Here is a 40,781-nt window from a genome sequence, read left to right as displayed (position 1 = left end):
TCGGTGACTCCGACGCCGTCGGTAACGCCGACGCCTTCGGTGACCCCGACTCCGTCGGCGACGCCCACGCCCTCGGTTACACCCACGTCCAGTCCTTCGGTGACTCCGACGCCGTCGGTAACGCCGACGCCTTCGGTGACCCCGACTCCGTCGGCGACGCCCACGCCCTCGGTTACACCCACGCCCAGCCCCTCGGCGACGCCCACGCCCTCGGCCACACCCACTGCCAGCCCCTCGGTCACTCCGACGCCGTCGGTAACGCCGACGCCTTCGGTGACCCCGACTCCGTCGGCGACGCCCACGCCCTCGGTTACACCCACGCCCAGCCCCTCGATCACTCCGACGCCGTCGGTAACGCCGACGCCTTCGGTGACTCCCACTCCGTCGGCGACGCCCACGACCAGCCCCACCGTGACCGCTACGCCGTCGGTAACGCCGACGCCTTCGATGACCCCGACTCCGTCGGCGACGCCCACGCCCTCGGTTACACCCACACCTTCGCCCAGCCCGACTTCCACGCCCAGCGTCACGCCCACGCCCTCGGCCACGCCTTCGGTGACTCCCACGCCGTCGATAACGCCGACGCCCTCGGCCACGCCCACTCCCAGCCCCTCGGTCACGCCCACGCCGGCAAATATGGTCTGCAAGCTTTCGCTCGACTATTCCACCTATCTCGGCGGAAGCGATACCGACACCGCCTGGGCTATCGCCGTCGATTCCGACCTCCGAGCGTATGTCGCCGGGCAGTCTTGGTCGGTCGATTTCCCTACCCTCAACGCCTATCAGCCGAACTTGCCGGGCTTCGGGAATATTGTCGTCAGCAAACTGTCCTCCAACGGGTCTTCCCTGATCTACTCCACCTACCTGGGTGGCAGCATCGTGGATGAAGTTCGGGGAATCGCCGTCGATTCCGAGGGGAGCGCCTATCTGGGCGGTTACACGATTTCGCACGACTTCCCCACGGTTAATCCTTATCAGGGCGCGCTGGCCGGCGGCTTCGGAGACTTCGACTATTTCGTAACCAAGCTGTCTTCGACCGGATCGGCTCTGCTCTACTCCACCTACCTGGGCGGAAGCGACCCCGAACAGGGCGGGGCTATAGCCGTGGACGGGGATTTGTGCGCCTACATCACGGGAATGACGTACTCGGCCGACTTTCCGACCCTGAACCCGTACCAGGGGGTTTTGCCCGGCTCCTCCTCCGTCACCGTCTCCAAGTTGTCGTCCTCCGGGTCCGCTCTTGTGTATTCGAGCTTCCTGGGAGGTTCGGCCGGCCAGGCATCCTACGGCGTGGCCGTGGACGGCACCGGGCATGCCTGCATCGTCGGCGAAACCGACTCCGGAGATTTCCCCACCGTCAATCCTTACCAGGCGTCGTTTAACGCCGATACCGAGCTCGACGCCTTTGTCTCCCAGTTTTCCTCGGACGGTTCCGGACTCGTTTTTTCGACCTACTTGGGCGGTTCCGGTTTCGACAGCGGCAGGGCGATCGCCTTGGACGCGGGCGGAGCGGTTTGCGTGGCGGGCTCCACCGATTCCGATGATTTCCCCACGGCCAACGCTTTCCAGCCCGCCCGGGCCGGAGATTATGACGCCTGGGTGGCGAAGCTTTCCTCGTCCGGTTCGGCGCTTCTCCTGGGCACCTATCTCGGTTCTTCCGCCGCCGACGAAGGCTACGGGGTCACCGTCGACGGCGAGGGGAGAATTTACGCGGTTGGGGAAACCAGCGCTTCCGATTTCCCGCTGGAGAGGCCTTACCGCTCGGTACTGGAAGGGATCGAGGCGTTTGTGACCTGCTTCGACTCCTCCGGTGCCGGGCTCTTCTATTCCACCTTCCTGGGAGGCAGCGGCGACGATTACGGCAGAACGGTTGCCGTCGATGACGAACAATCCGCGTACGTCGCCGGGTTTACCGATTCGACCGATTTTCCCGCCGTCGACGCCTTCCAGCCGGATTACGCCGGCGCCGGCGATATATTCGTCGGGAAGTTATCCCTATCCTGCTACCTGACCACCCCGACTCCGTCGGCGACCCCTACGCCTTCCGTCACCCCCACTCCCAGTACGACTCCATCCCTCACCCCCACCCCCACGCCCAGCCCCACTCCACCCCCGACGGCGACCCCGCCGGAGACCCCGACTCCCGCGCCCACGGCTTCTGCCACTCCTCCCCCCCCGGCGACGCCGCCCTTCCTGGTCCTGGCGTCCGGGGACTATACCGGCGACGGATGCGCCGATGTCGCCGTTTTCCGCCCTGACCAGGGCAAGTGGCTGGTCCGCGGTCTGGGAGGCGCCTGGTTCGGCCGGGAGGGGGATATACCCGTCCCCGGGGACTACGACGGCAACGGCGTCACCGACATCGGCGTTTACCGTCCCGCCAGCGGGCTCTGGGCGGTCAAAAACCTGACTCGCTTTTTCCTCTCCTCCGGGCTGGTCCCGGCTCCCGCCGACTACGACGGGGACGGTCGGGTGGATGGGGGCGCGTTCCGTCCCTCCGACGGTCGCTGGCTGGTCCGCAACCTCACCCAGGCCTGGTACGGCCAAACCGGCGACCTCCCGGTACCGGCGGATTACGACGGCGACGGGTCCGACGACATCGCGGTCTGGCGGCCGGGCAGCGGGGGCTGGCTGGTCAGGGGGCTGACCCGGGCCTGGTACGGGCTCTCCGGCGACATCCCCGTACCCGGTTATTACGTCTGGGACGGGAAGCCGGTCCGGGCGCGGTTCGCGGTCTACCGTCCCGCCCGGGGGAAATGGCTGGTTCGGGACGAGGCGGCCTTCTGCTACGGATCCCTCAACGACATCCCCGTGCCCGGGGCGTTCGGAGGGGGTGTGCTCGATTTGCCCGCGGTCTTCCGCCATGGGAAGGGGCTCTGGTTCATCCGGGGCCTCACCCGCGCCTACTTCGGGCTGGAAGGGGACTACCCCGTAACCCGTTGACGGGTTTTTCCCCGGGAAGAACCGGACCCTCCCCGCCCCGGCGCGGGGAAAACCGTAGTCCCTATCGGCTTGACTCCAAGGCCCGGATACGGGCTTCCAACTCCCGGTTCTGGGCGTCGAGCTCCTTGATCGCCTCGATGACGTAGGCGTTGAAGTCGTGGGGAAAGGTGACGGCCTTGACCGCGTCTCCCGCGGGCAGCAGGTCCCGGTCTCTTCCCCGCGGTTCGATTTCTTCGACCCACTCCGGGAATACGGCTTCCAGTTCCTGGGCGATGACCCCGGCGCGCCCGCCCTCGGCGTGCTCTTCCGGGTTGATCCACTCGAAGGTTACGCCCCGTAGCCGGCAGATCTGCGCCAGCGCCTCTCTCCCGTCGAGCGCCGTGATGTTTTTTTTCAGCCTTTCGTCGCAGGAGTCTGACCAGGTGCCCCCGCCGGGCTTACCCGCGGTGCCGTTGACCTCGAGCGTGTAGTTGGTGAGGCCGCCGGTGAGGATCCCGACCTTCCCTCCCCCGTTCCGGGTAAGCGTGACCATTTCCGTGAGGGCTCCGGCCCCGTCCCCGACGGCCAGGCCCAGGTCTTCGTCTTCCTTGAGGTAGACCAGGGCTCGGGACTGGGTGTCCCCGGGCCGGTACATGGACAGGCCGGATTTACTGCCGGCGGGGCTCTCCAGCCGCAGGATGGCCGAGACGCTGTCCTTGATGTGGAGCATGTTGGTGGGGGAGGCGGTCCCGATTCCGACCCGGCCGCTGGTGTCGATGACCATGTTCGCGGTCAGGTTGTTCCCGATGACGACCGGGATGTTCTCGGCGGTGACCAGGTCGAACTCGTTGTCTCCCGAGGGGCCGATCCAGGTGCTGGAGCTTCCTCGGCGGAGCCGGAGCTGGGCGGCTCCCCCGGCCTGGGCCTCCACCCGGATGAGGAAGTTGCCGTCCCCGTTTCCGATGTGAAGGGCGTCGGCCGGGTTGCCCTGCATGATACCCGCCCAGCCCTCGAACCAGATGTTGCCTGAGGATCTGTAGTTCCAGGGGCTGCCCGCCGCGCCCAGGGGCAGGTCTCCGGACGAGCCGTAGTAGGCCCGGGTGATGCCCCGGACCGACCACTTGCCGGTGACGGAGTCCCAGACGGCGACATCGTCTTTCCCGTCGCCGTTGTAGTCCCCCGCCATGGGGGTTTTGCCGGCCCCGTAATAGACCCGGGTATACCCCCTGACGCTCCATTTCCCTGATGTTGGGGAAAATACCGCGATATCGTCGGTTCCGTCGCCGTTGAAGTCGGCTCCGTCGGCGCCCCGGCCGAGGGCGAGAGCGGCTACAATCATCAACCAAACCGGATATTTCATTTTCGACCTCCCGCCGGTGCCCTTCACAGCGTTCCCGCCCGGCCTTCGAGCGCGTCCAACCGCGCCCGGAGAGCGCGGTTGCGCGCCCTGAGTTCCTTGAGCGCTTCGATCAGGTAAGCGTCGAAGTCCTGGGGAAAGGAAACGGATTCGGCGCCCCCGGGGGTCAGAACCTCGTCTTTCCCCCCCGCCTCGACGGTAACGACCCAGGCGGGGAAGACCCGATCGAGGTTTTGCGCCAGCACCCCGGCCCTGACTCCCGGTTGGTGCTCGAGGGGGTTTATCCACTCGTAGGTTACCCCGTTGAGGCGGCCGAATTTTTCCAGGGCGGCGGTTCCGGAGAGGGAGCGGACCTTCCGCTTCAGCCTGGCGTCGCAGGCCGCCGTCCACGTTCCCCCGCCCGGTTTCCCGGCGCTCCCGTCGACTTCGAGCGTGTAGCTGATGGAAATCGGGTCGCCGATCCCGACCCGCTGGTCGGGGCCGATCCGCAGCGGTTCGGTGTTCTGGCCCGCGCCGTCGCCGACGCTGAACTCCAGCTCGCCCAGGGAGTAGGTGAGCCATATCCCTCCCCGGGTGCCGGCTTCTCCCGTTCTGGTCAGGCTCAGCCCCTGGGTGCCCCCCCCGGCGTCCTGCCCTTCCAGGCGCACGAGCGTGTCCGAGCTTCCCTTGATATGGAGCCTGCCGGCGGGGGAGGCGGTCCCGATTCCGACCCGGCCGCTGGTGTCGATGACCATGTTCGCGGTCAGGTTGTTCCCGATGACGACCGGGATGTTCTCGGCGGTGACCAGGTCGAACTCGTTGTCTCCCGAGGGGCCGATCCAGGTGCTGGAGCTTCCTCGGCGGAGCCGGAGCTGGGCGGCTCCCCCGGCCTGGGCCTCCACCCGGATGAGGAAGTTGCCGTCCCCGTTTCCGATGTGAAGGGCGTCGGCCGGGTTGCCCTGCATGATACCCGCCCAGCCCTCGAACCAGATGTTGCCTGAGGATCTGTAGTTCCAGGGGCTGCCCGCCGCGCCCAGGGGCAGGTCTCCGGACGAGCCGTAGTAGGCCCGGGTGATGCCCCGGACCGACCACTTGCCGGTGACGGAGTCCCAGACGGCGACATCGTCTTTCCCGTCGCCGTTGTAGTCCCCCGCCATGGGGGTTTTGCCGGCCCCGTAATAGACCCGGGTATACCCCCTGACGCTCCATTTCCCTGATGTTGGGGAAAATACCGCGATATCGTCGGTTCCGTCGCCGTTGAAGTCGGTCTGGTGCCCGCTCCCTCCGAAGGGAGTAGGGGCGGGCCCGATGGGGGTGGGAGGCGCCGGGGTGGGCGCGGCCGGAGCGTACCGGCAGAAGAAAAGCAGTGCGGCAGCCGGAGCCAGGACCCGAAAAATCTGCATCGCCGATGCCCTCCGGTTCCGGTTGGGGTTCATACAGAGCGTATAAAATAATTTTAAAACTTTGAAAGAATTTATCAAGGGATATTGTTACTGTCCCGGTCCCTCCCTCTTGCAAATGCCGGTATTGAGGGGCCAGCCACGGCGTCGCGGTCCGGGAACCGCTCTGGCCGATTTCGCGGCCGGGGCGAGTCCGTCAACCGTTTTGGGGCGCTCAAGACCGGGGACGTTCAGGGGTTGTTCAGCGGGCGCCCATCCTCATCCCGGTTGGCCGACCAGTCGTACTCGAGGATGGTTTCCCAGCCCTGGTGGACCTTGGCGAACATCCACCAGCCGCTGAACATGTTCAGCAGCGCCCCCACCGAAAAGTCGCCGACCCCCGCCGGCTCGTCGTTGGTCTCGTCGAAACGGATTTCCCCCTGCCGGAAATAGGGGTGGGTGAAATTGGTGATCAGCTCGTTGATCCCGTCGAACGTTTCCGGATCGTCGAACTCCCGGGCCGCGGCCAGGGCCAGGAAGATGTTGACGGCGGTTTCGCCGAGCATCCCCGGCGCGGCCGCGCCCGGGTTGACCAGGGCTCCGGCGGCGTCCTTCTCCGGGACTTCCAGCATGAAGGAGCCGATGCCGAGGGGGAGGCCCTTGATGTAGCGTTCCCGGATCTGACGGTAGATGTTTCCGGAGAAACCGGGTTCCCAGGACCGCATATTCATGGCCACGAAAATATTGGCGAACCCCGAAAGGTCTTTGTCCGCCTGCTGGGGCCCGTAGGGGTGGTAGCGGCGGTAGACCATTCCGGTTTCTGGGTCGGTCATCTCCTCCCGCAGGAAGCGCATGTAGTTGTTCCGGTATTCTTCCCCGATGAGGACGCCGTGTTTCTGATCCTTGCCGTAGACCTTGTCGTACAGGGCCAGGCCGACGCACCCCATGGAGTTGCACTGGGGGAACCAGTGGTTGGGCTCGCAGCAGACCCCGCCCACGTAACCCTGGCCGACGGGCAGCGCCAGGTTTTTCTTCTGGGTTTCGTACAGGTCTCTGGCCACGGCCGTCATCTCCGGGCCGAAGGTGTCTTTATCCCCGGAAACCAGGGCGTAAAGGCCCTCGGCGATGAGCAGCGGCCCTTTCCACATCACGTTGTCCCGCATCGGATCGCCCCAGGCCTGGTTGACGGCGTAATCCTTCCAGCAGGCCGGGCTTCTCAGCATCTGAATGCCTTCCCGGAGCACGAAGGCCGCTTCCGCCGTACGCCCCGGTTCGACCATGGCGATCGACGCCGCCGCCCAGAGCCGGGGGATCAACCCGTACATCCAGACGACTCCCTGCAGCGCTTCCGGCCAGCCGTAGTCCGGGTCGGAGGCGAATGCGCCATAGACCCGCTGGAGTTCGACGGGGTTGTTCCGGTTTTTCGCCACCCACTGTTTCATCATAGTCAGGTCGTAGGGCGAGGGGACGGGGAGGGGAAAGACGGGGTTCTGCGAATAGGAGATCACGTCGATGGTGCCCAGGGTTTGGTTCCAGTGCCCGGCCACGTCGAGCGTGAGCCGGTGCCGGGCGAACTGCTGCGAATAATCCTCGGCCGCGGCGAAGGGTTTCTGTTTGAGCACGAACTGGAACACGACGAAAGCGGCGGCGAAAAGCACCATGAGGACGACCAGGGACCAGGTCAAAAAGCGCTTCATGACGGCACCCCCAGCGGTTGGCAGGCACGGTTCGCTCGGGAGTATTCCCGGAGTTCGTTTCCGGAATCCCGGCGGCTTTCCCATCCCCGGGCATCGCGGCCGGGGTTGTTCACCGGGAAGGCGGCGGCGGCGAAGAAGTTGCGAGGAGGGCGGCAGCCGTATTACCTCCCCGTGCTCTTGGATGCCCGGATGATACGTCCCCCGCCGTCTCCGGACCAGGGAAAACGCCGAAAAACCCCGGGCCCGGTTTTGCCGCCGGCTTCGGACGAGTTTCGGAGGCTTACCGGGCGGGAAGACAGAATTCGGGGATCCGGCGCTTCTGACCGAAGCCGAAGGCGGACTTCAGGTCGCGCAGGGATTTCCCGGCGGCGCCGGCCAGGATCTTCCGCGCCCGGTAGACGTCGGAGCCCAGTTCTTTCGGCGCCGCCGCCTGCAGGTCTTTGAGGGTGGAGTCGATGCGTCCGGCGGCGTCCCGGGAGAGGGGCACTTCCTTGTCTCCGTAACCCCCGGCAAAATAGATTTCCGCGATTTTTCTCAGGATCCCCTCGGTTTCGACCATTCCCTTCCAGAGGCGGGGGTTTTCCGCTGCCAGCCGGGCGAGCGTCGCGGCTTGCCGGTAAAGCGCCTCCGTCAGGAAGATCCCGTCTTTCGAATACGCGAGGATTTCGTCTCGGAACCGGTACCGGGACTTCTCGTCGGCGAAGAACCCTTTCTTCCCCGCCCCCCCGAAGAGAATCGTGGCCAGTTCCGTCCAGGGCTCGATGGTGACGCGGAGGGACGGGTCTCCGTAGACGGTCATGCAGTAGCAGTTCTTGGTCCCGGCGTTGCCGGGATCTCCGTCGAGGGCCTCGGCGTAGTATTCGGCGATGGCGGCGGCAAAGGCGTCGCCGACCGGGAGCCGGGCGCTGAGCAGTTGTTCGGCCATGTAGACCGACCAGCCCTGCATCCCCCCGTCTTCCGGTTCGTCCCAGCCCAGGACCTTCTGCGCGGAAACGTCGGACCCGACGAAGTTGACCGCGAAGGAATCCATGAAGGCGGCGGCCAACGCCTCCGGGTCGGTCGAACCGTTGTGACAGGAAGCGGCGACGATGACGGGGGCGTCGGGGTTGTTTTCCACCGGCGACCCGGCGGCCAGGTCGCCGGGGTCGGCGGTGTCGACGAAGGGGGTGTGGCAGTCGGTTTGGATTTCCCCCAGGTATTCCTGGTTGAGGCGCCGGTAGGCGGCGTCGGTTCCTCCGTGGGCTTGCCAGATGACCGTGCCGTAGCCGAAGCTTTCCAGTTCGGCGTACATGGCGCCCGCATCCAGGTCCCCGTCCGCCTCGGCGATGTTGGGAGAAGGGTCGGTCCAGGCGTTGCCGGGGTCGTAGAGCCGGAGCGAGGAAAAGGAGGTGCCGTCGATATAATGGTCGTAGATGTATTCCTGGGGGGCCGAACCGCAGTCCAGCACGGTGCCGTCGGGTTCGATTTCGAGGAAGGCCCCGGCTTGGAGAACCCGGTAGCGCCAGCCCTGGTCGAGGGCGCCGTCGTACATGTTTTCCTGGTGGGCGATGATTCTTTCCAGGATGGCCGGGAGGGTTTCCTCCTTGTAGATGATCCTGCCCACGCTTGCCTCGGCCTCGAAATCGACGCCGCCGGGACCGACATCGCTGTCGTATTCGGCGTAGACGCCGTCGCCGTCCAGATCCCAATCGCCGTCCAGGTCGGCGTAGTACCAGTCCGTGGGGACTTCCAGGCCGGGATAGATCTCCGCCACCTTCATGGGTACGTCCTCGGCGTCGGCGATGATCAGGAGATAGTCGATGCCGGTGGCCCCCCAGGATTCTTCACCGGTGATCAGGTAGTTCCGCACCTGGTCGGCTGTCTCCGCCCCCGGCGATCCCGCCCAGTCCGACTCGGTCTTGACGAGCACCTCGTAGCCCTGCGTCTCCTTGTGGACGACGAAATCGTCGATGGCGGCGTGGCATTCGTTGTAGGCGGCGTTGGTGGTGAGGATGACGTAGTGTTCGCCCCCTCGGGCGGCGCCGGAGAAGAATGCCAGTCCGGCGGCGGCGATCATTAAACTGATGCTTCTCATCGTTTCGCGGTCCTTATCCCGATCCCGCCGCCCCCCCGCCGGTCACGGAAGACCGTTCCCGGCGGGCGGGCGCGCGATTTTGTTTCCCGTTCCCCGGGGACGTTATTTCCTCAACGTGTAGGTGACGACCGCTTCCCGGCGGGGATAGACGGTCCTGAACATTTTACCCGGAACCTGGGCCTGTGTGACGAAGTGAAAGGTGTTGCAGCCGGCGGTCGTCAAGATCAGGTAGCGTCCGAAGAGGCCGTCGTTGGCCTTGCCGTCGCCGTGTTTGCCGTCGTCGTAGAGAGCGACTTTGACCGGAGCGGGATCCTGCCCTTCCCGGTCCAGGGGACCTGTCCAGGTGACCGCCGCCGACTTTACTGTTCGCACCGGCGTACCCTCGTTCAGCATCCGGCAGAGGAGCCGGACCCGCGTGGGATTCTTCCTTGTCGCCGCCGGCACCACTTCCGCCCGATAATCGATGTCGCCGTCGCCCAGCACCACCAGCTCGACCTCGGCGGTTTTGCCCGGGAATTCCAGGCCGGGCGCCATCGTTATCCGCCAGGTCCCTTCCGCCTGCAGATAGGGGCAGACATCGAGGTCCACGTGCCAGATCGTGTACCCGTCGCCGTCGACCTGGCGCACTCCTTTCAGCCCTTTCTTCAGTTGGACCTTGTTCGGAGAGACGACGGTCATCTGGGCGAGGTAGGGTTTCCGGGTTCCCCACATGAGGATGAACTTGAGCTTCCGGCAGGTGCGGTCCACCGAGATCGTGGTGGAGGGCATCTGTTCCCGGCTGACGATGTAGGAGGGGTCGAGGAGGGTCTCCAGGTCCATGGCCGCCCGGGCGACTTCCACGAACCGCTTGGAGAGCGAGGTGGTGTCCAGCGCGACCTGGGCGAAGGTCCCACCGCTGGCTTCGGCCATCTCCTCGAGGACGTCGGGGGTGATGTCGGCCCCGAAGCCGGTCGAGTGGATTTCGATCCCGTCGGTAACCATGCCCGGGTAGACTTCATCGGCCCACGGGGCCAGATTCTCGTTTCCGTCGGTGAAGAAGTGGACGATCTGCCGGGGGTTGGGGTTTGGTTCCGAAGTGAGCTGGTCCTCGCACTCCTCCAGGGCCAGTCCGTAGCAGGTCGCGGTGCCGCAATCGCCACCGGTGACGATGTCGTCGACGGCGTCGTGGTAATCGGAAAGGTTGAGCGTGGTCAGCTCGTCCAGGACCACGTCGGGGACGAACGGTTCCACGAACTTGCCGAACCGCACGACGCTCATCCGGTGCCCTTCGTCCGGTTCGATGAGGTCGATGAAGAGGTCCGCGGCCATCGTCGCCGCGTCGATTTTGGTGGTGACCCCGTCGTTGCAGAGGAGGTTCATCGAGTTGCTGCGGTCGACCGCGACCACGATGTCCGTGTGCCGGTCGGGCTCGATCCCTTTTTCGGCCAGCCGGGCCATGGCCTGCTGGAGGTACTGGTTGGCGATGTAGGGGTTGTCGATGACCAGGGTCTGTTCGTCGTTGCAGAGCATCCCGCTCTGGGACCAGTTCATCGAACCGCAGAGGACGGAGCCGTTCAGGGTATAGCGGCTGTCGTCGAGCGCGTCCACGATGGCCACCTTGTTGTGCATGGTCGGATCGGGGTCGGAAAAATCGGAATGGGCCAGGTGGACGTTGGCATAGGCGGAGTAGACGCTGAAGATGGCGTCGCTGAGGTCTCCGCCGAGGACGCCGTAGAGTTCGAATCCGGAAAGGCTCAGCAGGGGCGGAATGACGTTGTCCATGATATCTTCCGGACCGTCATAGCCGAAGAGGCCGCCGGAATCCGTGAACTGTTCGAGGTTGAGGATGAGGTTGTGCTGGGCCGGAGCGAGGAAGTCTTCCACCGTCTGGTACATGTCGTGGGCCCCGACGGAGGGGGAGAACCGGACCAGCCAATCGTAGCCGTCCACGCTGCAGTCGACGGCGGAGAGAGCGGGATCCTTGAACCGGTTGAAGGCGGAGGCGGAGGGATCCGGCTCCAGGCCCGAGCTTCCCCACATCTGGTTGAAGTGGTCGTAGAAGGCGTCGCAGACGTCCGCGTCGTCGGTCAGGATCTGGTCTTCGGCCATGGTGGTCATGCCGCTGGTCAGGTTTCCCGAGCCCACCCAGATCTTGGCCGAGGCGGTGCCCCCATCGACGAGGATGAACTTGGAGTGATGGGTGGTCTGCTTCTGGACCTCGTCGGTGTCCGTGAACCAATCTCCCTGCGCGTCGGAGGGGTCGGCCCGGTAGATCTCGACGTAGGCGAGGGAGGAGTAACTGGATTCTCCCGACTTGCCCACCGAGAGGGTGAGCTGCCCGTCGGTGACGTGGATGCGCTGGGCCTCGTAGTGGCCGTTGTCGGAATCGTACCCCCCGCAGACCGGCGATCCGTCGAACTCTCCGGCGCCGCAGCCCAGCCATTCCGTCCAGGAATGGCTGTAGAGAAAGATTTCCTGCCCTTCGCAGGTGACGAAGTTCTTGGAGTTGTAGTCGGATTCGCCGACCACGGCCAGCACGTAATAGAATCCGCTGGGAACGGCGATCGACCAGGTCTGGGTCCCGGAGGAATTGGAGCGGGCGTAACATTCGTCGAGGAGGAGGCTGTCGTATACGCCGCCGCTGTGCATGTAGGCGGCCTGGCTGCTCGCCCACCCGTAGCTGACGCCGTCGTCGTGGGGGCCGTACGTTTGCCCCCGGTCGATCAACCACCCGGCCGGTCCGGCCCCGGCGTCGTCTTGAAAATTCACCCTATAGACGAGGGCGGGGAGGTTGTTGTCGGCCACCGCGCATCCTCCGGCCTGGGCCAGGAGATAGCCTACTTGGTTGCGGCGGGCGCCGTCTCCGATGATCCGGACATCGATCCCGGAAGCGGCGGCGGCGGCCAGGGCGTTGGCGACGTCTTCCGAGGAGAACGTCATCGAAGCCACGTCGATCGAGGTGGTGGCGGAAGCTATATGGTTGGTTACCAGGGTGAGAAAATCGGCCTCGCCCTGGGCGTCGTTGTCCAGCCAGGCGTAACGGAGGTCTACCGACTGGTTGAAGTATACGTCGGTCGCCGCTCCGCCTAGGGGGGGAGCCCCCAGCAATGCCACCAGGGTGACAAACCCCGATATTCGGAACATATTCATGCCTCTCCTCCCGATCGGTAACGGGGATGCTTTCCCCTGATTCAAAAATAAAAACTTACACCAGTATTTTTTTTTGTCAAGAAACCCGATAAAATATTTATATAAAAACTCATTACTTATTGATATATAGTATCTTGTAACCTGTATCTTCAAATTATAGCCTGACATAAGCATGCAAAACGAAACCAGAAGAATTCATGGAGCTCCGCCGCCCGCTGCTTTTCGGAAACCGGGTTTGAGCCTACGGTTAGGGGCTTTTCCCGTCGGGCGGTGCCGAGGGATCGGGAAGACGGGGAAGAAAGGCGGGCCAGTCAGCCGTCCAGCGCTTGACGCAGTTTTCCGGCCATGTATGAGCCCAGCAGTTTCTGGACTTTGATGTAGATCTCCGGCGCCGCCAGGCGCAACCGTTCCAGGGCGTCCTTGTCCCAGCAGCGATAGCGCGCTCGGCCGACGGCGCGGGCGTCGACGCCGGGGGAAGAGGAACCGAAGACGGCGCTCGCATCCGCGATGAAATCTCCCGGGCCGATCCCGGCGACTTCCCGGCCGTCGCGGAAGATCGCGACCGCCCCCTCGGTTATGAAAAACAGCGTTCCCTCCGGCCGGGCATGCTCCAGCAGGGCCCGGTTCGTCGCTTCTCCGTCGCGGCCCATGAACCACAGGTAGAGAAACTCCCTCCTCCTCATCACAGCGAACGCCGAAAGATAGATCGCTTCCAGGACCGGGGAGAGCGCGATCGGTCGGCGCTTCCGGAAGATCCGACAGGTTTGGACCAGGTTGACCGCTACGAAACCGGCGTTCCACACCGTCATGGAGAAGTTGTCGGCGAAAAGCGCGTAGCCGATGAAGGAAAGTTGGGAAAGCACCAGGAGCAGCCTCATCCACAGGGCGTCGCGGGCGACGAAGGCCGCCAGCATCAGGAGATAGGCCGCGTTCAGGAGAACGTCGTTCATGGCGGTTGGGTCGGTGACGGATCTCCGCGCCTCCGCCAGCCGCGGCGGGTTCCACATCGGAGAGAAACCTCGCCGACCCGGGATCGGCGGATTATTCGATCTCGACCGCCGCCGCGCTTTGCCAGAGCCCGTGGATGTTGCAGTAGGAAGCGGCCAGAATCGTCCCGGGCTTGTTGGTCTTGAAGCTGAGGCCGACCGCGTGGTCGGTGTAGATCGTGCTGGTATTAGGCCCCTCGGGGGAAGCGCCGTGAGCGCAGAATTCGGCCTTCCCGATCTGAACGGGGAACTTCCCTCCCTCCGGGAGGAAATAGACGTCGATCCAGCGGATGTGGTGTTCGGTGGTGTTGGGATGGGCGATTTCCTTGCCCACGCTGACCTTGACCTCGAAGGGTTCGCCGGGGGTTGCCCGGCGGGGAGCTTCGATGACGGGGACGTGTTTCTCCGATTTCCAATCTGCGCTCTGGTAGAGGTTCTTCAACTCGTTCATGGTTCCGCTCCTTCCGGGAGTTCTTTTCCCGGTTCCGATTTCGGTTCGGCCGCTCGACCGCGCTTTTTCAAGGTCAGGGCTATCCTGCGGTTGAGGAGTTCCGTCGAGAACGGCTTGATCATGCAGGAGTCGATCCCGCACAGCTTCATGAGCCGGCCGTGTTCGACCCTGGTGTAGTAACCGGTCATGGCGATTACGGGAACCTCCCCGGTCGCCGGCCTGTTCCGCATTTCCTCCACCACCTGGAATCCGTTCAGCCCCCGCATTTTCAGATCCACCACCACCAGGTCCGGCCGCAGTCTCAGCATCGCCCCGAGAGCTTTGTTGCCGTCTGAAAAAGCTTCCACCCGGTGGCCTTCCAAGCGGAGGGATTCCCGGAGTTCGTCCAGAAAATCCTCGTCGTCGTCGATGATGAATATCGTTGCCGGGTTCATAGCGATCGCGCGAGTCGGGCGCCACTCCCTCCTAGATGACGATATTTTCGAGAAGAATCGGAGGCGTAGGAATTGTCTCGTTCTCCTTTTTCCTGACTTTTTTCCGCATGGAGGGAAAAAGACCCCGGGGGGAGCCGGGTTGTCGGTAGTCAGGCGCCTCGTTTTTGGGGCAGGACGACGGTAACGGCGGTTCCCTTCCCCTTCTCGCTGGAGATTTCGATCGAACCCCCGTGGAGTTCCGTCAGTTCTTTGCTCAACGCCAGACCCAGTCCGGTTCCGGTTTTTTTTCCGCTGTAGAACGGTTCGAACACCCGCGGCAGTTCGTGCTCGTCCATGCCTACGCCGTTATCCGTGACCGTCACCACCGCTTGCCTGCTCTCATCGATCCGCCCCTCCACGCCGATCCGTCCCGTCCGGTCGGCCACGGCCTGGCAGGCGTTGATGATGATATTGGAGAACACCTCCAGGATCTGGACGTAATCGGCTTCGATCGGCCGTTTCTCCAGATTCTCCAGTTTCAACGCCCAGTGCGTCTTTTTCAGCGGGTAGCGTTCCCGGGCCGTCTTGGCGGCCTCTTGCAGGATCCGATCGAGCCTGACGGTCCGATACCGCGGGTACTTGATCCGGGTGAAGGTGAGGAGATTGGAGATGATCTGGTTGCTCTCCCGAACTTTTCGTTCGATTTTTTCTATATGCCCGGCAAGCTCCGGAGCGCGGTTTTTTTTCTCCAGGTTGGCCGCTGCCAGTCCGATCGTACCCAGGGGCGTTCGCAACTCGTGGGCGACGGTGGCGGCGAGGGTCCCGATCGAGGAGAGGCGCTTGGATTCCGCCATTTCGGTCTGAAGACGCTCCAGTTCCAGTTCGGTCTTCCTGCGCTCGGTGACGTCGACCAGGGCCAGGACGAAACCTTCCGTTTTTCCCCGTTGATTCTTAACCGGATGCAGGGACCAGTCCCAGTAGGTGGGTCTCTCTCCGGTCCCCCCCGGCAGGAAAAACTCCCGGTCGTAGGCGATATGGGGTTTTCCGGTCTTTTTTACCCGGCGGAATACGGTTTCGGTTTCTTTATGGGGATGAAGATGGAAGTAGTTTTCCCCGGCGAAAAACTTGCGGGAACGTCCTTCGGCCCGCGCGTAAGCGTCGTTGACCCGGATGAAATTGAAGCCGGGATCGAGATAGGCCAGGAGGAAATGGGTGTTGGCGAAGATCCGCTCCAGCAGGTCGGTTGCTCCCCTGAGCTCCTCGGTGCGGCGGCCGACCAGTTCTTCCAGGCGTGCGTTGATTTCCCGGTATTGTTCCTCCAAATGCTTGAGTTTGCTGATCTCCATTCCGTAGAGATTGGCGTATCCTTTCGCCTTCACCGGCGCGATCGAATAGAGAAACGTTCGATTCCGGTCCTCGCTTCGTTCCAGGTTCCTGATTTTTCCCGTGCGCAACGCCGTGCGGACACTCCGGCTCAGGTCCGGCGGGAGCCGGCCCCCGATGACGCAGTTTTGCAGTTGGCGCCGCCCGGCGGCGTTGACATAGATGATTTTTCCGGTTTCGTCGGCCCGGATTACCGGATTGGGGTTTTCCGACGGGAACCGGGAGAGGGTCTCGACTTCCTGCCGCATGCGTTTTTCCGAGGTGATGTCCCGCATGATTTTCAGCTTGGAGACGTTCCCGTCGGCATGTCTGATCGGGGTCTCCAGGACGTCGTAGGCGCGGCCTTTCTCGGCGGTTTCCCACTTGCGTCGCAGGTGTTTCCCTTTCAGTACCCGGGAAAAGCGGCACCAGGGGCAGGGACGTTTCCGGCCGTAGAGGTAGGCGTAGCATTTTCGGTTTCTGGCCGCCCCGAAGGCCCGTTTCATCGCCGGATTGACGTACTCGATTTCGTATTGAGCGTTGGTGATATAGACGAGATCGGCCATGGAATCGAGGATCCCCTTCAGCCGCTTCTCTTCTTCCCCGGCCGCCGCCTCCGCCCGTTTACGGAGGCCGATATCCCGAACGAAGACCAGATCGGCGTCTTCCCCCTCGATCTTGATCCGGCCGGCGTTGATTTCGGCGTGAAGAAGACTGCCGTCCTTGCGCCGGAGGACGGTTTCGTAAATCGACTTCACCCGCTTCCCCGCCATGCGCCGTCGGTAACGCTTCAATATCTTTTCCCGTTCCCGGGGTTGGACGTAGCGGGAGAACGGGGTTCCGATCAGTTCGGAGACGGAGTAGCCGGACATCCGGGCCAGTTTCCGGTTGGCGAAGGCCACCGTTGCCCCTCGGACGATGAGAATGCCGTCGTTGGCCCGCTCCACCACCTTGCGGTACCGTTCTTCGCTTTCCCGCAGGGCGTTTTCCGCACGCTTGGCGGCGGTGACGTCGATGCAGATGCCGGACATGCGCACGGGTTTGCCGGAGGCGTCGAAGACGGTGTCCCCGAGAGCGTTGATCCAGCGCACTTCCCCCGAGGGAAGCACGATCCGGTACTGGCTGGAGAGAGGGGTTCGCCGGGCGATGGCCCGGCGGATGCGATCTTCCGCCCGCCGGCGGTCGTCAGGATGGAGCACGCTCCTCCAGGTAGCGAAGTCGGCGCCGGTGCCGCTCGAGGCCAGGCCGAAGAGCCGAAAAAGTTCCTCCGACCATTCCAGGGTTCCGGTGGGAATATCCCAGTTCCACACCCCGGCCCCGGCCGAGGTCTGCGCCAGTTTCAGGCGGGCGACGGTGGCCCGCAGTTTTTCCTGGGCCCGTACGTATCGGGTGGTTTCGCGCAGGGAGAAGACCAGGCCGCCGACCTCGCCGCCGGAATTCTTGACCGGCGTCAGGCTCCAATCCCAGTACGTGGTCCCCCGTTCGGGCTGATCGGGGAAGACGAAGGGCTTGTTTTTGTAGAAAACGCCTTCCCCGGTGTCGCGGACCCGGCGGAAGATCGCCTCGTTCTCCTTATCGGGGTAGAGGGCGAAATGGTTTTTCCCCACCATCTCCTCCGGCCGCAACCGGCAGGTTCGAGCGTACGCCTCGTTGACCCAGGAGAAATTGAAATCGAGGTCGAGATAGACCAGCATGACGTCGGTGGTCCGCATCACGCTTTCGAGCAGGCTGCGCTGGCGTCCCAGATGATCTTCCCTGAGCTTGCGTTCGGTGATATCGGCGGCGGTGCTGCAGAGGACCTCCTTGCCCCCGTCTTCCAGTTTTTCGGTCCTGAACACGATCCAACGGGAAGAGTTTTCTCCGGGAAGGGGGTCGAGTTGGAACTCGACCGGTTCTCCCCGTCCCGCACTTAGGACGCGTTCCAGGTGGGCGTTCCACCGGCCGCGATCCCGTTTCGGCAGAAACGAGGCCAACGCTTTCCCCCGGACTTCCTCCCGCACCCGGCCCAGCAGTTCCAGTCCGTGGGAATTGCAGCGGGAGACGCGGCCCCTTCCGGTCAGGATGAAATAGCCGACGGGGGCTTTTTCGAAAAAATCCGCGTTCTGCCCCGGGACGGTTCCGGGGGCCGCGGGCCCGCGGCGCCGGTCGCGGGCCCGGTTCCCCTCGCGGGTGCGCCGCCCGGACCTCGCGGAGATTTTTCCCCGCGGCGTCGTTTCTCCCTTTTTTCTCGGTTCGCTCATCGCTTCGGACGGTTTCCCCGAGCTTGTTTCGTCCGTCCGGCCCGGTTCCGATAATCGGAGGGAGTCATGCCCGTGTTTTTTTTGAAGATCCGGATGAACGATTCCGGATTCAGGTAGCCGAGCGAGTAAGCGATGGAGGCGACGTTGTGGCCGGAATCCCGCAGCCACTCCCGGGCCTGTTCGATCTTGAGGCGGAGCTTGTACTCGTTGAAACCTTCTCCGGTCGTCTCTCTGAATACGCGGCTGACGTATTTCGGGCTCAGGCAAACCAGCCCGGCCACGTCGTCGAGGGTTACTTTTTTATGCCGGTTCCTTTTCAGAAAGAGTTTGATCCGTTCGATCTTGCCGGCCATATCCTCGGAATCGAGGTTCCTCTTCCCGCCGGCGGCGCGGCGAAGGTTTTCGATGATGAGCTTGGTTTTTTCCGCGTCCAGCGGCTTCTCCAGGTAATCGTCGGCTTCCCCCTTGAGGGCCCCGATCACGATGTTCTTGGAGCCGTAACCGGTGAGGATGACGACGTGAGGGGAGGGGGAAGACTGCTTGATCCGCTTCAGGACCTGGATGCCGTGGAGGCCGGGGAGGTTCACGTCCAGGATGACCAGGTCGATCTCGTGCGGTTTTTTCAGGATCGCCAGAGCTTCCTCGCCGTCGGCGGCCGTGATCACCCGGTATCCGCTGAAAAACTCCCGGAACTCCCCGCAGAAATCCTTGTCGTCGTCGACCAGCAGTATGTTGTAGGGCATGTCGATCGAGCTCGCTCTCGTCCCCCGCACGGGAAAATACACTTCGCCCGGGGGATTCGGTTCGGCGGACGGATTACTCGAGCTGCGTTCGGCGAAAGGGTGTTTTTCCCCCCACCGGCTCCCCGCTGAAAGTATAGGAGAGACCCGCGCCGGATAAAAGGCAAATCGAAGCGAAAGACTCCCGCCGCCCCCCGTTGGGGGGAGCAGAGAGCACGCAGTTCGGTCCAGTTGTTGCATATCGCGACATCGTCCCGGTTCACGCTCCCGGGCGCCGTCCCCGCCGGGATTCCGCTATTTATTGATCCGGAATGGCTTGAGGAGTCCCGTCTCGTTTTCGGTCGTCAATGGCACGTCTCCTGCTACTAAGAAAGCGTCAGTGCCCGCGCGCCGTACCCGGCGGAAGAAGGCGCGTTTCACGGGCCGGAGGCTTCGTAAACCGGTTTGGTACCGAACACCGCCGGCACTTCTGTCGGCGAAAAAAGGAGGTCCGATATGAAACTATGGAACTGGGGGGCGGCGGCGGCCGGTTGGGCGGCGCTGACCGTTTCGGTCCTGGCGGCGGATTCTCATCCGACCGCTTCCTCGGGGGACTTTTCCGATCAGGAAGACGCCATGCAGGCGCCCGGATACAGTTATTATCAGTGTTCGAGCACCTGCGCCGACGGCAACGAATTCGAAGCCTGGAGCGAGTGGTATGGGTTCGAGCCCCTGCCGTTTTCTCCGGCGACGGGGAAGTTCCGCTACCTCTATGTCAAATGGAAGGAGCACCACGTCGCCAACAAGGGCGTGATCTCCATGACGATCGAGTACAGCCGCGACGGAGGGAGTACGTGGCGGACGCTGGTGGCCGATACCTACACTTCGGGCCTGAGCACCTCCGCCTGGCAGGAAACGGTTACGGCGCTTCCTATCCTGATACCCTGGGGAAGTTATCCGTACGATCTCGGCAACCTGGTGGTCCGGGCCGGTTTGACCGTGGAGGAATGTTGCCCGGGGCTCATCGGTTCCTACGGCGGCGGCCTCTATATCAAGGAAATCAAGGTAACGACGTCGCGCCCTTAGCGGGAATGCTTTCTCCGGTGCCGCCCCCGGCGGCCGTCCGGGCTCAACAGGGGCGGTGCCGGGAAGGTTCCCCGGGCCGGGGCCCGGACGCGCCGCGCTCCTCCAGCCGGGCGATCGCGCTCAGGGTGTCCCGGCAGAGAATGTCGGCCATGTCGCGGCTGAAGTGTTCGCGGCAGACCACCCGCATGACCGCCAGATCCTGGGCGTCGGGGGGAAGGGTGTAGGCCGAGACCACCCAGCCGCGCTCGCGCAGTTTCTCCGAAAGATCGAAGACCGTGTAGCCTTTCGTGCCCTCCCGCAGCCGCAGGGCGACGATCGGCAGCAGGGAGCCGCGGTTGATCATCTCGAATTTTCCCGACTTTTCCAGGCGGCCGGCCAGGTAGCGGGCGTTTTCCAGGCAGTTGCCCATGATTTCGGCGTACCCCTCCCGTCCCAGGCGCAGGAAGTTGTAGTATTGGGCGATGATCGGGAAACTTCCCCGGGAAAAATTGAGCGTGTAGGTAGGCATCCAGCCTCCGAGATAGTTGACTTTGAAGATCAGTTCTTCGGGAAAATCGGATTCGTCCCTCCAGATCACCCAGCCCAGCCCCGGATAGACCAGCCCGAACTTGTGCCCCGAGACGTTGATCGACTTGACCTGCTCCAGACGGAAATCCCAGCGCAGATCGGGGCGCGTGAAGGGTACCGTGAAGCCGCCGCTGGCCCCGTCGATGTGGATGGGTATGTCCCATCCCCGCTCCCGTTTGATCCTGACCAGGAGCCGGTCGAGCCCCTGGAAGTCGTCCGCTTCCCCGGTGCAGGTGGTCCCCAGGATCCCCCCCACGCAGGTGGTGTTTTCGTCGATCAGGGGCTCGACCTGTTCCGCGGTGATGAAGAAGCGGTCCTTGGTCAGGGGGACTACCCGCATCTCCACGTCGAAGTAGCGGGCGAATTTTTCCCAGCAGATATGGGCGTCCGCGCCGAAGACGATGTTCGGGCGGTCCGCCGGTCCGCCTTCCCGTTGCCTCTTCAGCCGCCAGGTCCACTTGTGGGAGAGGAGGGCGAGCATGATCGCTTCCGAGGATCCGACCGTCGCCGTTCCCACCGAGGCGCAATCCGGCGGCGAGTTGAAAAGCCGGGCGAGCATGTTGACCAGCCGGTGGTGGATGACCTCGGTCTGGGGGTATTCGTCGTGGTCGATGAAGTTGACGTTGAGGTTTTCCGAGATCAGACGCTCGGCCTCCGGTTCCATCCAGGTGGTGACGAAGCTGGCCAGGTTCAGGCCGGGCCGGGCGTTGAGCTTGAGCTCGTCGTGGATGATCTGGTAGGCGGCGTTGGCGGGCATGGTTTTTTCCGGCAGTTCGAACTTGGGCACTTCCTCCTTGAAGTACCGGAGGCTGTAGGTGCTGGCGTGCCCCTTGCGGGAATCCCTGACCTGGTCCAAATCGACTTTCTTGGAGAGCATGGCCGTCCTCTCGGGCTCGGGGTTGACGGCGACCGACCGCCGCCGCGGAAATCCTGCGCGTCCTCCGGTTGCCTAGTCCGTCCGCTCCTCCCCGGCCGGGTAGACGAACCCGCCCGCCAGGAAGTCGGTTTCGAGATCGACGGCGTCGGGGTCGATTTCGAGAAAACGCGCCGAGTTCGAGACCAACCGGCCGTACAGTTCGGGGCGCCGGTCCCGCAGGTAATAGTATTTCGGGGCCGGGTGGGTCATTCCGTAGCGGGAGGGAACGCAGTCCGCCACCAGCAGGGTGTCCTGCTCGCTCTCGGCCGCGACGACGACGTCTCCGTGCGGTCCGCAGACGATGGAATTGCCCCGGTAATGCCACTCGTCCTCGCCGCGGCGCTCGTACCCGCAGCGGTTGGCGTAGGCGAAGAAGAGGTTGTTGAAATAAGCTTGGGCCGGGAGCAGGAGCCGGGCGATGTCGGGGTAGGGGACCGTGCTCCGGCGGCCGTCGGGAAGGCGGTAATAGCGGTCGGCGGCGGTGGGGCCCACGATCAGCTTCGCCCCCCGCAGGGCCAGTATCCGGGCCGGTTCGGGGAACTCGCATTCGTAGCAGTTGAGGACCCCGAAGGGGAATCCGAAGACCGCGTGGACCGGGAACTCGCTGTTTCCCGGGCTCCAGTTGTCGCGTTCCTGTTGGCCGTAAAGATGGGTTTTGCGGTAGCTGTCGAGCAGCTCGCCGTTTTCGTCGATGACCGCCACGCTGTCGTAGTAACGGAACCCGCCGCCGGGGGATTGCGCTTTTTCGGCGTAGGGAAGAACGAGGGCCATGCCGTTTCTTCCGGCCGCCTCCCGCGCCCGGGCGAGGCTCGGGCCGTCCTGAAGCTCGGCCGCCGTTCTCGCTTCCTCCGGGCCGAGGGCGTAACCGGGAACGAAGAGCTCGGGAAAGGCCAGGAGCTGAACCCCGAAGTTCTTAGCGGTCGCGATCGCCTTGTCCATCCGGGCCAGGTTTTTTTCTTTGGCTCCCGGGCCGCAGTCGGCCTGGACCTGGTAGACGCCGAGACGGATCCCCGCTCCCCGGGGAGGGGGGGCCGCGTAGACCGCAGCCCGTACTTTCAACCGGCGGTACCCGTCGGTGACCGCCGGACGGTATTCGGGAGTTCCGTCGGAGTACCTTCCCCGGATTTGGGACCCCTCGCCGCTTCCCGGATGGCCTGAAGACCGCGTCACTTCCCGCTCCTTTGCTTGCCCGATTGCCGCTGTAGCCCGGTTACGATTGTACCGTCATCGCGGGGATCGGGCAAGGGTCCCACCGTCGCCGCAAGAGGCACGGTCGGAAGGTCAGCGGGTGGCGGGGACGTCGCCCGGGGCCCCGAAATAGGCCCGGGTCAGGGATCGAGCCGCCCAGAGGCCGGAGTTGTCGCGAAAAATTCCGATGTCGTCGGCGCCGTCGCCGTCGAAATCGGCGGGAACCGGCCGGTCCGAGGAGGCCCCGAAGTAGACCCGGGTAACCCCTCGCACCCCCCAGTACGCGGAGCGGGGGCGGAAGATGGCGGCTTTTGAAGTCCCGTCGCCGCCGTAGTTTCCCGGGAGCGGCACATCGTCGGAGTTCCCGAAGAAGAAACGGGTCGAGCCCCGGACCGCCCAGAGTCCGCGGGGAGGCCGGAAAACGGCGGGTTCCGTGGTTCCGTCTCCGTCGTAGTCTCCGGGGACGGCAAGGTCGAAGTCGGAGCCGAAGTAAATCCGGCTGAGGTTTTTCAACAACCAGCGGCCTCGGGACGGGCTGAAGAGGGCGGCCGTGGAGGTCGAGTCGCCGCTGTAATCTCCGGGCACGGGCAGGTCGCTGGAGGTCCCGAAGTAAAACCGGGTGATGCCCCGTGCCGCCCACAGGCCGGTCGTTCCTCGGTAGACGGCGACCTCCGCTGTTCCGTCCCCGTCGTAGTCGCCGGAGACGGGGGAGTCCAGGGGGCCCCCGAAATACAGGTTGGTGACTCCGCGCACCGCCCAGAGTCCGGTGGTCGGCCGGAAGACGGCGATATCGGCTCGACCGTCGCCGTCGTAATCTCCGCTCGCCGTCGCGGCCGAAGGCCCGGTGGCGTAAAGGTCCAGAGCCGGGTCCCCCAGCAGGTTGAAATCGTAGAGGTTCATCAGCCATTGATAGTTGAGCAGGGCTTCGGAGAGAGCCTGCTTGGCGAAGTAGAGCGCTTCCCCCGCCGTTTCCCCCGCGACGACTCGGCGCAGGTACTCGTACCCGATCCCCGATGCGGTGGGGCTCCCGTCGAAGTTGCCGTAGGAATCCCGGTAACTGTCGCCCCAGGACGATCGGGTCGCTCCCACCGCGGCCGCGGCTCCTCGCCGCAGCAGCGCGTACTGGAGGTTACCGGCGGACTCCGGGTATCCGGTCTCGCAGGAATCCTGAAAAGTGAACGCTCCCCGCCGGTTGTAGAGAGCGGGGCAGGAGGCGCTGTCGAAAAGGACTCCGTCCCAGCAGGCGTCGTAGCCGACCATGGCCGTGTCGCTGCTGCCGTGGCCGGCCCAGCAGACGATCCCTGGTGGATCGGCCGCCCAGCGGTCGCGGACTCCCGTCCCTCCCCTCAGTTCCGCTTCGCTGGCGTACGCCGAGTCCGCCCCGCAGGGCCCGGACCCCTGCTGGTACATCCGGAACGAGGTGAAGGCCGCCGGAGCCAGGTAGAAATCCCGCATCTGTTCGCCCAGCGCCGCCTGATCGTATCCGGCGCTGAGAAAGCTCATGGGCAGAAGCGCCTTTCGGCGCCAGGCTATGTCGGATTCGCTTTCGTACTCGATCAGCTTTTCCAGGACCGCGTCCAGATCGGCATAGGAGCCGTTGTATACGGGGATCCTCCCCACCAGGACCTCGGGGACTATGTCCACCCCCCCGGTTTGGGTGTCGTCGTAATATTCCCCGAAGTAACCGTTGCCGTTCAGATCCCAATTCCCGGTCAGGTCGGCGTAATAATAGTCGGTCGGGGCCGCGTCCCAGCCGTATTCGGGGTTTCTCACCCAGGGCCAGCACAGTTTCATGGCCACCTCTCCCTGAACGCTCTCGTTCCAGTCGGGGTAGGGGTCCCCAACCAGGAGAACGTAGTTGATGCCGAGGCCGAGGTAATTGTCCTGGAGCCACTTCCTGATCTTCTCCGGGTTGTGGTTAGGCGCCTGGCCGACTTTCGTTCCCCACTGATCCTCCGTGATTACCAGCACCCGATGCCCGCGCCGGCGCTTGTGGGCCGCGAATGATGCCAGCTTGGCGCTTCCGTTGCGGACCGCGTTGCTGGTGATGATGACGTAGTCGTAGGTGCCCGCCGTCGCCTTTCCCGTGACGGGGCGCCCATAGAAGGCCCGGGCCGGGGAGAAGTTATCGAAAATCTCCGGGGCGATGTCGTCCAGGACCGAGTCTTGGAGGAGCCGGGAGTCCGGGCCGAGGGGGCGGCGGCGGTAGACGATCCGGACCTGGATTTCTTCGGTGAGCACGAGAGATCGGTCGGCGCGGCGATAGCGCAGGGGAGTAAACAGAAACCGTGTTCCCAGCCATTTCCGCATCCGCATCGCCGGCAGCAGCCGGACCGGTTCCGGGGGAAAGAGGGGCGCCGCCGGTTCCGCTCCAGGCCGGCCCGTGGCGGCGCGCCCCTCCCCGGGCTGCGCCGGATCGTGGCGGCCCATGGGTACGATGGGGGGGGCGAGCGCGAGACGGTAGGGCCCGGGCAGGGATCGGGTTCGGGAGGAGACGACTTCCGCCCGGAGCCCGTCCGGGGATGCCTCCGGGGGCAGGAGGAGGGAATATATCCTAAACGGCAAAAGCGGTTCGCCCGGGTCTCCCCGGAGGCGGAACCCCCGCATCCTCACGGTCCGGGTGCCGTCCGGGTTCTGGTCGAACTCGAACTCGCCGGCTTTCAGGGTGACGACGAGGCTTCCCTCCCTCCCGGCGCCCGGGGCGTTGCCCCGCCCCGGGAGTTGCTGGTCCCAGCCTCCGAGCGGGGCGGCCAGCAGAAGCACCACGCCGACCCCGAAACCGAACCGGGTTGCGTTCACGGAACTTCCTTGGCGTTGTCAGCGCCTTACGGGGAGCCCGTGCCTACCCCTCTTATGAAAATTATTATCTTAGCGCCGGGGCTGGTCAAGGAGCTCCCGCCGGTTTTCTTTTTCGTCGCCGTTGGGCCCTACCGGGATAGCCGTTCGTAGATGCCGGATCCCCGGCTACCTGCCGCCGCGGACGGCGCGGACGTATCCGTTCTCGGTCTTGTCGTGCTGGAGCAGGTAGCCGCCGTGGAAGACCACCCCCCAGGCATTGTACGTGTAAATTTGAGGAGTGCTCCCCGTCCAGTAGCCGTCCGTCCTGGTGTGGGGGAAAAAAACGGGGTCGATGGCGGGGCTGTAGCGCCCGATGTCGATCAGCGACTCCAGTTCCCTCCGGTTGGGCAGGCGCCAGTCGGAATATCCGGCGAAGGTCAAATCTTGCGCCCAGTCGATCGCCGAGTTCCAGGGAGTTTCGTTGCCGTATCCGCAGCCTTTCCCGTATCCGTCCGCGGCCCACATCAGGCCGGTGACCAGGTCGACGGTGACGATTTCGCCGTTGCCGGCCGGGTCCAGGGTCTGGTAACTGAAGCGCGCCCCTTTCCGGTAGTAACCGTCGTCTCCGGTCCGGAAGCTCTCCGTCTGGCCGGTCCATAGCAGGGTTTCTTCTCCCCCGGAGGTTCCGGCGGTTCCGGGCGAAACCGGAGTGTCGCCGGTCTTCCCGAAGTAGAGACGGGTGACGCCCCGAGCCGCCCAGAGGCCGGAGCTTCCCCGGAAGATTCCGGGTTCGTCGGTCCCGTCGCCGTTGTAGTCCCCCGGGCGGGCGTCGTCGCCGGTTCCGAAGTAGAGCCGGGTCAGCCCCCGCGCCGCCCACAGCCCGCTGGAACTTCGGAAGATCGCCGTCCGGTCGGTTCCGCTACCGTCATAGTCGCCGGGCACGGGCCGGTCGTCGGAGTTCCCGAAGAAAACCCGGGTCACGCCCCTGATTCCCCACATCCCCGAACTCTCCCGGAAAACGGCGACGTCCTCGGTCCCGTCTCCGTCGAAATCTGCCGCCGCCGCCGTGCCTCCCGCCGCCGCCATAACCGCGGCCGCCGCTATGACACATCTCATCGTAAGCTCCTTATGCCGAGGATCGTCGCTGTCTTCGCGCCGACCCTTTCCCCCTCCGGCTGCTCCGGGCCTCCGCGCCCTATCCGGTGAGTTCTCGTTAGGTGATTTTCTTCATCAGGCGGATGTTGGCCTCGCGCAGGCGCTGCGACATCCTTCCCACTACTTCCAGGGCGACGGCGCTGGGTTCTTCGCGCAGAACGTACTGGAAAACCTTGGCGGGAACCAGGGCGATAACCGAATCCTCCGCCGCCCTGGCCCCGGCGCTGCGGGGCGCCTCGTCCAGGACCCCCATTTCTCCGAAGAATTCCCCCGGCCCCATCCGGGAGAGGGTCTCCACCCGGTCCGGCGCCGGCGTCTTGAATATCTCCACGGTCCCCTCCAGAACCAGGCAGAGGGAATCGGCGGGGTCTTCCTCCCGGAAGAGAACTTTCCCGGCGGGGAGGTCGACGACCTGGGCTTCCGAGACCAGGCGCGTCCGGCCCTTGGGACTGAACCGGGAGATGAAGGGATGTTGAGCAATGTCCATCTCGGTTCCTCCGATTGACGGCTGTATGCCTGATACTTTATCTCACGCCGCGCGTGAAACCGGAATCTTTAATGTTTTCCGGCCGCGAGCCGGCGACACTCAGAGTTTGCCTTCGGACCCGCCGCCGCCGGGGAAGGTCAGCTCGAGCCGTTCCCCGATGCGAGCCGTGAGAAGTTATTCGGTTTGCGAAATGCGTTTCCTCGTCCCATAATTGGCGGGTCAACCGGAACCGAAGGAAAGGTATGCGCGGCACGACAGTTACGTTGGTTGCGGCGGCGATCCTCCTGGCCCTGGCGCCGGCGTCGCCGGGGGCCGAACCGCGGGAGTGGAGCGTCGAGATCACCCCCTATATATGGTTGTTGGGACTGTCGGGAGACGCCACCGTCAACGGCTACAAGGTCGATTTCGACAGGTCGACCAGCGATTTCCTCGCCGCCGCCAAACTCGCCGGTTCGGTGCTCGGCATCGTCGAGTACGACGACTTTCTTTTCTGGACCCAGGTGGACTACTACTCGCTGCGCACCGACAAGATGAAGGTGGAGGACCAGCCCCGGGGCGGGACCTTCAATATCGACATGATCCTGGGCGAGGCGGCCCTGGGGTACCGGATCGAGGGGTGGGCCAAGCAGCAGACGTTCGATCTCCTCCTGGGAGTGAGAACCCTGCATCTGAAGAACGAACTGGAATTGACCGGAGGGGGCAGCGCCACCCGGAAAAGCGACGTGATCGATCCCATCTTCGTCGTCCGGCCCTGCATTACCCTCTTCCCCAAGACCCTCCCCGGCCTGGTGCTCAATCCGACCCTGGCCATCGGCGGCGGCGGAGACTCGGACCTGATTTACGAGCTGTACTTTCAGATCCAGTACGAGATCACCGATTACCTGGCCGCCCGAGCCGGTTACCGGACGGTCGGCTACCGGTTCAGCGGCGGCCGCAACGACAGCGCCCTGGACGCCCAGCTCCGGGGCATCATGTTCGGCCTGGGCGTGCTTTTCTAAATCCTCGACTCCCGGGGATTGTCCACGGATTTCACAGATAGAGGAGCTGGAGGGGATGCTGTCTCCTAGCCTCTTTGTCTTCTGAACCCCGAACCCGTTTCTGTACCTGATTGCTCTGACGGGGGAAGAATCGGGAAAGGGGGTAAGAGAGGGTTCAGGGTTCGGGGTTCAGGGGCTGAAAATGCCCTATGCTCCATGCTCTCTGCTTCCCTCCCCCGAATATTTGATCTCACAAAGGAGGTTTACTCCGCCTCGGTGCCGCCCTCCTTCTTTCCTCGGTTTGACCGCTTTGTTATTTGCCATGCTTTTTCATGGCCGCATTGACCGATCGATTGCCGATTTTCACGTTGGCCACGGCCCTTCCATAAATATCCCTGGCCTTGGTATCGATGGTCACCGTTTCTCCCTGAATCAAGTTTGATAGGGTTTGTTTGGCCGCTTGATATCCCGGTTGTCGCTTTTCCGGCGTATCGACGTTCGCCAGCCGCACCGGATTCTTACGGCCGGCCGTCATGAAGGTATCGCCGTCTATCACCCTGGTAACGCGTTCTTTTCGAGGCATGGTTGCCCTCCCGGTTACGGTTTTCTGTTTCTTCACCGATAATATATCCGAAAAATCCCCCAAAATCAAGCTTGACATAAGCTATAAATGCTATAGCATTATAACATCAGAAATTGAGGGGACCGCCATGGACGATAAAGAAATACCGGAGATTTTAAAGCAGTTGAGAAGCAAGCTCGATCTGAGCCAGGAAGAACTTGCCGCCCGACTGGGCGTGGCTTTTTCCACCCTGAACCGTTGGGAAAACGGCCGCAGTATTCCTCGCGGCCAGGCCCAAAAAGCGATTTCCGACCTGATATCCGAGGTGGGTTTCGGCGGCGAGTCCGGCGCCCTCAACGGCCGCAAGCGGCGACGGATGTCGAAGGACGACGTTCTCACGACCAAGGCCATGGAACAGATGCTTTGGACGGCTGCCTGTTCGATCAGGGGAGAGAAGGATGCTCCCAAGTTCAAGGATTACATTCTTCCCCTGGTTTTCGTAAAACGTCTTTCCGATGTTTTTGAAGACGAGCTCGATCGCCTCGCCGAATCCTACGGCGATCGGGAGACCGCGCTCTCCATCGTGGAGGCCGATAAAAGCTTGGTTCGTTTTTATATTCCTCCCGAAGCTCGTTGGTCCGTGGTCAGCGGCCGCGAGCAGTTCGCTTGGTCTAAGGCGCGAAAACCGAAATCCCTCGGCGAGCAGCTCACGACCACAATGCGCGCCATTGTCAAAGCCAACGCCGGGGATCGGAACAAGGATCTCGGCGGCGTCATCGACGTGGTCGATTTCAACGAAACCCGAAACGGCGAAAGAGAGATCAGCGATACCGCCTTGGCCGGCATCATCGAGGCGCTCTCCGATCCCCGCTATCGTTTGGGTCTATACGACGTCGAACCGGATTTCCTGGGCAGGTGCTATGAGTACCTTCTCCGAAAATTCGCGGAAGGGCAGGGACAGAGCGCCGGAGAGTTCTTCACGCCCACGGAAGTGGGGTGGCTTATGGCCTATATGCTTCGCCCGGCCCAGGGGGAAGAGGTTTATGACTATGCATGCGGGTCGGCGGGGTTGTTGATCAAGTGCGAGCTGGCCCTCATGGAGCGCGATTTGAAGGTCGGTCGCCCCCTTAAGTTATACGGGCAGGAACTTATGGGGGCGAGCTATGCCATCGCCAGGATGAATATGGTCATTCACGATATGGACGGCGAGATCGTCCGGGGCAACTCCATGACCAACCCCAAATTTCGCTCCGGCGACGGACGGTTGCGGACCTTCGATATCGTGGTCAGCAATCCCATGTGGAACCAGCCGTTCGATTCTTTCACCTATGCAAAGGACGACTTCGGGCGTTTTGAGGAGCATGGCGGGATTACGTCCGGGAAGGCCGACTGGGCTTGGTTGCAGCATACGTTGACGTCCCTCAAGGCCGCCGGCCGGGCGGCCGTGGTCTTGGATACCGGCGCCGTAACCCGGGGCAGCGGGAGCCGCAACGAGGACAGGGAAAAGAAAATTCGAAAATGGTTCGTCGACCATGACCTGATCGAAGGCGTCGTTTTGCTGCCCGACAACCTTTTCTACAACACTTCCGCGGCCGGAATCGTCGTCCTGCTCAACCGCAACAAGTTGCCCCAACGACGGGGCAAAATCGTGCTGATAAACGCCGGACGGGAGTTCAAGAAGGGGAGTCCCAAGAATTACATTCCTGACGAAAGTATCGGGAAGATCGTCCAAGCTTTCATCGCGGGGCGCTCGGTCGAGCGTTTCGTCGAAGTCGTCACCAACGATCAAGCCGCCGAAAACGACTACAACCTTTCTCCTTCCCGCTACGTGGATACGAGCGAACGGGAAGAATACCGGCCGATACCGGAGATCCTGGAAGAACTGTGGGGCGCGCAAGGCTTGGAAGAGCAAGCCAAGAAAGTCGATGCCGACTTGAAGGAGATCTTTGCGCAAATGGGGTTCGATCGAAAATGAAAGCGGGCTCCGCTCGAACAAGGAGTTTTTTGGCCGTTGACGCCGTATCCGGGTATGATATATTAAATATGGATCATCCCCATGTCGGTCCCCGGACTTGGATTCGGGGCCACATGGTCCCCCGCGGGTTCCGGCCCGCGGGTTTCTTTTTGGTCGCGAACTTCGGGAGGCCGGGATGAGCTTCCCGGAACCTCAGCGTGCCGCCTTCTTCGTCGACGGCTTCAATCTCTATCATTCGCTTTGTAGCGCGGCGGAAGTGCTCGGCGACGTTTCCGTCAAATGGTTGGATCTGGGCGGTCTCTTCACGGATCACCTCGACCTCGTGGGAGCCGCCGCCCGTTTATCCGTCATCCGTTACTACACGGCGTATGCCGAACATCTCGGAAAGATAGCGCCGGGCAAGGTAAGTCGTCACAGGGCGTATGTGCGCGCCTTGACGGCCTTGGGCGTCAAGGTGGAACTGAGCAACTTTAAACGCAAGGATGCTTGGGATACTTATTCGGGACAACAATTCGTCACTCACGAGGAAAAAGAGACGGATGTTGCCATCGCCTGCGCTGTCATCGAAGGCGCGGCGCGCAATGAGTTCGATGTGGCCGTAGTGGTCAGCGGCGATACCGACCTCCGGCCGCTTGTTTGCGCGTTTCAGCGGCTTTATTCGGGGAAGCGGTTGATCTTTGCGTTTCCGTTCGATCGCAAGAACCGCGAACTCGTTCGCATTGCCCCCGGTTCGTTCACATTGAGCGCCGAATCGTATGCCCGGCATCAACTGCCCGGACGTGTCCGCCTGCCCAGCGGCAAACACGTTTATTGTCCGGAGGAATGGGTGAGGGAAACAAGGACTACATAGATGCAGACGATACCGGTATCGCCAACTCTGGCTGAACTTGCCGCGTCGCGGCAGGGAACGAGCTTGTTTTTTTGGCATTTCGAAGAAAACGTTTTTCAAGGAAAGCAACCGTGATCGAATTCCCTCCACAATGGCAAACAACTACGATCAGGGAGTCTTTCAGCATCAAGCAGGGCAAAGCCCTGTCGCGACGAAAACAGAGGGGGAATATACGCCGTCCTTTTCTCCGAACGGCGAACGTTCTTTGGGGTAGATTGAATCTTGATGATTTAGACGAGATGGATTTTAGCGCTGAAGAAGTTGCCGCGTTGGCTCTGGAAACAGAGGATCTTCTTGTTTGCGAGGGCGGTGACATTGGTCGCACCGCGATATGGCGAGGCGAAAGGAACGATTGTCTTTATCAGAACCATCTCCACCGCCTGCGTCGGATAAGAGACGATGTTCACCCGCTGTTCGTTATGTATTGGCTATGGGCCGGGATGACCCAGCTTAATGTGTATGAAGGGGCCGGTAATAAAACGACCATTCCCAATCTATCGCGGTCGCGCTTGGGCGAATTCGAAATTCCTCTTCCCCCCCTTGTCGAACAAAAAAAAATCGCGGCAGTGTTGCTGAAGCTCCAACGGGCGATCGAATTGCAGGACAAAATCATCCAGGCGCTTCGCGATCTCAAGAAGTCCACCATGCAACACGTATTTACGCATGGTTTGCGCGGCGAAAAGACCAAGATGACCGAAATCGGCGAGATCCCCGAGAGTTGGAATGTGGTGTTGTTTGCGCAAATTTTAGAGGGCTCTCTTTATGGCTTGTCCGTTCGTGGACAGAAAAAAGGGACATATCCCATCCTAAGAATGAATTGCCAAGTCGATGGGAGAGTAGAACTTACTAATTTACAATATGTAGATCTAAACGCGGCCACTTTTAGCAAATATCGTCTTGAGGACGGAGATTTATTATTCAATCGAACAAATAGCCACGATCTAGTTGGCCGGACAGCTATTTTTCACGTTGATCGAAAAGTGGTATTTGCATCTTATCTGATTCGCCTTCGTCTGGATACTGCTGTCGTATCTCCTGATTTCATAAACTACTACCTAAATATGAGTAAGGTTCAGAATCGAGTTCGGGCCCTGGCATCGAAAGGGGTGAGCCAATCGAATATTAGTGCCAGTAAGCTTAACAACTTCAAGGTGCTGCTCCCAGACAGGATAGGAGAGCAGGAAGATGTAGTTGGGGCTCTAGCATCTCTTGATCGAAGGTTGCAAGCTAACGAGTACAAAAAATCTAACCTTCAGTCTTTATTCAAGACGTTACTCAATAAGCTGATGATTGGGAATATTCGCGTTGGCGATCTGGATATAGATGTGAAAGATGTTGGGATTCAGTAAGCGGCCGAGGGGGGAAACAGCTTAGGGAAAATAGAACATGCCATCACTTGGTGGAGAAAGCGAAAAGTACGGCAACCGCTTCGAGGGGAAGTGGACCGTTTTCTGCCTTGCCCAACTCCTGGCGGAAGAATCAAACGCGATACGATTGGAGCCGCCTGGGGTTGAAGGCGAGGGGTGTGAATTTGTAGTCACGACAGGTCCAACCAAACAATACCATCAAGTCAAGCGGCAACACGCGGAACTAGGCGAATGGAGCATTCCCAAACTCCGGCGAAACGGGGTCCTCTCGACAGCGCTCAAAAAGACCCTTTCTCCGAACGCGGAGTTCGTCTTTGTTTCCACCGTGAGCGCCAATATGTTGTCCGAGCTGACTGATGCGGCGCGGAAGGCGGAAACGGTGGATGAATTTCTTTCGAACTCTTTAACCGGCCACAAACGAAAAGCTTGGGAGCAGTTGTTGCGGGTATGGGGGCCATTGATAGAAGAAATAGCCTTGAGAAACGGAACTGTTTCCTCCGAAGAAAAGACAGAAGCCATTATCAGCTTTGCTTATCAAAGTTTGTGCAGAACACATATTATCCCATGCTCAGAGGACTTGCTCACGGAAATGGTTAACACCAAACTGCGTACACTTGTTCGAGGTGACCCGGATACCATACGCGAGAGACTTGCAGCCTATGCTTCCGAAAATGTGCCCAAAACCATTTTTGCTGATGAATTATGGGGTTGGATGAGCAGTCGAGGATATAGACGGGTTGATTACGCTAACGATATGGTGGTATTGGCTTCAATCGAGGAGTTGAACAAGCGCTACGAGCGAATGTTCGAGCCTATAAACGATGACATCTCTATTGCCCGAACGGAGGCGGACACGATCTTGGGGATTCTGCAAAGCCGGGAAGAAAAGAACTCCGTCCTTGTTTCGGGTGTAGCGGGTATCGGGAAAACCGTCATATTAGGACAAGCCATCCGACGAATACGAGAACTTGGAATACCTCATCTCTATTTTCCTGTGGATCGCTTAGATCCAACCGAGTTGCCACAGAATGTCGGAGCTCAACTCGGCCTTCCCGGTTCTCCCGTTGAAGTTCTGGCGAACGTGGCCGGAAATCGGACGAGCGTCTTGATAATCGATCAACTTGACGCGGTAAGTTGGGCTTCCGGCCGAAGCCCTGAGTTCTTCGGGTGCATACATGAGATTATTCGCCAGGCTAAGGCGTTTCCTGTTATGCGGCTCCTGATGGCCTGCCGTCAGTTCGATTTATCCAAAGACAACCGGCTCAGAGAGCTTGTATCCGAAACCGGTCCCGCCCAGGAGGTGAAAGCCGAACTCTTTCCGATAGAGACCGTGAAGTCGGCGCTCGGAAAATTGGGATACAAAAGTCCTGATTTCTCGGAGCGTCAACTTGAACTTTGGCGTCTGCCTCTGCATCTTTCTCTCCTTGCGGAAATATCCCGGGATGGACCGCTGCCTTTGTTGAGGTTCGGGAACGCCATCGATCTGTTTGCCGCTTACTGGGAAAAAAAACGCCTGGCCGTGGCGCTGCGAATGGAAGACCGACCCGATCAATGGATGCAAGTTATTGATCGCCTCTGCGACCGGATGACCACCCGGCAAGCGTTATTTGTTCCTGAGGAGGTGGTACTCGATGACTTCGCGCAAACGGTCCGCGCCATGGAATCGGAACACGTTCTTGTGCTCGATGGTCGGCAGATAGGTTTTTTTCACGAGGAATTTTTCGATTACGTCTTTGCTCGACTTTTTGTTTCAGAGGGTCGTGATCTGATCGAGTATCTGAAAGGCGGAGGACAGCACTTGTTCAAGCGGGCACCGTTGAGGCAAATCCTCCTGTATGAATATGGTATTGATTACGCTGCATTTATAGAAAATCTACGGAAGGTTCTGACTGATGCAGGTATCCGTTTGCATCTGAAAAAAAGCGCTCTGGATGTCGTCGGAAGGCTGGATAAAGCGAGTAAAGACCTTTGGGAGTTGCTTAAAGATATAATCGAGAATGAAAACGCGTCCCTGGCGAAAGGGGCATTGACGTCCTTTGTAAATTGTAGATCTCTCTTCCCGTTCATCCATGAAAGCGGTGTTTTGACGGGCTGGTTGGCATCGGACGATCCTTCCATAACGGAATATGCATTGCGGATTATTCAAGTGAACTTAAGGGCCAATCCCGTTGAGTGTATCGATTATCTCCGGCCTTACATTGGGGAATCGGCGGAGTGGAATCGTCGGATCCTGTTCACAATCTGGTCACACATCAAATCGACTCGCTTGGCCTTTGAGTTACTTATCGCAATGGCCGATAAAGGGCTGGTAGAGGAGGAAGGGGCGGCGAGTTTTTGGCCTTTCCTTGAAGAGCTGCCGAGAACAAATCCCCAATGGGCTACCGAAGCGATTAATTCTTATTTAGCAAGGGTGACCGAGGACATCGACTTTAAAAATATACCGATGCGGTTCATGCCGGGAAGAAGTACCGGTGGAATCAGGTTTCTCCTTGATACCGCGAAAGCCGCCCCGCTGGCCTTTCTGAAAGTTGCGATCCCGTTTTTTCTCAGGGTTGTTACGGAAACGGCAGATAAAAGAGCGCGGGAACTGTATTCCGATTCCGTCTGGCACATCCGGATGTTTCGTGAAGATCAATCCGAGATGGAGTCCGCGTTCTTGAAGGCACTGGAGATCTCGCTCTGCCAACTTGCTCGCACTAGCCGACCTGAGTTCGAACGGCTATTTGAGCGACTTCGTAGTTATGGTGACTACGATAGCGTGAATTATTTGCTCGTCCGGGCACTGACTGTTGCCCCATCCGATTCTGCCGATCTGACCGTCGAATATGTACTGGAAAACCTTCAGAGACTTGAAGCGGGATGGATAGGAATTAGAAATTCTCAATACTGGGCCGCCCGAGAATTGATCGAGCATTGCAGCAAAACCTGTAGTGAGAAGAGTTACTCTCGTCTGCAGGAAGCCATGTTGCAGCATTATCCGCTCTGGGAAAAGAGCAGGGACGGACATCGCTATAACGGGTATTGGCAATTCATCATGCTGGATGCCCTCGACCGCGAACGGAGAAGTGAGGCTGTTGAGATAAGGATTCGTGAGCTTCAGAGAAAATTCCAGCCAAAGGTACTGAAACCGCTTACCTTGCCTCAAGGCGGTATCGTCGAGTCCCCCATCGACGAAACTTTGGTTCGGAAGATGTCGGATGAGCAGTGGCTTCGCGCCATGAATATCTATGACAAGAAGGATGGCAGTTCGCAACGGTCCTCGCGTTCTTTTTTAGCGGGAGGCGCCCGGGAACTGGCTGCCGAACTGGAAAAGGAAACCAACCATAATCCCGAGAGATTTGCCCGTCTCGTATTACGGATGCCGGTGGGTCTCCAACCGTGTTATTTCCAAGCCATACTGAGAGGACTCGGGGGCGCACCGATCGATAAAGACCTGGTATTCGATGTGGTTCGAACAGTTTTCGGCTTAGAGGGTAAACCTGGCGGACACTGGTTACTTGGTCCCATCGAATCCTTAAGCGGTGAAGACATCCCCGAAGATATACTGAAAATAGTGGGATGGTTGGCAACAGAGGCGGACGATCCTCGGCTCAGCGAAGTAGTAATAACAGCGGTCAAAGGGTCAGAGCCAACTTCCCCCAGCGAGATCCTTAATGCGGCTATAAATAGTACAAGAGGGTCAGCGGCCGTAGGGATGGGGTCCCTGCTTTTCGATTGCTCGAATCGTGTACCGTTCTTTTTGCCGTATATCCGCCGGATGGTTTGTGACCCAACCGTGATCGTCCGCTCCGCAGTGGCTAACACGCTATTAGGTCTTTTCCGGCACGACGAAGAGCGCGCCGTCGAGTTATTTCTTCAGCTCGTGGAGATCGATGTAGACGAGTTATTCGCAACGCCTTACGTGGATAAATTTTTATATTACGCCAGCTATAGACATTTTACTCGTCTGATGCCTGTAATACGCCGCATGCTTGATTCTCGTAGTGGATTCGTCAGGGAAGCCGGTGCGCGACAAGCATGCTTGGCCCAGTTTGACAATCCGGAAGCCCTCGACTTAGTCGTGGAATGCATCTCGGGTGACGATGATAAACGCACCGGCGCGGCAAAGGTGGCCGCGGCCAACGTATCGAACGAGAAATGCCGCGATTTTTCCCATTCCGCACTTGTTCGCTTCTTCGATGACCCTATAAAAGAAGTGCGTGCTGAAGCAGCTTCCTTTTTTCAAAAGGTCGAAGGGCGTCAACTCGAAGCATGTCGCAGGCTGATTCGTGCTTTTTTAGCGAGCCGAGCGTTTAGTGAGAACATGGAAGTTCTGATACGGTCTTTGGAACGATCGACCGCAAATATTCCCGAAGAACTGTTGGCGGCATGTGAAGCTATCGTCACCGAGTTGGATCGTTGTGGGTGGAACATGAGATACCGCACGTTGGCACATGCCGGCACAATTTGTGAGCTTGTGCTTCGGGCCTACCGACAAAGCCGAGATGATGGGTATCGAACGCGTTGCCTCGACCTGATTGATAGATTGGTTGGTCTCGAGGTATATGGTATCGAGGAAGAACTGCGGGAGTTCGAAAGATAGTATGGCGCAAATCGGTTCGGAGAAAAAAACCGTTCAGGGACCGTTGGTTCGCTACGCGCGGCAGGCGGGGTGGACGTATGTGCCGCCCACGGCGGCGGTGGCGATGCGGAAGGGCGAGGGCGGTTTGCTCTTCGGGAGGGTCCTGGAAGAAAAGCTGATCGAGCTGAATTCGGGGTGGCTTACTGCCGATAAAGCCGTGGAGGCGATCGGGAGAATCGAGGCGGTCCCGAACACCATCGAGGGCAACGCCGAGATTCTGGCGTGGCTGCGCGGGGAACAAAGCCGCTACGACGAGAAAGAGAAGCGCGAGCGCAACGTAACCGTCATCGATTTCAACGATCCCGATCGAAACGTCTTTCAGGTGACCGACGAGTGGCAATACACGAACGGCCTGGAAACGAACCGCGCGGATGTCATGTTCCTGATCAACGGCATCCCCGTGGCCGTCGTGGAGACCAAGAGTGCGACTAGGGCCAAAGGTATCGAAGAAGGGTTGGTCCAGATCCGAGAATACCATCGCGAGACCCCGGAGATGCTGACCGCGCCTCAGGTCTTCAACCTCACGCACCTGATCGACTTCTACTACGGCGCCACCTGGAACCTCGACCGGAAAAACCTCTTCAATTGGCGAGACGAGGAACCGGGCGATTACGAGAAGAAGGTGAAGGCTTTCTTCGACCGCCGGCGCTTTCTGACCATGCTGAAGGAATGGATCCTGTTTTTCTATAAAGAGGACGAACTGCAAAAAACGGTGCTGCGGCAGCATCAGACGCGCGCGGTGGACCGTATCCTGGCGCGCTGCGCCGACGCCTCGCGCACGACGGGCCTGATCTGGCATACGCAGGGTTCGGGCAAGACCTTTACGTTGCTGACCGCCGCCCGGCTTATTCTTCAGGACAACGAGACTTTCGGCAAGGCTACGGTTGTTTTGATCATCGATCGCAACGAGTTGGAAGGTCAGCTCTCCGAATGGGTGGAGCGGATTCTCGGAGAAGAAACCGCGCACGGTATTTCCATCGCGTACGCGACCAGCAAAGAAAAGCTGCGCGAATTGTTGGCGGCCGACTTTCGGGGTTTGATCGTTTCCATGATCCACAAATTCGACGGCATCCCCCCCGACCTCAACCCGCGCGAAAATATCTTTGTCCTGATCGATGAAGCGCACCGGTCCACCGGCGGCGACCTGGGCAACTACTTGCTGGGGGCCTTGCCGAAAGCGACCTTGATCGGTTTCACGGGGACCCCCATCGACAAAACGGCCTACGGGCAAGGCACCTTCAAGGTATTCGGGAAGGAAGACGAACGGGGCTATCTCGATAAATATTCGATCGCCGAGTCCATCGCCGACGGCACGACGGTGCCGCTCAAGTACACCTTGGCTCCGAGCGAAATCCGCGTTCCGCGCGAGCAGTTGGAACGGGAATTCATGGCGCTTGCCCAAGCGGAGGGAGTGAGCGATATCGACGAACTCAACAAGATTCTCGATCGTTCCACGCGTCTTAAGACGTTTCTGAAAGCGGACGACCGGGTCGAGAAAGTGGCGGCGTTCGTCGCCGAACATTTCACGAACAACGTGGAACCCTTGGGTTACAAAGCGTTTCTCGTGGCCGTCGACCGCGAAGCCTGCGCGCTGTATAAAGAAGCGTTGGACAAAGTTCTGCCTCCGGAATACTCCTTGCCGATTTACACCCCGGCCCAGCACGACTCCGAACGGTATCCTCTCGTCTACCGGCATCAGGTTACGCCGGAAGCCGAGAAGAAAGCCCGGAAGCTTTTCCCCAAACCGCACACGCTGCCGAAAATATTCATCGTTACCGATAAGCTGTTGACCGGGTTCGACGCGCCCATTCTGTACTGCATGTACCTGGACAAGCCCATGCGCGACCATGTCTTGCTTCAGGCGATAGCCCGGGTGAACCGTCCGTACGAACGCGATCCGGAACGGCGTAAACCGTGCGGATTGGTGGTCGATTTCGTGGGTATCTTCGAGAAGCTGGAACAGGCGCTTGCCTTCGATTCCGAGGTCGTCAGCGGGGTTATCGAGGACCTCGACTTGCTGTTCGAGAAGTTCAAGGAACTCATGGACGGTCCCGCCCGGGAATACACTCGGCTTTGCCGTGGGCCGATCGACGATAAGGCGATCGAAAGGGCGATCGAGGTTTTTTCGGACCGGGAAGAGCGGGAAGCGTTCTATAAATTCTATCGACGGATCGAGATGCTCTACGAAATTCTGTCGCCGTCGCCCGGCCTGCGGATTTTCATAGACGATTTCGGGCGTCTCTCCGTGCTGTATCGAATCGTCCGAAACGCTTTCCGGAAAGGAACGATACTCTACAACGATGTTGCCGATAAAACCTCGCGGTTGATTCGGGAAAGGGCTGAAATTTACGGGCCCAAGGAAACGCTTCCCGTCGTCGAAATCGACGAAAAAACGCTGGATGCCATTAAAAAAAGCAACGGGTCGGAGAAAGCCAAGATCATAAATCTGGTTAACGGTATCAGGGAAAAGGTGCTTGAAGACGGCGAGAGCAATCCGTATCTGAAGCCTATCGGGGATCGCGCGGAAGCGATTATGGATGCTTACGACAGGCGGCAGGACACCACGGAAACCGCGCTGAGGAAGATCGAGGAGTTGATTCGTGAAATCGTCGAGGCCCAAAAATTGCAGGAAAAGATGGGATGCGACGAGACGACTTTCTCGTTCTTTTGGACCTTGAAAGAAGAAGATATCGACCGGCCGGAGAGAGCCGCGGTTGTCCTGGGCGCGATTTTCGACCGATTCCCCCACCACCGCGACAATGCGGCCGAACTCAGGCAGTTGAAAGCCGAGCTCTACCGGGTTCTGCTTCCCTTGGTCGGCAAGGAGCGCATGATCTCGATCGCGGAAAAGTTATTGCGCGCGTGGGGAAAATGAGCAGGCCGCGGAAAGCCCGGGACAAGGAGAATTTTAAGGAAGATGTTCGCGCATGGGCGGCACGACTCAAGGTCGAGCCCGCCCGGATTCGGGTGCAGAAAATGCGCCATAAATGGGCGTCGTGTTCTCCAGGGAAGTGGATAAGTTTCAGCGAAGACCTTTTAGCCGAACCCGGCGGCTTTCGGCGGTATGCCATCGTCCACGAGTTGCTTCATCTCCGCGTTCCCAATCACGGCCGGTTGTTCAAAAGCTTGATGTCCGTCTACGTTCCGGATTGGGAAAACTGGGAAACTAGGGCGTCAAGGGATTTATAGAAGGCGGTACCTTCTTCATCTCATGATCGATCAAGAAGTCGGTATTTGGTAGGGAGCCCGCTATTGCATTTTCCGAACCCTTGATCTCGCATGTGGACGAGGCTTTTAATCTCCCCTCATCTGTGAAAACTGTCTCCCTGAACCCCGAACCCTGAACCCTGAACCCTGAACCCTCTCTTTCCCCCTTCCCCAATAAGAGTTAATCAGAGTAATCAGGTGCAAAAATCTTCCGGGGCTGAGGCGGGGGCCCGAACCCCGAACCCTCCCCCTCAGGGGTTGGTGACGGGCAGGTCGGTCGAAGTCCCGTAGTAGGCGGAAC

General features: G+C 60.8%; 26 protein-coding genes. 9 read left to right on the top strand and 17 right to left on the bottom strand.

Annotation, left to right across the window (positions count from 1 at the left end; translation table 11 throughout):
• Window positions 1-476, bottom strand: a 476-nt coding sequence (locus PLZ73_09450; GenBank protein ID HOO78099.1) for a hypothetical protein, incomplete at its 3' end; no start/stop codon positions are given.
• On the opposite strand from PLZ73_09450, the gene PLZ73_09445 reads away from it, so the two are divergent.
• The gene (locus tag PLZ73_09445; protein HOO78098.1) at window positions 448-2,940 is read left to right on the top strand and encodes an SBBP repeat-containing protein; all 2,493 of its coding nucleotides are present in this window, start codon (window positions 448-450) and stop codon (window positions 2,938-2,940) included. The two genes, PLZ73_09450 and PLZ73_09445, sit on opposite strands and share 29 nt — an antisense overlap.
• A gap of 61 nt (window positions 2,941-3,001) precedes the next feature.
• Here PLZ73_09445 and PLZ73_09440 read toward each other — a convergent pair whose 3' ends face one another.
• The 10 genes from PLZ73_09440 to PLZ73_09395 form a co-directional block, all read right to left on the bottom strand.
• Window positions 3,002-4,279 (bottom strand): tail fiber domain-containing protein, encoded by a 1,278-nt coding sequence (locus PLZ73_09440; protein HOO78097.1) that lies wholly within the window; start codon window positions 4,277-4,279, stop codon window positions 3,002-3,004.
• A gap of 23 nt (window positions 4,280-4,302) precedes the next feature.
• A complete protein-coding gene (locus PLZ73_09435) occupies window positions 4,303-5,658 on the bottom strand; it encodes a tail fiber domain-containing protein (protein ID HOO78096.1) in 1,356 nt (451 codons plus the stop codon).
• A gap of 227 nt (window positions 5,659-5,885) precedes the next feature.
• Window positions 5,886-7,331, bottom strand: coding sequence for a hypothetical protein (locus PLZ73_09430; protein ID HOO78095.1), 1,446 nt, complete (start codon window positions 7,329-7,331; stop codon window positions 5,886-5,888).
• 280 nt (window positions 7,332-7,611) lie between these two features.
• A complete protein-coding gene (locus PLZ73_09425) occupies window positions 7,612-9,405 on the bottom strand; it encodes a C25 family cysteine peptidase (protein ID HOO78094.1) in 1,794 nt (597 codons plus the stop codon).
• A 102-nt stretch (window positions 9,406-9,507) separates the two neighbouring features.
• Window positions 9,508-12,534: a phospholipase D-like domain-containing protein gene (locus PLZ73_09420; GenBank protein HOO78093.1), complete on the bottom strand. Its 3,027-nt coding sequence runs from the start codon at window positions 12,532-12,534 to the stop codon at window positions 9,508-9,510.
• A 311-nt stretch (window positions 12,535-12,845) separates the two neighbouring features.
• Window positions 12,846-13,541: a cyclic nucleotide-binding domain-containing protein gene (locus tag PLZ73_09415; GenBank protein HOO78092.1), complete on the bottom strand. Its 696-nt coding sequence runs from the start codon at window positions 13,539-13,541 to the stop codon at window positions 12,846-12,848.
• A gap of 34 nt (window positions 13,542-13,575) precedes the next feature.
• The gene (locus PLZ73_09410; protein HOO78091.1) at window positions 13,576-13,971 is read right to left on the bottom strand and encodes a class II SORL domain-containing protein; all 396 of its coding nucleotides are present in this window, start codon (window positions 13,969-13,971) and stop codon (window positions 13,576-13,578) included.
• The gene (locus PLZ73_09405) at window positions 13,968-14,405 is read right to left on the bottom strand and encodes a response regulator (GenBank protein ID HOO78090.1); all 438 of its coding nucleotides are present in this window, start codon (window positions 14,403-14,405) and stop codon (window positions 13,968-13,970) included. Before PLZ73_09405 ends, PLZ73_09410 begins: the two co-directional genes overlap by 4 nt.
• Window positions 14,406-14,554: 149 nt before the next feature.
• Window positions 14,555-17,986: a PAS domain S-box protein gene (locus PLZ73_09400; GenBank protein HOO78089.1), complete on the bottom strand. Its 3,432-nt coding sequence runs from the start codon at window positions 17,984-17,986 to the stop codon at window positions 14,555-14,557.
• Entirely contained in the window at window positions 17,983-18,729 is a 747-nt protein-coding gene (locus tag PLZ73_09395; protein ID HOO78088.1) for a response regulator, read from the bottom strand. The genes PLZ73_09400 and PLZ73_09395 overlap by 4 nt, the downstream gene beginning before the upstream one ends.
• A gap of 492 nt (window positions 18,730-19,221) precedes the next feature.
• Between PLZ73_09395 and PLZ73_09390 the strand changes: the two genes are divergently transcribed.
• Window positions 19,222-19,791 carry a hypothetical protein gene (locus tag PLZ73_09390; GenBank protein HOO78087.1) on the top strand — a complete coding sequence of 190 codons (570 nt, stop codon included), beginning with the start codon at window positions 19,222-19,224 and terminating at the stop codon, window positions 19,789-19,791.
• A 43-nt stretch (window positions 19,792-19,834) separates the two neighbouring features.
• Here the strand turns inward: PLZ73_09390 and PLZ73_09385 are convergent, their stop codons facing one another.
• The 5 genes from PLZ73_09385 to PLZ73_09365 form a co-directional block, all read right to left on the bottom strand.
• Entirely contained in the window at window positions 19,835-21,235 is a 1,401-nt protein-coding gene (locus PLZ73_09385; protein HOO78086.1) for a glutamate decarboxylase, read from the bottom strand.
• Window positions 21,236-21,307: 72 nt separating this feature from the next.
• Complete coding sequence (locus tag PLZ73_09380; protein ID HOO78085.1) at window positions 21,308-22,444, bottom strand: carbon-nitrogen hydrolase family protein; 1,137 nt, start codon at window positions 22,442-22,444, stop codon at window positions 21,308-21,310.
• A 111-nt stretch (window positions 22,445-22,555) separates the two neighbouring features.
• Complete coding sequence (locus PLZ73_09375) at window positions 22,556-25,261, bottom strand: C25 family cysteine peptidase (GenBank protein HOO78084.1); 2,706 nt, start codon at window positions 25,259-25,261, stop codon at window positions 22,556-22,558.
• Window positions 25,262-25,426: 165 nt separating this feature from the next.
• Window positions 25,427-26,356 carry a DUF1566 domain-containing protein gene (locus PLZ73_09370; protein ID HOO78083.1) on the bottom strand — a complete coding sequence of 310 codons (930 nt, stop codon included), beginning with the start codon at window positions 26,354-26,356 and terminating at the stop codon, window positions 25,427-25,429.
• A 97-nt stretch (window positions 26,357-26,453) separates the two neighbouring features.
• Complete coding sequence (locus PLZ73_09365) at window positions 26,454-26,882, bottom strand: cyclic nucleotide-binding domain-containing protein (GenBank protein ID HOO78082.1); 429 nt, start codon at window positions 26,880-26,882, stop codon at window positions 26,454-26,456.
• A gap of 242 nt (window positions 26,883-27,124) precedes the next feature.
• Between PLZ73_09365 and PLZ73_09360 the strand changes: the two genes are divergently transcribed.
• Window positions 27,125-27,880 carry a hypothetical protein gene (locus PLZ73_09360; GenBank protein ID HOO78081.1) on the top strand — a complete coding sequence of 252 codons (756 nt, stop codon included), beginning with the start codon at window positions 27,125-27,127 and terminating at the stop codon, window positions 27,878-27,880.
• A gap of 292 nt (window positions 27,881-28,172) precedes the next feature.
• Here the strand turns inward: PLZ73_09360 and PLZ73_09355 are convergent, their stop codons facing one another.
• A complete protein-coding gene (locus PLZ73_09355) occupies window positions 28,173-28,478 on the bottom strand; it encodes a thermonuclease family protein (protein ID HOO78080.1) in 306 nt (101 codons plus the stop codon).
• A 91-nt stretch (window positions 28,479-28,569) separates the two neighbouring features.
• Between PLZ73_09355 and PLZ73_09350 the strand changes: the two genes are divergently transcribed.
• The 6 genes from PLZ73_09350 (at window position 28,570) to PLZ73_09325 (ending at window position 40,462) form a co-directional block, all read left to right on the top strand.
• Window positions 28,570-30,396, top strand: coding sequence for an N-6 DNA methylase (locus PLZ73_09350; protein ID HOO78079.1), 1,827 nt, complete (start codon window positions 28,570-28,572; stop codon window positions 30,394-30,396).
• A gap of 175 nt (window positions 30,397-30,571) precedes the next feature.
• On the top strand, window positions 30,572-31,246 hold the full coding sequence (locus tag PLZ73_09345; protein HOO78078.1) for an NYN domain-containing protein: 675 nt from the start codon (window positions 30,572-30,574) through the stop codon (window positions 31,244-31,246).
• 110 nt (window positions 31,247-31,356) lie between these two features.
• On the top strand, window positions 31,357-32,634 hold the full coding sequence (locus tag PLZ73_09340; protein HOO78077.1) for a restriction endonuclease subunit S: 1,278 nt from the start codon (window positions 31,357-31,359) through the stop codon (window positions 32,632-32,634).
• 37 nt (window positions 32,635-32,671) lie between these two features.
• Complete coding sequence (locus tag PLZ73_09335) at window positions 32,672-37,234, top strand: hypothetical protein (protein HOO78076.1); 4,563 nt, start codon at window positions 32,672-32,674, stop codon at window positions 37,232-37,234.
• A gap of 1 nt (window position 37,235) precedes the next feature.
• Window positions 37,236-40,148: an HsdR family type I site-specific deoxyribonuclease gene (locus PLZ73_09330; GenBank protein HOO78075.1), complete on the top strand. Its 2,913-nt coding sequence runs from the start codon at window positions 37,236-37,238 to the stop codon at window positions 40,146-40,148.
• Entirely contained in the window at window positions 40,145-40,462 is a 318-nt protein-coding gene (locus PLZ73_09325) for a M48 family metallopeptidase (GenBank protein ID HOO78074.1), read from the top strand. Before PLZ73_09330 ends, PLZ73_09325 begins: the two co-directional genes overlap by 4 nt.
• The last annotated feature ends 319 nt before the right edge of the window (window positions 40,463-40,781 follow it).

It is taken from the genome of bacterium (genome assembly GCA_035380285.1).
Lineage (GTDB): Bacteria > Auribacterota > Erginobacteria > Erginobacterales > DAOSXE01 > DAOSXE01.
Note: the sequence above shows the minus strand (reverse complement) of the source record. Positions and strands in the feature narration are given on the sequence as shown.

Coding starts and splice junctions, on each gene's coding strand:
- PLZ73_09405 (HOO78090.1), bottom strand. CDS start 14,405: ATGAACCCGGCAACGATATTCATCATCGACGACGACGAGGATTTTCTG.
- PLZ73_09425 (HOO78094.1), bottom strand. CDS start 9,405: ATGAGAAGCATCAGTTTAATGATCGCCGCCGCCGGACTGGCATTCTTC.
- PLZ73_09420 (HOO78093.1), bottom strand. CDS start 12,534: ATGAATATGTTCCGAATATCGGGGTTTGTCACCCTGGTGGCATTGCTG.
- PLZ73_09330 (HOO78075.1), top strand. CDS start 37,236: ATGGCGCAAATCGGTTCGGAGAAAAAAACCGTTCAGGGACCGTTGGTT.
- PLZ73_09345 (HOO78078.1), top strand. CDS start 30,572: ATGAGCTTCCCGGAACCTCAGCGTGCCGCCTTCTTCGTCGACGGCTTC.
- PLZ73_09390 (HOO78087.1), top strand. CDS start 19,222: ATGAAACTATGGAACTGGGGGGCGGCGGCGGCCGGTTGGGCGGCGCTG.
- PLZ73_09430 (HOO78095.1), bottom strand. CDS start 7,331: ATGAAGCGCTTTTTGACCTGGTCCCTGGTCGTCCTCATGGTGCTTTTC.
- PLZ73_09400 (HOO78089.1), bottom strand. CDS start 17,986: ATGAGCGAACCGAGAAAAAAGGGAGAAACGACGCCGCGGGGAAAAATC.
- PLZ73_09335 (HOO78076.1), top strand. CDS start 32,672: ATGCCATCACTTGGTGGAGAAAGCGAAAAGTACGGCAACCGCTTCGAG.
- PLZ73_09415 (HOO78092.1), bottom strand. CDS start 13,541: ATGTGGAACCCGCCGCGGCTGGCGGAGGCGCGGAGATCCGTCACCGAC.
- PLZ73_09350 (HOO78079.1), top strand. CDS start 28,570: ATGGACGATAAAGAAATACCGGAGATTTTAAAGCAGTTGAGAAGCAAG.
- PLZ73_09325 (HOO78074.1), top strand. CDS start 40,145: ATGAGCAGGCCGCGGAAAGCCCGGGACAAGGAGAATTTTAAGGAAGAT.
- PLZ73_09360 (HOO78081.1), top strand. CDS start 27,125: ATGCGCGGCACGACAGTTACGTTGGTTGCGGCGGCGATCCTCCTGGCC.
- PLZ73_09440 (HOO78097.1), bottom strand. CDS start 4,279: ATGAAATATCCGGTTTGGTTGATGATTGTAGCCGCTCTCGCCCTCGGC.
- PLZ73_09365 (HOO78082.1), bottom strand. CDS start 26,882: ATGGACATTGCTCAACATCCCTTCATCTCCCGGTTCAGTCCCAAGGGC.
- PLZ73_09435 (HOO78096.1), bottom strand. CDS start 5,658: ATGCAGATTTTTCGGGTCCTGGCTCCGGCTGCCGCACTGCTTTTCTTC.
- PLZ73_09385 (HOO78086.1), bottom strand. CDS start 21,235: ATGCTCTCCAAGAAAGTCGATTTGGACCAGGTCAGGGATTCCCGCAAG.
- PLZ73_09395 (HOO78088.1), bottom strand. CDS start 18,729: ATGCCCTACAACATACTGCTGGTCGACGACGACAAGGATTTCTGCGGG.
- PLZ73_09370 (HOO78083.1), bottom strand. CDS start 26,356: ATGAGATGTGTCATAGCGGCGGCCGCGGTTATGGCGGCGGCGGGAGGC.
- PLZ73_09445 (HOO78098.1), top strand. CDS start 448: ATGACCCCGACTCCGTCGGCGACGCCCACGCCCTCGGTTACACCCACA.
- PLZ73_09410 (HOO78091.1), bottom strand. CDS start 13,971: ATGAACGAGTTGAAGAACCTCTACCAGAGCGCAGATTGGAAATCGGAG.